The organism is Helicobacter labacensis (assembly GCF_003660285.1).
GTDB lineage: Bacteria > Campylobacterota > Campylobacteria > Campylobacterales > Helicobacteraceae > Helicobacter > Helicobacter labacensis.
Map to the genome: position 1 here is coordinate 1 of NZ_QXQQ01000012.1, position 46,316 is coordinate 46,316.

General features: G+C 47.5%; 51 protein-coding genes, 3 tRNA genes, 1 other RNA gene and 2 pseudogenes. 28 read left to right on the plus strand and 29 right to left on the minus strand.

Translation table 11 applies throughout. The annotated features are described in order from the left end of the window. The 16 genes and pseudogenes from radA to EAO33_RS04885 form a co-directional block, all read left to right on the plus strand. A partial coding sequence (gene radA, locus EAO33_RS04815) for a DNA repair protein RadA (RefSeq protein ID WP_120945506.1) occupies positions 1 to 1,093 on the plus strand: 1,093 nt, incomplete at its 5' end. Between the two features lie 58 nt (positions 1,094 to 1,151). After that, positions 1,152 to 1,889 carry a hydrogenase nickel incorporation protein HypB gene (gene hypB / locus EAO33_RS04820; protein ID WP_120945508.1) on the plus strand — a complete coding sequence of 246 codons (738 nt, stop codon included), beginning with the start codon at positions 1,152 to 1,154 and terminating at the stop codon, positions 1,887 to 1,889. A 9-nt stretch (positions 1,890 to 1,898) separates the two neighbouring features. After that, positions 1,899 to 2,126, plus strand: coding sequence for a HypC/HybG/HupF family hydrogenase formation chaperone (locus EAO33_RS04825; RefSeq protein WP_120945510.1), 228 nt, complete (start codon positions 1,899 to 1,901; stop codon positions 2,124 to 2,126). Beyond that, positions 2,119 to 3,243, plus strand: a complete 1,125-nt coding sequence (gene hypD / locus EAO33_RS04830) for a hydrogenase formation protein HypD (protein ID WP_120945512.1) — start codon at positions 2,119 to 2,121, stop codon at positions 3,241 to 3,243. Before EAO33_RS04825 ends, hypD begins: the two co-directional genes overlap by 8 nt. A gap of 8 nt (positions 3,244 to 3,251) precedes the next feature. Next, positions 3,252 to 3,326, plus strand: a tRNA-Gln gene (locus EAO33_RS04835). A gap of 3 nt (positions 3,327 to 3,329) precedes the next feature. Next, positions 3,330 to 3,406 (plus strand) — tRNA-Met (locus tag EAO33_RS04840). 8 nt (positions 3,407 to 3,414) lie between these two features. Continuing rightward, positions 3,415 to 4,410, plus strand: a complete 996-nt coding sequence (locus EAO33_RS04845; protein ID WP_205589505.1) for an SAM-dependent methyltransferase — start codon at positions 3,415 to 3,417, stop codon at positions 4,408 to 4,410. Positions 4,411 to 4,486: 76 nt separating this feature from the next. Beyond that, positions 4,487 to 5,125: a DUF2470 domain-containing protein gene (locus EAO33_RS04850; protein ID WP_120945514.1), complete on the plus strand. Its 639-nt coding sequence runs from the start codon at positions 4,487 to 4,489 to the stop codon at positions 5,123 to 5,125. An 82-nt stretch (positions 5,126 to 5,207) separates the two neighbouring features. Continuing rightward, positions 5,208 to 6,046, plus strand: a pseudogene (locus tag EAO33_RS04855) (sulfite exporter TauE/SafE family protein). Continuing rightward, positions 6,046 to 6,834 carry a glycosyltransferase family 25 protein gene (locus EAO33_RS04860; RefSeq protein WP_120945516.1) on the plus strand — a complete coding sequence of 263 codons (789 nt, stop codon included), beginning with the start codon at positions 6,046 to 6,048 and terminating at the stop codon, positions 6,832 to 6,834. The pseudogene EAO33_RS04855 and the gene EAO33_RS04860 overlap by 1 nt, the downstream one beginning before the upstream one ends. Then, positions 6,818 to 7,825, plus strand: a complete 1,008-nt coding sequence (locus EAO33_RS04865) for an A/G-specific adenine glycosylase (RefSeq protein WP_205589506.1) — start codon at positions 6,818 to 6,820, stop codon at positions 7,823 to 7,825. The genes EAO33_RS04860 and EAO33_RS04865 overlap by 17 nt, the downstream gene beginning before the upstream one ends. Positions 7,826 to 7,855: 30 nt before the next feature. After that, positions 7,856 to 7,953 (plus strand) — tRNA-Sec (locus EAO33_RS09055). Positions 7,954 to 7,969: 16 nt separating this feature from the next. Continuing rightward, positions 7,970 to 8,809, plus strand: coding sequence for a biotin synthase (locus EAO33_RS04870; RefSeq protein WP_120945518.1), 840 nt, complete (start codon positions 7,970 to 7,972; stop codon positions 8,807 to 8,809). Positions 8,810 to 8,829: 20 nt separating this feature from the next. Continuing rightward, the gene (locus tag EAO33_RS04875) at positions 8,830 to 9,651 is read left to right on the plus strand and encodes a YihY family inner membrane protein (protein ID WP_235853062.1); all 822 of its coding nucleotides are present in this window, start codon (positions 8,830 to 8,832) and stop codon (positions 9,649 to 9,651) included. 38 nt (positions 9,652 to 9,689) lie between these two features. Beyond that, positions 9,690 to 10,790, plus strand: a complete 1,101-nt coding sequence (locus EAO33_RS04880) for a zinc-binding dehydrogenase (RefSeq protein WP_120945520.1) — start codon at positions 9,690 to 9,692, stop codon at positions 10,788 to 10,790. Then, the gene (locus EAO33_RS04885) at positions 10,790 to 11,914 is read left to right on the plus strand and encodes an NAD(P)/FAD-dependent oxidoreductase (RefSeq protein WP_120945596.1); all 1,125 of its coding nucleotides are present in this window, start codon (positions 10,790 to 10,792) and stop codon (positions 11,912 to 11,914) included. Before EAO33_RS04880 ends, EAO33_RS04885 begins: the two co-directional genes overlap by 1 nt. A 41-nt stretch (positions 11,915 to 11,955) precedes the next feature. On the opposite strand, the gene EAO33_RS09060 is transcribed toward EAO33_RS04885, so the two are convergent. From EAO33_RS09060 to ffs, 24 genes and pseudogenes are all read right to left on the minus strand, one after another. Continuing rightward, a complete protein-coding gene (locus EAO33_RS09060; protein WP_162982209.1) occupies positions 11,956 to 12,165 on the minus strand; it encodes a hypothetical protein in 210 nt (69 codons plus the stop codon). Positions 12,166 to 12,246: 81 nt separating this feature from the next. Beyond that, positions 12,247 to 12,978 carry a uracil-DNA glycosylase gene (gene ung / locus EAO33_RS04890; RefSeq protein WP_120945522.1) on the minus strand — a complete coding sequence of 244 codons (732 nt, stop codon included), beginning with the start codon at positions 12,976 to 12,978 and terminating at the stop codon, positions 12,247 to 12,249. Between the two features lie 14 nt (positions 12,979 to 12,992). Next, positions 12,993 to 13,760, minus strand: coding sequence for a 4-hydroxy-tetrahydrodipicolinate reductase (gene dapB, locus EAO33_RS04895; protein WP_120945524.1), 768 nt, complete (start codon positions 13,758 to 13,760; stop codon positions 12,993 to 12,995). After that, positions 13,760 to 14,698, minus strand: a complete 939-nt coding sequence (gene trxB, locus EAO33_RS04900; protein ID WP_120945526.1) for a thioredoxin-disulfide reductase — start codon at positions 14,696 to 14,698, stop codon at positions 13,760 to 13,762. The genes dapB and trxB overlap by 1 nt, the downstream gene beginning before the upstream one ends. Next, positions 14,695 to 15,012: a thioredoxin gene (gene trxA, locus EAO33_RS04905; RefSeq protein ID WP_120945528.1), complete on the minus strand. Its 318-nt coding sequence runs from the start codon at positions 15,010 to 15,012 to the stop codon at positions 14,695 to 14,697. The genes trxB and trxA overlap by 4 nt, the downstream gene beginning before the upstream one ends. Positions 15,013 to 15,072: 60 nt before the next feature. Continuing rightward, positions 15,073 to 15,417 (minus strand): YraN family protein, encoded by a 345-nt coding sequence (locus EAO33_RS04910; RefSeq protein WP_120945530.1) that lies wholly within the window; start codon positions 15,415 to 15,417, stop codon positions 15,073 to 15,075. Continuing rightward, the gene (locus EAO33_RS04915) at positions 15,407 to 16,606 is read right to left on the minus strand and encodes a homoserine dehydrogenase (RefSeq protein ID WP_120945532.1); all 1,200 of its coding nucleotides are present in this window, start codon (positions 16,604 to 16,606) and stop codon (positions 15,407 to 15,409) included. The genes EAO33_RS04910 and EAO33_RS04915 overlap by 11 nt, the downstream gene beginning before the upstream one ends. A 19-nt stretch (positions 16,607 to 16,625) precedes the next feature. Next, on the minus strand, positions 16,626 to 17,120 hold the full coding sequence (locus tag EAO33_RS04920; protein WP_120945534.1) for an FKBP-type peptidyl-prolyl cis-trans isomerase: 495 nt from the start codon (positions 17,118 to 17,120) through the stop codon (positions 16,626 to 16,628). Then, a complete protein-coding gene (locus EAO33_RS04925) occupies positions 17,089 to 18,084 on the minus strand; it encodes a tetratricopeptide repeat protein (protein ID WP_120945536.1) in 996 nt (331 codons plus the stop codon). Before EAO33_RS04925 ends, EAO33_RS04920 begins: the two co-directional genes overlap by 32 nt. Continuing rightward, the gene (locus EAO33_RS04930) at positions 18,084 to 18,635 is read right to left on the minus strand and encodes an OmpA family protein (RefSeq protein ID WP_120945538.1); all 552 of its coding nucleotides are present in this window, start codon (positions 18,633 to 18,635) and stop codon (positions 18,084 to 18,086) included. Before EAO33_RS04930 ends, EAO33_RS04925 begins: the two co-directional genes overlap by 1 nt. Positions 18,636 to 18,694: 59 nt before the next feature. Further along, positions 18,695 to 19,936 (minus strand): Tol-Pal system protein TolB, encoded by a 1,242-nt coding sequence (gene tolB, locus EAO33_RS04935; RefSeq protein ID WP_120945540.1) that lies wholly within the window; start codon positions 19,934 to 19,936, stop codon positions 18,695 to 18,697. After that, on the minus strand, positions 19,936 to 20,595 hold the full coding sequence (locus tag EAO33_RS04940) for a TonB C-terminal domain-containing protein (RefSeq protein WP_120945542.1): 660 nt from the start codon (positions 20,593 to 20,595) through the stop codon (positions 19,936 to 19,938). Before EAO33_RS04940 ends, tolB begins: the two co-directional genes overlap by 1 nt. Continuing rightward, positions 20,595 to 20,996 (minus strand): ExbD/TolR family protein, encoded by a 402-nt coding sequence (locus EAO33_RS04945; protein WP_120945544.1) that lies wholly within the window; start codon positions 20,994 to 20,996, stop codon positions 20,595 to 20,597. The genes EAO33_RS04940 and EAO33_RS04945 overlap by 1 nt, the downstream gene beginning before the upstream one ends. A gap of 2 nt (positions 20,997 to 20,998) precedes the next feature. Next, positions 20,999 to 21,547, minus strand: coding sequence for a MotA/TolQ/ExbB proton channel family protein (locus tag EAO33_RS04950; RefSeq protein ID WP_120945546.1), 549 nt, complete (start codon positions 21,545 to 21,547; stop codon positions 20,999 to 21,001). Between the two features lie 2 nt (positions 21,548 to 21,549). Then, a complete protein-coding gene (atpC, locus tag EAO33_RS04955; RefSeq protein WP_120945548.1) occupies positions 21,550 to 21,912 on the minus strand; it encodes an ATP synthase F1 subunit epsilon in 363 nt (120 codons plus the stop codon). A 9-nt stretch (positions 21,913 to 21,921) separates the two neighbouring features. Then, positions 21,922 to 23,386, minus strand: a pseudogene (gene atpD / locus EAO33_RS04960) (F0F1 ATP synthase subunit beta). A gap of 16 nt (positions 23,387 to 23,402) precedes the next feature. Continuing rightward, positions 23,403 to 24,296 carry an ATP synthase F1 subunit gamma gene (gene atpG / locus EAO33_RS04965; protein WP_120945550.1) on the minus strand — a complete coding sequence of 298 codons (894 nt, stop codon included), beginning with the start codon at positions 24,294 to 24,296 and terminating at the stop codon, positions 23,403 to 23,405. A gap of 1 nt (position 24,297) precedes the next feature. Continuing rightward, positions 24,298 to 25,803, minus strand: coding sequence for a F0F1 ATP synthase subunit alpha (gene atpA, locus EAO33_RS04970; protein ID WP_120945552.1), 1,506 nt, complete (start codon positions 25,801 to 25,803; stop codon positions 24,298 to 24,300). A 15-nt stretch (positions 25,804 to 25,818) separates the two neighbouring features. Next, a complete protein-coding gene (locus tag EAO33_RS04975; RefSeq protein WP_120945554.1) occupies positions 25,819 to 26,337 on the minus strand; it encodes a F0F1 ATP synthase subunit delta in 519 nt (172 codons plus the stop codon). Further along, entirely contained in the window at positions 26,334 to 26,849 is a 516-nt protein-coding gene (locus EAO33_RS04980; protein WP_120945598.1) for a F0F1 ATP synthase subunit B family protein, read from the minus strand. Before EAO33_RS04980 ends, EAO33_RS04975 begins: the two co-directional genes overlap by 4 nt. 11 nt (positions 26,850 to 26,860) lie before the next feature. After that, positions 26,861 to 27,286 (minus strand): F0F1 ATP synthase subunit B family protein, encoded by a 426-nt coding sequence (locus tag EAO33_RS04985; protein ID WP_120945556.1) that lies wholly within the window; start codon positions 27,284 to 27,286, stop codon positions 26,861 to 26,863. Positions 27,287 to 27,333: 47 nt separating this feature from the next. After that, positions 27,334 to 27,960 (minus strand): biotin--[acetyl-CoA-carboxylase] ligase, encoded by a 627-nt coding sequence (locus EAO33_RS04990; RefSeq protein WP_235853063.1) that lies wholly within the window; start codon positions 27,958 to 27,960, stop codon positions 27,334 to 27,336. Beyond that, positions 27,957 to 28,859, minus strand: coding sequence for a methionyl-tRNA formyltransferase (locus tag EAO33_RS04995; RefSeq protein WP_120945560.1), 903 nt, complete (start codon positions 28,857 to 28,859; stop codon positions 27,957 to 27,959). The genes EAO33_RS04990 and EAO33_RS04995 overlap by 4 nt, the downstream gene beginning before the upstream one ends. 23 nt (positions 28,860 to 28,882) lie before the next feature. Next, an RNA gene (ffs, locus tag EAO33_RS09970) (signal recognition particle sRNA small type) lies at positions 28,883 to 28,980 on the minus strand. A gap of 67 nt (positions 28,981 to 29,047) precedes the next feature. Here ffs and EAO33_RS05000 point away from each other — a divergent pair. Genes EAO33_RS05000 through EAO33_RS05010 form a run of 3 tightly spaced genes read left to right on the plus strand, consistent with a single transcriptional unit; the run spans position 29,048 to position 31,608 of the window. Beyond that, positions 29,048 to 30,418: a COG3014 family protein gene (locus tag EAO33_RS05000; RefSeq protein WP_205589508.1), complete on the plus strand. Its 1,371-nt coding sequence runs from the start codon at positions 29,048 to 29,050 to the stop codon at positions 30,416 to 30,418. A gap of 42 nt (positions 30,419 to 30,460) precedes the next feature. Beyond that, a complete protein-coding gene (locus tag EAO33_RS05005) occupies positions 30,461 to 31,387 on the plus strand; it encodes an LPP20 family lipoprotein (RefSeq protein ID WP_120945562.1) in 927 nt (308 codons plus the stop codon). A gap of 23 nt (positions 31,388 to 31,410) precedes the next feature. Next, on the plus strand, positions 31,411 to 31,608 hold the full coding sequence (locus EAO33_RS05010) for a hypothetical protein (protein WP_235853064.1): 198 nt from the start codon (positions 31,411 to 31,413) through the stop codon (positions 31,606 to 31,608). A 97-nt stretch (positions 31,609 to 31,705) separates the two neighbouring features. Here EAO33_RS05010 and EAO33_RS05015 read toward each other — a convergent pair whose 3' ends face one another. The 5 genes from EAO33_RS05015 to EAO33_RS05035 form a co-directional block, all read right to left on the minus strand. After that, the gene (locus tag EAO33_RS05015; protein WP_120945564.1) at positions 31,706 to 33,274 is read right to left on the minus strand and encodes a dipeptide ABC transporter ATP-binding protein; all 1,569 of its coding nucleotides are present in this window, start codon (positions 33,272 to 33,274) and stop codon (positions 31,706 to 31,708) included. Then, complete coding sequence (locus tag EAO33_RS05020; RefSeq protein ID WP_120945566.1) at positions 33,246 to 34,262, minus strand: ABC transporter permease; 1,017 nt, start codon at positions 34,260 to 34,262, stop codon at positions 33,246 to 33,248. Before EAO33_RS05020 ends, EAO33_RS05015 begins: the two co-directional genes overlap by 29 nt. Before the next feature lie 115 nt (positions 34,263 to 34,377). Then, positions 34,378 to 35,064 carry a hypothetical protein gene (locus EAO33_RS05025; protein WP_120945568.1) on the minus strand — a complete coding sequence of 229 codons (687 nt, stop codon included), beginning with the start codon at positions 35,062 to 35,064 and terminating at the stop codon, positions 34,378 to 34,380. After that, positions 35,051 to 35,944 (minus strand): hypothetical protein, encoded by an 894-nt coding sequence (locus EAO33_RS05030; protein WP_120945570.1) that lies wholly within the window; start codon positions 35,942 to 35,944, stop codon positions 35,051 to 35,053. Before EAO33_RS05030 ends, EAO33_RS05025 begins: the two co-directional genes overlap by 14 nt. A 75-nt stretch (positions 35,945 to 36,019) precedes the next feature. Next, a complete protein-coding gene (locus tag EAO33_RS05035; protein WP_120945572.1) occupies positions 36,020 to 37,060 on the minus strand; it encodes a hypothetical protein in 1,041 nt (346 codons plus the stop codon). Positions 37,061 to 37,126: 66 nt separating this feature from the next. Between EAO33_RS05035 and EAO33_RS05040 the strand changes: the two genes are divergently transcribed. The 9 genes from EAO33_RS05040 (at position 37,127) to EAO33_RS09730 (ending at position 46,263) form a co-directional block, all read left to right on the plus strand. Next, positions 37,127 to 37,789, plus strand: coding sequence for a non-canonical purine NTP pyrophosphatase (locus EAO33_RS05040; protein ID WP_120945574.1), 663 nt, complete (start codon positions 37,127 to 37,129; stop codon positions 37,787 to 37,789). Between the two features lie 2 nt (positions 37,790 to 37,791). Continuing rightward, the gene (locus EAO33_RS05045; RefSeq protein ID WP_120945576.1) at positions 37,792 to 37,977 is read left to right on the plus strand and encodes a hypothetical protein; all 186 of its coding nucleotides are present in this window, start codon (positions 37,792 to 37,794) and stop codon (positions 37,975 to 37,977) included. Positions 37,978 to 38,170: 193 nt separating this feature from the next. Beyond that, positions 38,171 to 38,938, plus strand: a complete 768-nt coding sequence (locus EAO33_RS05050) for an efflux RND transporter periplasmic adaptor subunit (RefSeq protein ID WP_120945578.1) — start codon at positions 38,171 to 38,173, stop codon at positions 38,936 to 38,938. Positions 38,939 to 38,948: 10 nt separating this feature from the next. Then, positions 38,949 to 41,639, plus strand: coding sequence for an acetate and sugar kinases/Hsc70/actin family protein (locus EAO33_RS05055; RefSeq protein WP_120945580.1), 2,691 nt, complete (start codon positions 38,949 to 38,951; stop codon positions 41,637 to 41,639). Continuing rightward, positions 41,636 to 44,632, plus strand: coding sequence for an ATP-binding protein (locus EAO33_RS05060; RefSeq protein ID WP_120945582.1), 2,997 nt, complete (start codon positions 41,636 to 41,638; stop codon positions 44,630 to 44,632). Before EAO33_RS05055 ends, EAO33_RS05060 begins: the two co-directional genes overlap by 4 nt. Further along, positions 44,622 to 44,840 (plus strand): hypothetical protein, encoded by a 219-nt coding sequence (locus tag EAO33_RS05065; RefSeq protein ID WP_120945584.1) that lies wholly within the window; start codon positions 44,622 to 44,624, stop codon positions 44,838 to 44,840. Before EAO33_RS05060 ends, EAO33_RS05065 begins: the two co-directional genes overlap by 11 nt. Before the next feature lie 2 nt (positions 44,841 to 44,842). Beyond that, a complete protein-coding gene (locus tag EAO33_RS05070; protein WP_120945586.1) occupies positions 44,843 to 45,550 on the plus strand; it encodes a hypothetical protein in 708 nt (235 codons plus the stop codon). Continuing rightward, a complete protein-coding gene (locus EAO33_RS05075) occupies positions 45,543 to 46,016 on the plus strand; it encodes a hypothetical protein (RefSeq protein ID WP_120945588.1) in 474 nt (157 codons plus the stop codon). Before EAO33_RS05070 ends, EAO33_RS05075 begins: the two co-directional genes overlap by 8 nt. 115 nt (positions 46,017 to 46,131) lie before the next feature. Next, entirely contained in the window at positions 46,132 to 46,263 is a 132-nt protein-coding gene (locus EAO33_RS09730; protein WP_268877465.1) for a hypothetical protein, read from the plus strand. The last annotated feature ends 53 nt before the right edge of the window (positions 46,264 to 46,316 follow it).

The window sequence follows — 46,316 nt, forward strand, 5'->3', positions numbered from 1 at the left end:
GGTTGTGCCCGGGGGGTTGTATTTGGTGGGGGGGAGTCCGGGGGTGGGGAAATCTACCTTGTTGTTAAAAGTGGCCGGAGGATTAGCAGGGCAGGGCAAAAGGGTGCTGTATGTGAGTGGGGAAGAGAGCGCGGGGCAGATTTATTTGCGCGCGGTGCGCTTGGATTGTTTGCGCGAACAATTATTTTTGCTCAATAGCATTGATTTAGAGCAGATTAAAGCCCATTTGGGTGATCAAAGCTATAGTTTGTGCGTCATTGATTCGATCCAAACCCTTTATTCTAACCAGATTGGGGCAGCCCCGGGGTCCATCTCACAGGTGCGCGAAAGCACCTTTGAGCTCATGCGCCTAGCCAAAGCTAGGCAGATCGCCATTTTCATCATCGGGCATATCACTAAAGAGGGTTCTATTGCAGGTCCTAGGGTGCTAGAACACATGGTCGATAGCGTGCTTTACTTTGAGGGCGATCCCAGTAAAGAATTGCGCATTTTGCGTAGTTTTAAAAACCGCTTTGGAGCCACCAGTGAGGTGGGAATCTTCCAGATGCGCCCTGAGGGTTTGATTAGCGCTAAAGAAGCCTCTAAACTCTTTTTCTCCCAACAAGAGAGTTTGGCAGGGAGCGCTCTTAGTGTGGTCTTAGAGGGGTCTAGGGCGTTGATCTTGGAGATTCAAGCCTTAGTGTGTGAAAGCAATTTGCATAATCCCAAACGCCTAGCCACTAGCTTTGATACCAACCGCTTACACATGCTCTTAGCCTTGCTAGAAAAAAAGCTAGAGATCCCTTTAAACCGCTACGATGTCTTCATCAATGTTTCCGGAGGGATTAAAATCAGCGAAACTAGCGCGGATTTAGCTGTGATCGCTAGCATTCTCTCTAGTCTAAGAGAACGCCCCATTAGCAATAAAACCGCCTTCATCGGGGAAGTGAGTTTAACAGGTTGTGTGCAAGAAGTGCCAGACATCAATATGCGTATCAAGGAAATGGAAAATTACGGCTTTTTGAAAGCCATTGTGCCCAAAAAACCCACCTTATCCACCCCCATCATTTGCTACGAAGCCACAGAAGTGTCTAAGATCTTAGAGTGGATGTAGTGCGTGTTAAACCTTTTATGTTAGCATGGTCTTTTAATATGATTTTTAAGGAGAACGCGTGCAAGAAAAAACCTCTACACGGACCCAATCCCTCCAAAATAACCCCAACTTGAGTCAAAAAGATGTGCGGGTGGTGGAAAGGATTTTAAGCAAGAACGATCTAAAAGCCCTAGAAATGAAAAAACGCTACCAAGCCGATGGGCTGTATGTCCTCAATTTCATGAGCTCTCCGGGCAGTGGTAAAACCACACTTTTAGAAAGTTTGGCTGATTTTGAGGATTTTAAATTCTGTGTCATTGAGGGGGATTTGCAGACTAACCGCGATGCGGACAGATTGTTAAAAAAGGGGGTGTCAGCCCAGCAGATCACCACGGGGGAAGCCTGCCACTTGGAGGCAGCTATGATTGAGGGGGCTTATGACATTTTGCAAGAACAAGGCGTGCTTAAAGCCAGCGATTACCTTGTCATTGAAAATGTGGGCAATTTGGTGTGCCCCTCTAGTTATAATTTGGGCGCGGCGATGAATATTGTCATGCTATCCACCCCAGAGGGCGATGATAAAGTGCTCAAATACCCTACTATGTTCTTGTGTGCGGACGCAGTGGTGGTGAGCAAGGCGGATTTAATGGAGGTCTTTAACTTCCGCCTAGCGCAGGTGCAAGAGGACATGGAGAAACTCAAACCCGGCACACCCATTTTCACCCTTAGCAATAAGGACATGGAGAGCTTACGCGCCTTTAAAGATTTCTTAGTGGCAAATAGGGCGTGCAATTACCAATCCGCCCATGTATTTTAAGGGTATCTTTTGTGTCTAGCCATTCCCTCTAAAGTGATCGCCATCAAGGGCAACATGGCATTGCTAGAAACCATGGGCGTGCAAAGAGAGGCGAGCTTGGATTTGATGAACGAAGAGGTGCAGGTGGGGGATTTCGTGCTCTTGCATGTGGGCTTTGTGATGGGCAAAATTGACAAACAAGACGCTTTAGAGTCCCTAAAACTTTACGCCCAGATGATTGAAGGCGTAGATGATTGAAGGCTTTAGACAAAAAGAGGCGATTCTTGGGCTTGCCAAACAAATCAACGCCTTAATCTCTAAACTCCCTACTTCAATTCTCCCTTTGTCCATCATGGAGGTGTGCGGGGGGCACACCCACGCGCTCATGCGCTATGGTCTGCTCCATTTGCTAGATTCGCGCCTGCGTTTTGTGCATGGTCCGGGTTGTCCGGTGTGTGTGATGCCCAAATTGCGCATCGATCACGCGCTAGCTTTGGCGCGCATGCCAGATGCCATCTTGCTTGCTCTAGCAGACATGCTAAGAGTGCCTGGGAGCGATGGGACTTTGCAGGATTTGCGTGCGCAAGGTAGAGCTGTGCGTTTTGTCTACAGCCCCTTGCAAGCCCTTGAGATCGCTAGAGCCAACCCCCATAAACAAGTGATCTACTTTGCCATTGGTTTTGAAACCACCACGCCCATGAGCGCAAGCTTGATCCTACGGGCTAGAGAAGAGAAACTGTCCAATCTCTTTTTACACATCAACCATGTGCTAGTGCCCCCCAGCGTGCGCGCCGTATTGCACGATTCTCATATCCGCGCCCTCATCGCGCCCGCGCATGTGAGTGTGATCACCGGGGCGCGCATTTACCAACCCTTGGTGCAAGAGTTTAAAATCCCTATTGTGGTTGCCGGGTTTGAACCTGCAGATATGTTGGAGGGCATTTGGCGCATACTCCAGCAAGTGCAACGACAAGAAGCGCGCCTAGAAGTCCAATACACGCGCGCAGTGAGTATGCAGGGCAATCTCAAAGCCCAAGCCTTAATTGAAAAAACCATGCAAGTGCGCTCTAGCTTTGAGTGGCGTGGGCTAGGAGAGATCGCCCACTCTGGGCTACAAATACGCCCACAATACCAAGATTTAGACGCAGAAGTGGTCTTTGCTAAACATTTGCCCCAGCATGCCAGCCAAGACGCTAAGGCTTGTTTATGCGGTGAGATTTTAAAAGGGGTAGCCAAACCTTTAGATTGCACGCTTTTTAATACAGTCTGCACACCTACCCGCCCCATAGGCGCGTGCATGGTTAGCTCTGAGGGCGCATGCGCGGCTTATTATCGCTATTTTCTTGACAAGCAATTTAAAATGGAGTATAATTAGCGTTTTGTTGGGGTATCGCCAAGTGGTAAGGCAGCAGGTTTTGGTCCTGCCATTCCGAGGTTCGAATCCTTGTACCCCAGCCACGACGCGGGGTAGAGCAGTCCGGTAGCTCGTTGGGCTCATAACCCAAAGGTCGGTGGTTCAAATCCATCTCCCGCAACCAAGTAACCCATGGAACAATCCTTATCTTTTGAGAATCCAAAACCCTTTAGCGCGTTGATGTCGCATTGGCTCTACGGGCATGGGGGTTATTACACGCGCGCACGCGTGGGAAGAGGGGGGGATTTCTACACAGCCGTGAGCGCGAGCGCGTTCTTTGGGGGAACTTTAGCTTTTTATCTGCTAGATTTGCTAGAAAAGGGGCAACTCACCCTCCCCTTGAGTGTTGTGGAGATCGGCGCGCACGGGGGGCAACTCTTGGGTGATGTGCTCTCTTTTTTGCGCGCCTTATCTAGCGGGGTGTTAGAGCAGGTGCGCTGGATCACTCTAGAGCCTTTAGCGCATTTGCGCGCCTTACAACAAGCCTATTTAGCCCAAAGGGGGATCACGCTCCAATGTATCTCCCGCCCCCTAGAACTCCCTACAGACACAAATTTGTTTGTCTACTGCAATGAGCTATGGGACAGTTTCCCCTGTGAGGTCGTGCAGGGGGGAAAAATGCTTTACATTGCTAGAGATTTTACTCCCCTGTGGCGCGATACCTCTTTGCTAGAAGGTTGTGCACCCCTATGGCAAGAGTATACCAAGGATCTAACCCAAGCCCTAAAGCGCGCGCCTAAATGGATTCTTGTGAGTTTTGACTACGGGCAATATGGCAAACTAGACAGGGTCGATCTGAGGGCTTATTGGCAACATAGAGTCTTGGATTTCACAGACATTTTAGAGCATTTAGCCACGCTTTACCAGCGCACGGACTTGACTTACGATGTGGATTTCAAACACCTAGAATGCTTATTGTCCCAACAAGGGGCGTGTTCTCTTTTTTATGGCACCCAAGCTAAAGCGTTGGTTAACATGGGTTTGCTCCAACTGCTTGAACTCTTTAAAACACACATGCCCTTTAATATTTATCAAAGAGAGGCACTTAAAGCGCGTGCGCTTGTCGATCCTAGTGCCTTTGGAGAGCGTTTTAAAGCGCTTATAGTGGCTAGTTTTGCGCCCGGATAATGCGCTATTGCTTTTCTATGCTATAATATGAGGTGTAACGCCGGTGTTACAAAAATCTTTAACATAAGGATAAGAGGTGGAAACACGAGTCATCTTAGATCACATGAATAAGCACCATGTCAGGGATATGGAAGCTTTGCTGGCAAGGTATGGGCATATTGAAGGGGCGCGCAATGTCTCTTTGAAAAACGCGACTTTAGAGGGCATTGAGATCGCCTATATTTTAGAGGGAATAGAAGAAGTGTTACACATCGCTTTCCCCATTAGTGTAGAGAGCACAGAGGGCATTAGGGGCGCGATCATCGCTCTATGCACCTCTATTAGCCCCAGAGAGAGGGAATACCCACAAGCGCGCGATCGCCGCATTGAAGCGGAGAGTTTTTCTAGGGAGGCTATCCCACAAGCGATGTTCCCTATGGTGGGTGGTTACCCTATGGGGGGCGTGCATCCAAGCATGGTGATGGGCATGTGTATCCCACAAGTGGGTCATGTGTATCCTAACATGGCACAACCCATGTTCATGGGAGGTTGCCCTACAATGGTGTGGGGACAGCCAGGCATGGTGTGCGTGCCACAAGGGTTTATGCCCCCCGTGGTGGGTGTTCCCTCTGTGGACAATTTTGTGCGCGAAAGGCGCGTAGGGCAAGACCTAGAATGCAGGGATATACCCGGTGGTGAATCCCGAGGGCGTGATCGCAGATCAGTGCGCAGATAGCCCGCATTCCCCCCTTTGGGGGGGCTTTATCTCAACTTAACAGAGGGGGTTTCATGTCAGTTTATTGTGTTTGGCGTGTGTGATGCTTGAGAGCGCAGAGATGTTTATCTTAGGCGCGGTGGGTTTTCTCACCGGAGTTACGGCCGGCTTCTTTGGCATTGGAGGGGGTGAGATCGTAGTGCCCGCCGTGATTTTTGCCGGTTTTAGCTACAGCCATGCCGTGGGGATCTCCCTAGCCCAAATGCTATTTTCCTCCCTAGTGGGCTCTATTATCAATTATAAAAAGGGTTTATTGGATTTAAAAGAGGGTGTTTTTGCCGCCCTAGGAGGGCTAATAGGGGCACTTGTGGGGAGTGTTTTACTCAAATTCCTAGACGATCGCATTTTGATGGGGGTATTTGTGTTGGTGGTGTGTTACACCTTTATTAAATACGCCTTTGGGCACAAACACCAAGCCCACAAACACTACCAAAACGCCCACTTTTACATGCACGCCCAAAAACCCCCCCCAATATCCCCTCTGCGCGCTGGCATTTGGATAAAACCCACGCCATTTTGATCTTGGCCGGATTGATCACGGGTATTTTTTCTATTCCGCTTGGCATGGGTGGGGGGATTTTAATGGTGCCCTTTTTGGGCTTTTTTCTCAAATACAGCACCCAAAAGATCGTGCCACTAGGGCTATTCTTTGTGATATTCTCTTCTTTATCCGGGGTGATCGCCTTATACCACTCTGGGGTGCTAGATGACAGGGCTTTGCAAGCGGGTTCTATCACAGGACTAGGCGCGCTCTTGGGGGTGGGTTTGGGGATTAAACTCATCTTGTTGGCTAATGAACGCATCCATAAGACGCTTTTACTTGGCATTTACGCCTTGAGTATTCTAGCCACGCTTTATAAGCTGATCCAATCTCTAATCTAATGCGCATTTTCATCATCCACCTTAGCCAAGCCACCTGCGCCAAGCATGGTTTGCACGAGCGCGACATTAACCCGCTTTTAGACGCGTTACGCACCCAAAAACAGCACAAGATAGAGGTTTTTGAAGCGATTTACGCTAAGAGCAAGGGAGGCTTACATCCCCTAGTGCGCGCCCACGCACAGAGTTATTTTATCAATCCCCATGTAGGGCTTAAGAGGAATTGCCAGACATGGCTAGAGGCGTGTTACTACGCGATCAAATTCAGGGGGAAGATGATGAGCTTGGGGGAGCTTGGTTGTTATGCGAGCCACTACACGCTGTGGCAACACTGCGTGGCTCTGCAAGAGCCTATTTGCGTGCTTGAAGACGACATTATCTTAAAACCCCACTTCTTTGAGGGTTTGGACTATCTGCAAACACATCTGGAGGCTTTAGGTTGGGTGCGCTTGATGCATTTATTTGCTTACCCCAAAACCCCCACAGTGCTCCCTAGAGTGCAAGAAATCCAAGAGAACACATGCGGGAGTGGCGCGCAGGGCTATTGCATCACCCCCCAAGTCGCTTCTACCTTTTTAAAGGTGAGTGAAAATAAATGGGTGATGCCTGTAGATTGGGTAATGGAGAATCCCTATCTGCACGGTATCAAAAATTTTGTGATCGAGCCTTTTATCATCGCTGAAGAACAGCGCTTGAGCGCACAAAGCCATGTGGGTAGAGAGGAACACAAATGCGCGCGTTCTTTAGCATGGCTTAGGGAGTTAAACCGCCTCTATGTCAGATTCCACTAACCACCCCAAGCTCCAAGAGGCTTTATTAAAGTGGTATGCCAAGCATGGGCGCAAGGACATGCCCATCCGCCATTTAAGCGGTCCTAATGCCCCCTATCAAATCTATGTTTCAGAGATCATGTCCCAGCAGACGCAAATTAGCGTGGTGTTAGAGAAATATTTACCCCCCTTTTTGCAGGCTTTCCCCACTTTGAGCGATCTAGCCAGCGCGCCTTTGGATCGCGTGTTACGCCTATGGCAGGGTTTGGGCTATTACACAAGGGCTAGAAATCTCCACAAAAGCGCGCAAATTTGTTGCGATAAATATGGCGCTCAATTACCCCAAGATTACGCCGCCTTGCGCGCCTTGCCCGGGGTGGGGGCTTATAGCGCGCATGCGATTTTGTGTTTTGGGTTTAGATGGGCGGTGGGGGTAGTGGACGCGAATGTGGCTAGGGTGTTGTTGCGCCTATTTGGGATTGCTCCCAAAACGCCCAAATTGAGTTCAATCCTGCAAGAACACGCTAATGCCTTTGTGAATTTAGCCAACCCCTTTGATCACAACCAAGCCTTGATAGACTTGGGCGCGCTTGTTTGCACCAAAACCCCTAAATGCCATCTTTGCCCCTTGAGTGTTGCCTGTCAGGGTAAAAACGCGCCAGAACGCTTTAGTCTTAACAAGAAAACCCCCAACATTCCTTTGACATTGCACTACGGGCTATGCGTGCAAAACACGGGGCTTTACATGTGCTATAGCACCCAAGGGCTCTATGCCTATCTCTACCAATTCCCACTTCTAAACCATCAAGAGTTGGTAACTTTGCCCTTGTTGGGGAGTGTCCAACATAGCTACACCAAATACCGCGTGCAAGCTTTGCTCTACCAAGCCCAGTTACAAGATTTACAACCCGAAGGCTTGGTATTGCTAAATCTCAACGCCTTAGATGCCTACCCTACTAGCGCGCTTGGGGCTAAGTTATGGGCGGTGTGCCAAAGGTATTTGAAAGTTTAAATTTTAAAGAGTTTGCTATACTTTTAAGCGGAGAGCGAGCATGGCTGGTGCGTGCCTTGGGCTTCAAACCCAAAGAGCGTTTAGGTGTCCTAAGCGTTGCAAAGTTCGATTCTTTGGCTCTCTTGCCACTTGTGAAAGGCTAATATGCAAGAGATTTTTCTATGTTCTATTTCTAATGTGAGTAGCGGGGATTGTAGTGAGGATTGCGCTTATTGCACCCAAAGCGCGCACCACCAAGGCCAGATCAAACGCTACAAATACAAGAAGACAGAAACGGTGGTTTTAGAAGCCAAGCATTGGCACTCTTTTGGAGCGTTGGGCTTTTGTTTGGTAACCTCGGGGCGGGGGTTGGATAGCAAGAAATGCGATTATATCGCCACGCTGGCGCGTGCCATCAAGCAAGAGGAGCCCGATTTGCACCTGATTGCATGTTGTGGCAGGGCTGATAAAGAGTCGTTGCGCTTTTTAAAGGACAATGGTATTGACAGCTATAACCACAACTTAGAGAGCGCGCAAAGCTTTTTCCCTAAAATCTGTTCTACCCACCCTTGGCAAGAACGCTTTGAAACTTGTGAACATGTTTTGGAAGTGGGTTTGGGGCTATGCAGTGGGGGAATCTTTGGTTTGGGCGAGAGCTACGCAGAGCGCATTGAGATGTTGCGCGCCCTGCAAAGCTTAACCCCAGCCACTACGCCCATTAACTTCTTCATCCCTAACCCAGCTTTGCCCATACAGCAAGAAATCCTAGACCCTCAAGAAGCCCTAGAATGTTTAGTCCTAGCTAAAGAATTTTTGCCCAAGACGCGTTTGATGATCGCTGGGGGCAGAGAAGTCGTTTTTAAGGATCGCCAAAGGGAGATCTTTGATTGCGGGGTGGATGCGATCGTGCTGGGGGATTATCTCACCACCAAAGGGCACACCCCAGCCAAAGATTTAGACATGCTTAAAAGTTACGGACTAAGCATCGCCACAACCTGCCATTGATGTGGAAGAGGTGGCGCGCTGTGTTGGCGCGCGTGGGGGCGATGGCGTTGGGGGTGTTTTATGCATGTTCGTATTTATTGAGCCCCAAACTCAAGGGGCGTTTAGATGAGATGGCGCAAATTTTCTATTACGCCTCTTCGCTGAGTTTTTATACCATTTTGTCCCTATCGCCCATCTTGCTCTTTATCGCGCTGATCTTTGTCGCCCCCTTTTCTAAGGCTTTTGAGTTTGAAACTTTCTTCTTCCCCAATAGCCCGGATTTTATCCAAGTTACCCAATTTTTTTTAAAATCCTTCGCGCGTAGCGATCGCGCATTGGGTGTGGTAGAGATTAGCTTCATCGCGCTGGCGTTTTTCCTATTCTGCGAAAACTACCGCTACATCGCTTCCCAAATCCTCAACGCTGCCCCTAGAGATTATCTCAACTTCAGGGGAAAAAAATTTTTTGTGTTCTGGGGCTTTGGAACAGGGGTGGTGTTCTTGGTGGTCTTGCCCATTATTATCTTTATCAATGTCAAAATGCGCCTTGTGGTTGAAAACACATGGGTGCTGGCTTTTTTGCGCTGGCTTAGCGCGTATCTCTTTTTTTTGCTCTTATTCCTCCTGCCCACCAATAAAGTATTTAGGCGCAAACGCCATCCCCTGCTTTGGAGTCTCATCACCAGTGTGTGTTGGTCTGTGATGAAATGGGGTTTTGTTTACTATATCCTTTACAACCGCACCTACCACGAACTCTATGGTTCGATCTCCATTTTGTGGTTTTTGATGTCTTATATTTATATATCTTGGCTACTCTTACTCTTCGGGCTTTACGCCTGCGAAGTGTGCGAGCAAGAGAGTTAGGTGCTTTGTTTTGCTAATATTCTAATAAAGGAGTTTTCATGATCAAGGGTTTTGCGATGTTGGGGATTGGCAAGGTGGGCATTATTGAAAAGGAATACCTAGAAGAGGTGGTGCCTGAGCGTAAAAAGCTCGAGTGCGGTCCCTTGGATGCGTTGGTGCGCCCCTTAGCGGTTGCGCCCTGCACTTCTGATCTGCACACCTGTTATGAGGGGGGGATTGGGGAGCGCTCCTGCATGTTTTTAGGGCATGAGGGTGTGGGAGAAGTCCTACAAGTGGGGCATTTAGTCAAGGATTTCAAAGAGGGTGATAAGGTGATTATCCCGGCTATCACGCCTAATTGGAGCTCTTTGGGCGCGCAAAGAGGGTATGCTATGCATGAGAGTGGCGCGCTCACGGGCTGGAAATTTTCCAATTTCAAAGATGGGGTATTTGCCCAACAAGTCCACATCAACGATGCCGATGGGAATTTAGGGCACTTGCCTGAAGGCGTGGATTTGCGCGATGCGGTGATGTTGAGCGATATGATCACCACAGGTTTTCATTGCGCCGAGCAAGCCCAGATTAAACCCGGGGATAGGGTGGGGGTTGTGGGCTTGGGACCTGTGGGTTTAATGGCACTGGCGGGGGCAAATTTGATGGGCGCAAGCGAGATTTACGCCATAGATTGTATCCCCTTCCGCTACGAAGTGGCGCACCAACACTACGGGGCAACCCATTACATAGATTTTAAAAAAGCCCCCCTACAAGAGCAGATTTTAGAGCTCACCAAAGGAGCAGGTGCTGATAAAATACTCATCGCTGGGGGAGGGACAGATATTTTAAGCGATGCGTGCGCTTGTTTGGCTAATGGGGGCGTGGTTTCCAATGTCAATTACTTTGGGAGTGGGGATTATTTGCGCATCGCGCGCTTGGCTTGGAATGTGGGGATGGGGCATAAGACGATCAAGGGTGGGCTCACCCCGGGGGGACGCTACCGCATGGAAAAACTTGCCCGCTTATTGCAAACTAAAAAACTCAATGTCAAGCCCATCATCACCCACCACCTAGAGGGGCAATTTGAAGAGATCGCCCAAGCCCTAGCGTGGATGAAGGACAAACCGGCTAATTTCATCAAACCAGTTGTTACGATCAAGTGGTGATGCGCCTTGTTGTGCTGGGGGCGGGCTATGCGTCTTTAGCCTTTTTGAAGTCTTTGAGCGTAGCGGTGCGCTCTAGTTGCCAAATCACCTTGATTGCAGAATCTCCCCTGCATTACTTTAGTGTGCTCTTGCATGAAGTGGCAGCGGGTGTGCAAGGGAATTACACGCTTGCTTTAAGCCAAATTCTCCCCTCTGAAGTGCGCTTTATTCAAGATCGTGTGTTAGAGATTCAAGAAAAAAGCGTGTTGGGCACACAGGGGAGCTATGCTTATGATTATTTGGTGGTGGGGTTGGGCTTTGCTAGCGAGAGTTTTGGTGTGGCTGGGGTGCAAGAACACGCCCACAGCCTAGTCAATTTTGCTAGCGCGCAAGCCAGCCACCAAGCCTTACTCCAAGCCATCCAAACTTTTAAGCAGGCACGCCCCTTTAGTGTGGTGGTGTGTGGGGGAGGGTTTAGCGGGATTGAACTTGTGGGGGCTCTAAGCGACACCTTAGAACGGCTATGCGCCCCTAAAGCCTATAGCCTCACTTGCATAGAAGCCATGCCCACTATTTTGCCGATGTTTACCCCCCAACTAGCCCAAAAAGGGGTTGATTACCTGCAAAAAAGGGGGGTGCAATTACTCTTGGGGGGTAAAATTTTAGCCTGCCACAGCGATCGCGTGCGCTTAGAACTTGGAGGGGTTGATCAAGAGATTTTAGCGGATTTTCTCTTTTGGACTTGCGGGGTGCGCGGGAATGAGGTCATTGAAAAATCTATATTGTTTAAAAGCGCGCGCGCTAGGGTGGAAGTCAATGCTTTTTTAGAACCCCTAGAGATGCCCGGGCAACAAATCTTTGTCTTGGGAGATTGCGCCGCGCTCAAAGACCCAGAGGGAAAATTCTACCCCCCCAGTGCCCAATTAGCCAGCCAAATGGGGCGTTATTTGGGTCAAGAATTTGACCAGATTAGCGCGCACAAACCCCCTACAAAGCCCTTTGTTTTTGCGCCCAAGGGGATCATCTGTTCTGTGGGCGCGCATTTTGCTATCGGGCATTTGGGGAAATGGCATGTGGCAGGAAAATGGGGGGTGTGGTTGAAAAAATATATTGATTGGAGATGGAAAAGGTATATAATAGCCTAGCGGTAATTAAAAGAGACTAGGCGTTCAATACACCTGTTTACTTAAGTAAACAGAAGACATGCTATATTTCCAGCATGGAAGTCGCAAGGTTTCCAAATACACGAAAGGAGCAAGCTATGAGCAGCAACAGCAATAACAGCAACAGCAGCAGGAACAACAGCAGCAACAGCAATAACAGCAACAGCAGCAACCGCAACAACAACAACAGCAACAACAGCAACAACAGCAACAACCAAGACTAGTTGCTCCAAGCCCCCAGCCGGGGGCTGGCAACTCCGCCTCTCCGCCTCTTTTTTGCTCTCAAAAGCCCCGATTGTATCGTAATTCCGCTTTCATGTCAAGCCCCATTGCATAGAAATCCCTTGCGCTTGCAAAAATGTTTGCGCTTTAACAAAAACCCCACTGCCCAGAAAAAAAGGGGGTTTGTGCTGGGCTAGGGGGCTAGGGTGGGGGGCACATAAGATCAAGTGCTGGGGGTTTTTCACTAGGCATTGGCACTTTTCTTGGGCGAGCTTGCCTAAGAAAATAAAAACTAAGGGGCGTTCTAATTTGGAGAGCTGGGTTAAAATCCCGTTTGTGAAGTGTTCCCAGCCTAGATGTGCGTGTGATTTGGGGCGTTCTTGTTCCACGCTTAAAAGCGCGTTTAGCAACAGCACACCCTGTTTAGCCCAGTCTTCTAAATTGCCATGGGAGGGCTTTGGGATATTTAGACTCTGGTGCAATTCTTGGTAAATATTTTGCAAACTCTTGGGGATGGGTGCGTGGCTGGGGACACTAAAACTCAAACCCATTGCCAAGGGGTAAGTGCGCTGGTGGTGCTTAAAGACACCATGGTAGGGATCTTGACCTAGTAAAATCGTGTGCAATGTTTCTAAAGGGGTAACTTCAAAAGCTTTGAACAAGGCACTAGGCAGGGGAAAAACAAGCTTTTGGCGCGCTTGGGCTTGGATTAGGGCTTGCTTGTAATTCTCATTGAGGGTAGCAAAGGCTTGGCTTTGGGTGAGGGGCTCTAAAAGAGCACTCCAAGAGGTATTAGCCAAACGCGCTAGAGCGTAGAAAAGCAAGACAACCCCCTCGTTTAATGGTAGAGATGTTCTACCCCATAAAAGCCCGGAGGCTGACTAATAAGCCATTTAGCTACCTGCAAAGCTCCCTTAGCAAAGATGTTGCGCTCCGTAACCACATGTTCTAACTCTAAATACTCCCCATCTAAATAAAAGCCCACCACATGCTTACCCACTACATCACCCCCGCGCACACTCGCAAAACCGATTTCTTCTTCTTGGCGCGGGGCATCTCTGTGCGCCATGCAAACCTTTTCAAAATCCCAACCTCTAGCCTGCGCGCACGCCCGCCCCAAATGCAAGGCAGTTCCGCTAGGTGCGTCCTTCTTGTAACGGTGGTGGGTTTCTACAATCTCAATATTGGCGTGTTTTAAGTCTTTGGCGATCATAGAAGTTACCTTAAGGAGCACAGCCATGCCCAAGGACATGTTAGAGGAGTGCAAAATAGGGATCTGCTGGCTTAACGCGCGTAGATCCTCCCACACTTGCGCGCCTAAGCCCGTTGTGCCAGAAACTAGAGGCAGGGGGTGTTTATGCAGGGTGGCTAATAAAGAAGGCAGGGCTTGGGGCAAGGAAAAGTCGATCACCAACGCGCAATGGGCTAAGAACTGTTCTAAATCGTTGGTAACAAAGGTGTTTTCAGGGAGAATTTGGATCAAGGAGGGGCTTAGAGTTTTGCGCACAAAGACGCTAGAAAGACATAGATCGGGGTGTTTTTTCGTCTCTTGCACCAGCAAACGCCCCATGCGCCCACTCGCCCCAAAGATACCGATATTAAGCATTAGGGGTGCGCATCCAAATAGGCGATGGCGGAAAGCGCAGCAGTAGCCCCATCTCCAGCCGCGCAGACCACCTGTTTAGGGGCTTGGGAACGCACATCCCCTGCAGCAAACAGCCCTTTTAAATTGGTTCTCATAGACAAATCCACCATTACAGACCCGTATTCATCACAGGCACAAAGCATGCGCCCATCCTCTTGTTTTAAAATCTCGTTATTGACCTCATAGCCTACAAAAATGAAAATGGCGGGCACTTGGAGCGTTTGTAGCGCGCCACTTTCTGTGTGCTTGATCACAAGCGCGCCCACACCACTAGCATCACCCTGAATCTCCTCCACCAGTGCTGGAGTCAAAAACTCGATCTTGGAGTTTTGTTTGGCATGTTCGATGGTGATGGGCGCAGCCCTAAAATGTGTGCGCCGGTGGATCAAATACACCTTGCTACACATTTTACTCAAGTAAATCGCCTCTTCTAAAGCCGTGTCCCCACCCCCTAAAACAGCCACTTCCTTATTCTTATAAAAAAAGCCATCGCAAGTTGCGCAGGTGCTAACCCCCCTGCCCCAAAATTCTTCCTCGCCCTTGATACCCGCCTTTTTAGGGCGACCCCCCGTGCTCAAGATCACACTCCTTGCCTCTACACTGCGCCCATCTTCTAGCTGGATCGTGTAGAACTTCCCCTGCCAACCCAAACGCACCACAGAAGCCATCTCATGCCTGAGTCCAAAGCGAAAACACTGCTCTTGCCAAGGTTGCATAAAATCCATGCCGCTTAGAATCTCTTTGACTCCCGGGTAATTTTCAATTTCGCTACTTTGGACGATCTGCCCTCCGGGCATGCCTTTTTCAAATAGCACAACCTCTTTTAAACCTCCCCTTGTGGCGTAAAGCCCAGCACTCAAACCGGCCGGTCCGCCTCCAATAATGCCTAGATCAATCATAGTAACTTGTCAATGTGTTCTTTAAGAGATTGCTTGGAAAGCGCTCCGACAGTTTGGTTTTGCACGACTCCATCTTTCATATAAAGCACGGTGGGAATACTTCTAATACCAAATTTGGCGGAGAGCTCTTCTTGTTCGTCCGTATTGACCTTGCACACCTTCGCCCTGCCCTCATATTCGCTAGCCAACTCGTCAATCACAGGGGAGAGCATCTTACAAGGTCCACACCAAGGTGCCCAAAAATCCACCACAACCGCGCCACTACCAGTTACGCTTTCAAAATTCTCACTGGTTAACTCAATGTAATTTGCCACAATCACTCCTCAAATTTTAGTTAGAACGCCCATTTTATAACACTAAAGATAAAGTCCACCTTACTCTAACCACCCAATGTTTTCTAGCCACTCGATCGTATGGTGTTGCAAACTCCCCTTGATCAGTAGCGCGTCAATGCAATAGGGCATGTCATGGGCATGCTTTTGTAAGTAAACTTGGATGGTCTTAGCAAGACGAGCAAGCTTGGCACGCGTGAGGGCGTAAATGGGCGAAGTGTGTTGGCGTTGCTTGACCTCCACAAAATGCAAAACTCCCCCCCGCAAAGCGATGATGTCAATCTCCCCAAAAGGGCAACTAAAATTACGCGCCACGACAACACAGCCACGATCAACTAAGTAAGCACAGGCTAATGCTTCAGCGGCTAAACCTCGATCACGACTCATACACACAAAAAGCACGCACGCGCTGAGAGCATGACTCTAAGCTAGCTAGAGCTGTTTGCAAATGGGAGTCTAGGGTGGGCTGGGTGATACAAATGCTTAGGGATGATTCTACATGGTGGCTGGCTAAAGCGATGCCATGGTCTTGGAGCGCAGATTGCAAATTAGGAAAATCAAAAGCCATGGTGCGCAAGTAATAGGGTTGGGGGATTTGTGTGTGCGCATAGGTGATCAACTCCACAAGGGGGGCGGGCTTGGGGTTTTTAGCCACCCCCATTAAATCGCTCACCACCGCGCTCGCGCTTGCCAACCCCCCTGCTCCCGCCCCATAAAAGAAAGTTTCGCCCACGCAGTCCCCCACCACTTGCACGCCATTCATCACCCCATGCACTTGGGCTAAGAAATGCCCTTGAGGGATGAGAGTGGGGCGCACGCTTAGGGCAAGATGCCTACCTTGGCGTTGCGCGCGGGCTAGAAGTTTGATGGAATAGCCCAAGTGTTTGGCTTGTTGTATGTCCACATTTTCGATGTTCTCAATGCCCTCTAAATAGGCAAGTGTGGGGTGGGTGTGGAAAGCCAAAGTGGCTAAGATCAAGAGTTTGTGCGCGCTGTCTTCTCCATTAATATCCAAACTAGGATCAGCCTCTGCGTAACCCAAAGCTTGGGCTTGTTGCAGGGCTTGTTGGAAGTTTGCGCCCAATTGCATCTGCTCTAAGATAAAATTGCTTGTGCCATTCAAAACACCGCTAAGCTGGCAAATCTGATTAGCCCCAAGCCCATCTTGGAGCGCGCTGATAATGGGGATTCCCCCTCCTACGCTAGCCTCAAAACCCAAGGGCTGTTTAGCCATTTGGCTCAAGCTGTGGTAGTGCTGTGCCAGCATGGCTTTATTGGCTGTAACAAAGGCTTTATTGCGGTTTAGGACCTGTTTGGCGATCCCAAAAGCCTCTTGCACGCCCCCCATTAACTCCACTACAATGTCAATGTCTGGATCGTCTAAAATGTCTTGCACGCGATCGCTAAGGGGGAAATGTAACGCGCGCTTTTTGCTCAGATCGCGCACCACACCCCTGTGTAAGCGCAAGCGCGCCCCACAGCGTTGGGCGATCCAATCTTGGTTGCGCTGTAAAATCTCCACTACCCCCATCCCCACGCAACCAAGACCGATGATACCAATGTTTAAAGTGCGCATACAGCTCTAGAAACTTGAGCTAGTGTCTACAACCACATCCCCCCCCACAACACGACTTGCTCCCCCCTTGCGCGCGCGCCACCTCCTGCTCTGAAGCCTCTTTTAAATCCAAGAGTTTGATGTGGAAAGTGAGGGTTTTGCCCGCTAAAGGGTGGTTGTAGTCCAACATCACCATCTGTTCGCTAAAGTCCTTCACACTTACCTGCACACTTTGTTGATCCTCACCTTGTCCAAATAAGGTCATGCCTCTTTTGAGTTCGATTCCCTCAAATTGATCTCTGGGCACTTCTTGCAAATAATCCGTGCGATAAAGCCCATAAGCTTCTTGAGGGGGGATGTCCACGACTAGCTTTTCTCCAATATTAACCCCCTGAAGAGCTTTTTCCACGCCCACAATCACCTGCCCTGCGCCTAGCACAAACTCTAAGGGCTTTTTGCTCGCGTCAATGACTTCTTGGGTTTGAGGGTCGATCACTTGGTATTCAATGGTGGCTACTTGTGCTTTTGTTGGCATTGTTGGTGTCCTTTGTATGAGATTTTGTGTCTTTTGCTAGGGCGTTTAACGCTCTTTTGCCTTGATCGCTCTCAGGGTAGAGATGAGAGAGGGAACGCAAGAACTTGACATGGTTGTTTTGATCGCCCAAGAATTTGAACGCCCATGCCGTGTGCCACAATAAAACGGGCATGTAGTCGGCTCTATCCTTGAGGAGCGCGCTTTTCTTGTAGAAAGCGATCGCGTCTTTGTAGTGCTTTTGCATGTAGGCTGATTCGCCGGCCATGTAGTTGTGGTAGGCAGGTTTGTAATTGATCTCAGCTAGCCATGCAAAGCGTGGTTGCGCTTGGTTAAAGCGCTGTTGGTGGTAGAGTTCTAGGGCTTCTTTGGCGATGGTTTGGCGTTTGGCTGGGTTTTTCTCAAAGGCGCTCTCTGGTGAGGGTGTTGTGGCTTTGGAGGTAGCGCTTGCCAAACGCGCAATCTCTTTGAGTTTCTTGGCATTGAGGCGCGCTTGATCTTCAAGGGAAGTTTGCAAAGACTGCAATTTGGTAGCAAAATCGCTATTCATTTGGGTCAAGAGCATATTCATGCCATTGAGTTTTTCATCTAGCTGGTTGAGGGCGTTCTTATTAGCCTCCACCTGAGATTTGAGTGAGTCTATCAAGCTGGCTTGCTCTTTGAGCAAATTCCCCTGCATCTCTTGGGTGCTTTTCAGGGTTTTAAGGGCTTGATCATGCGTGTTTAGCGCATCGCTGACTTCTTTGAGTTTTACCCCCTGCCCCTCAAAGACGCTCTTGAGTCCCTCTTGGCTTTGCAATAGGGCATCAGTTTGCCCCTTGAGGGTGGTGATGATGCCCTGTAAACTCTTATTGCTGGATTTGAGCGCGCCTAGCTCTTGCTTGGTCGCTCCGCTTTGCAAGTCAAAGGCAGAGGGTTCAGCACTTAAAGCCCCTCCCACAAAGCACAAGAGATAAAATAGGCGCATTACTCAACGACTTTAACATCTACCCTTCTGTTTTTTTGATAACACTCTTTGGTTTTCTCTTGGCAGATGGGCTTGGTTTCCCCAAAACTTACGACTTGGATTTCAGACTCATCAATACCCTTGAGCACCAACGCCTGTTTCACGCTCAAAGCCCGTTTATTGCCCAGCGCAAAATTGTATTCTCCCGTGCCAAATTCATCGGTATTGCCCTCTAAGCGCACTTTCATTTTATACTCTTGCACTTTTTGTGCCCCCTCATCGATGGCATCTTGCATGTCTGGGCGGATATCGTATTTGTCAAAGTCAAAATAGACCTGGCTGACGATTGTACCACTTTCTATATGGGGTTTGGGGGGTTCTGGTTCGACTTTGGGGGCTTCTTGGTGTGCCTCTTCAGGTTGCACGGTCTGGTTTTGCACAGGTTGTTCCTGTGTCTGGGGTTGTTGCGCGCTTTGGGTCTGCGGAGGTTGAGGGGCTTGCGCTTCTTGGTGCGCACAGCCCGTAATCACCAGAAACACCGCTAAAGTCCCTGCCACTGCCCATTTATTCATGATGCTCCTTTGTGCTTTTTTGCAAAAAATCCTTTCATTGTAGCCTTTTTTCTCTTAAACTACCAATCAAAGGACTGGATTTGGGTGTTCTCTAGGGGAAAGAGGTAACTTTGGTTGTAATCTAGCAACAACACCCCTAAAGCGTTTTGCTGGGCGGCTTTTTTTAAGAACATGATCGCCCCCCCATCCCTAGAGAAACGGGGCATTTGATTCACCCCGCTGGCTGTCAAGCGGCGCACATAATCGCTTTTGAGGGTGATAAGATGCAGGTTAAAACTACTCTGCCCATTGGCATCGCGCTCTGAGCGATTCACATAGACAATATTATCCCCAGAAGTGGCGACCGAATCGTTGTTCTTAGAGTAGAAAACCACTTGCTCGACTGGCGCGTCCGGCTTGAGCTTTTTAAGATAAATATTAGGATAACCCATGCGATCGGAAACAAAGACCATAGCTTTTTCGTGATCGACAAAATTCCCCAGCACATCAATGCCCGGGTAGGAAGTCAAGCGGGTTTGGGTTTTTTTGGTGGTGTCATAGAGAAAAATATCACTCTGACCTTCTGGAGCTAGCGTGAGGAGTAATTTCTCCCCATCTTGGCTCACACTGGACACAGCAGCCATGCCATCGCTTTGGGTGATGACTTCACTAGAACCATTGCGCAAGTTGTATTTGATGATAGTGGGTTTGCGTAGGTATTGGGTGTAATAGATCGCGCTCTGTGCGCCATCAGCCCATTTGGGAAAGACATTGAGCATGCCATTGTTGATGATGTCTTGCTGGTAAGTCAAGCTGTAATCGGCTACAACGATATTAGTTACCCCGGGTCTTATGTATTTGGCAAAGACCACAAAGCGCGCCATCCAAGCAATGGAGGGGGCTTTGAGCGCGTCATTGACATCAATGGCAACTTTGTGCGCGATAAAAGGGAAGAGTTCTTTTTTGGTGAAGACATAGTCTTTGATTCCCAAAATATTTTGGTGGGCGACATCGTAAAGACGCACATTGATTTGTCCAAGTTGATCCACACGCAAGCTGACTAATAGTTCAACCCCCTGTCCTGCTAGCGCGCTGTAGTCTATGTTTTCGCTTTGTGCGCCCGCCCCGATCGCCTCTGCATGGTTGCTGATCTTAAGATCAGAGAGTAGCATGTTATAAATTTTAGAAAGATAGGGTTCTTGGGCGTTATTGAGGTAGCGCACTTCTACTTTGGGTAATTTTTGGATGTTCTTCACAATATCCAAAGTCGCATCCACCCCAAAGAGATAAGTTTGGAGTAGCACGATCCATAAAAACCGCATCATTGATCCTTTGTCTTAAAATTAACTTTGAGGGTGATCGCCCCCTTGGGGTAGGGGGGAAATTTTTGGTTTTGCAAGGAGTCTAAGAGGTGTTCGATCTCTTGGTTGTAGTCTGAAAAGGGCGAATATTCCACAATAGCGTAACTAAACTGCCCTGTGGCTGATATGCTAATGAGAGCCCCCACAGAAGCGACTTGTTTGAAGTTGAGTTTCCAGCGTCCATAGAGAATCTTATACAATTCTTGAAACCACTCTTGGTATTCTTGCTTGGATATTTGTTCTTGTTTGGGCACTTGAAAATCAATGCTCTTGTGTTGCAGGGTGTTTAGCTGTGTTTTAATTGTATTTAGACTGCTTTGCAAATCTTCAAAAGCTTGTTGGTGCTGGTTGAATTGCATGCTATCTAATAAGGCGCGTTGCAATTGGCGTTGCTTGGTTTGGCTGGGAGGTGAGGGCTGTTTGTCAGGAATAGCAGCAAACATACCACTCACCCCCAAATCCTCAAAGGGGTTGGGCGCGCTATCTAGCATCAAGGATACATCAAAACTCTCTGGAATAACAACCCTTTTTGGGGGAGTGTGCCAGAGTAATAAGATAAGCAAGATCGCATAACACGCGCAAGCTAAGATTCCAGATCCAATAGCTAGCTTTTTATCCATCACGCGCTAGTGATCAAAGACACCTTAGAAAACCCCGCCTCTCTAATGCTTTTTAGCAAGTAGATGATCTTCTCATAGCTCAAGCGTTTGTCAGCGCGTACATAGATCGCGGTGTTTTTGTCGTAACTACCTGCCAGCGCGCGGAAAGCGTCTGGAAAAGTGGCGTAGCTATAGGTCTTATCGTGGATGTAAATCTTGCCTTGTAAATCCATGCGGATTTCTAAAACATGGTTGCGGTTGGCTTGTTTATTCTTCGCGCCTTTGGGCAAAGAAATCTGTTCATGGTAAGTGATGGTGGGGGTAGCGACCATTAGGATTGCAAGCAAGACTAGCATAATATCCACTAAAGGGGTGATATTGAGATCGGGTTTGTCTAAATCCCAGTGTTCCGCCTCAAACACCGCTAACCCTCTCTAGCGATCAACATATCTATTTGCATTTGCACACAGACAGAGAGATCGTAAACCTTGCGCTTTAGGATCAAGAAGAACGAATAGGCTGGAATTGCGGTTAGAATCCCTGCAGCAGTGGCGACTAGGGCTTTAGAGATCACAGGGGCGATCACATCAAAGGAAACCTGAGTCCCCAAACGCCCAAAGGCGTTGAGAATCTCTACCACAGTGCCAAAGAGCCCAATAAAAGGGGCGGTGGAGGCGATGATACTCAACACCACCAAGCCCGTGGTGTTTTGTTGCAGAACTTGATTTTTCCAAACTAGCAAGAGCTCCTTAGAAAAGCGCCCTGCGCTTTCAAAGAGCTTGAAACTCAACATGCTGGCATTACCCGCCATCAGAGCTTCTAGGGCTTGGCGTTCTTTGAGGATATTGGTGCGGATAGCGACATACTTGTAAAAAAATACCCACAGGGTCAAAATAAAATAGAGAGATAGACAAGCCAACACCACAATGGTAACAAACCCACTCTCATAAAGGAAATTTTGTAAAGAAGCCACGCCTACCTCAAACCTCGCGTTTCAATGCGCGCGATCACGCTAGAGATGGCTAATCTATCGGCTGTCGCGTCTTCTAAGAGTTTTTTAGCCTTGTAAACTTCATCATCGCCCTTGATAAACACCGCCCCATCGGCTAAAATATCCACACTGCTATGCTTGACCTCCACATACCCCCAGCTAATAGCGATGAGACTACTTTCTTGGTTGCGCTCGATCTCAATCACCCCACTTTTGAGCAAGGACACCATGTTGCTATGCCCCTGTAAGACTCCAAACTCCCCCTCTGCCCCGGGCAAGGTGATGCGATCCACCTCCCCTGAAAAAATCAACCCCTGAGGCACGACAATACTCACGGCTAATCCCATATCTATCCTTTATGACGCGCTCTTTTGATCCTTGCCCTCTGCCTTCATTTTCTCGTATTTCTCCACCACTTCTTGGATATTGCCCACCATGTAAAAGGCGTTTTCGGGCACATTGTCGTATTTGCCCTCCAAAATTCCCCCAAAGCCCTCTAAAGTTTCTTTCAAGGTTACATATTTGCCCGGACTGCCCGTAAAGACTTCGGCGACAAAGAAGGGTTGGGATAAAAATTTCTCAATTTTACGCGCCCGCCCGACAATTTTTTTTATCCTCCTCAGAGAGTTCGTCCATCCCTAAAATGGCGATAATGTCTTGCAAGTCCTTATACTTTTGCAGGATCTGCTGAATCCCTGTAGCCACCCTATAATGTTCCTCGCCAATCACTTGGGGGTCTAAAATCCTAGAAGTGGAGTCTAGAGGGTCAACGGCTGGATAAATCCCCTTTTCAGCAATCTTGCGATTCAACACCGTGGTGGCATCTAAGTGCGCAAATACAGAAGCGGGCGCAGGGTCTGTTAAGTCGTCCGCAGGCACATACACCGCCTGCACAGAAGTGATCGAGCCATTCTTGGTCGAGGTGATGCGCTCTTGGAGTTTGCCCATTTCACTAGCCAGAGTGGGCTGATAACCCACCGCTGAGGGGATACGCCCTAGTAGCGCAGACATCTCAGCCCCGGATTGGGCGTATCTAAAGATGTTGTCAATGAACATCAAAATATCAAGCCCCTTTTCATCTCTAAAGTATTCTGCCATGGTCAAGCCGGTGAAGGCGATACGATTTCTAGCCCCGGGAGGCTCATTCATCTGCCCATAGCACAACGCCACCTTGTCTAGCACCCCCCCCTCTTTCATTTCAAAATACAAATCATTGCCCTCTCTAGTGCGCTCCCCCACCCCCGCAAAGACAGAATAACCGCTGTGTTTGTAAGCCACATTGTGGATGAGCTCCATAATAATGACAGTCTTGCCCACCCCCGCCCCTCCAAAAAGCCCCACCTTCCCGCCTTTAGAATAGGGGGCGAGCAAATCCACGACTTTAATGCCCGTTTCAAACATTTCGGTTTTGGTGCTCTGTTGTTCAAAAGAAGGGGCGCTTCTGTGGATAGGCCAAGTCAAAGGTTCTTTTAAACGCTCACCCCCATCGATCACCTCCCCTACCACATTGAAAATGCGTCCCAAGACTTCTTCGCCCACAGGCACTTCAATCATCTTGCCACGCGCTAGCACCTTTTGCCCTCTTGTGAGTCCCTCTGTCATGTCCATCGCGATGGTGCGCACGCGTTTATCCCCCAAGTGGGCGGCCACTTCTAACACCAAATGTTTAGCCTCCCCATCAAAATCATAAAGAACATCCAGTGCTTCGTAAATAGCGGGCAGGTAGTCTTCAAATTCCACATCTACCACAGGTCCCATGACCTGAATAATTTTGCCCTCACTCCCCTTATCTTGATTATTTGCTGTGTGTGCTGTATCCATCTGCTCTCCTCAAAAACTACTTAATGGCTTCTACGCCCGCGTTGATCTCCACAAGCTCGGTGGTGATCGCCTCTTGTCTAGCCTTGTTATAGGAAATGGTCAAGCTCTTCACTAAATCCCCGGCATTGTTGGTCGCCGTGTCCATCGCCTGCATGCGCGCGCTATGCTCTGCTGCTAAAGAATCTAGCAAGGCGTAATACATGTTAAAGTCGATGAATTTCTTAGCTAGCGCGTCTAAAATGATCCCCTCCTCATCATCTGGTTCAACCACAATCCCCTCTTGGGAACTTGGGTTAAGCTCTACAAAGTCCAAGGGCAAAATCTGTTGCACGCGCAACTCTTGGGAGATCATATTTTTAAAACCATTGTGCACGATCAACACGCTGTCGGTCAAACCATTCAAATAGTCCTGCACTGCCCCATCAATAAAAGCGCTCGCGCGCTCGTAATCCGGCGCACTACTTAGATCGATCGCCTTATCTAATAAGTCAATTCCATTGTAGCTAAAGTAAGCCACGCCTTTTTTACCAATCCCCCTTAGGCGCACCTTCACTCCCTTAGTCTTGTAAAGATTGATGTAGCGCAACACTTCTTTAATGGTTGCCATGTTGAATCCCCCACATAGTCCCTTGTCTGCGGTAACAAAGATGATGTCTAGCTTTTGGATAGCCGGATGTTCGAGTTGGGCGAAATACTTGCTCTCAATCCCCTTGATATTGCGCGCCTTGATCTTGGCACAAATATCCCCCACTACCTCATTGAGCTTTTCGGCAAACACCCTCGATTTTTTGGCGACCTCTTCGGTCTTTTTGAGTTTGGAAGTGGAAACCAACTTCATCGCACGGGTGGTTTTCTGGGTGTTCTTGACGCTGGCGATCTTTTTTCTAATATCTTTGAGACTCCCACCCATGTTAAAAGCCTAATTTAAATTCTTCGATGGCCGCCTTTAGCGCGGCTTCTAAATCTTTGTCTAGAACCTTTTTGGTGCGGATGTCTTCTAGGACATTGGGGTATTTGGATTCCAAAAAGGGATAGAGTCTCTCTTCAAAAGAAACCACCTTATTGGCCGGCACATCGTCCAAAAAGCCCTTCACCCCGGCATAGATCATCACAATTTGTTTTTCAATGGGCAAAGGCGAATAGGGGGGTTGTTTGAGCACTTCTACCATGCGTTGCCCGCGCTCTAGCTGTTTGCGGCTGGCTTCATCTAAATCCGAGGCAAACTGGGAAAAGGCTTGCAACTCCCGATACTGGGCTAAATCCAAGCGCAAGGTCCCAGCCACCTGCTTAGTGCCTTTAATTTGTGCTGCCCCACCCACCCTAGAGACAGATAGCCCCACATTGATGGCGGGGCGGATTCCTGAGTAAAACAGATCGGTTTCTAAGAAGATTTGCCCGTCCGTGATAGAGATCACATTGGTGGGGATGTAAGCGGACACATCGCCTGCTTGGGTTTCAATGATGGGCAGGGCAGTTAGAGAACCCGCGCCCTTATCATCGCTCATCTTAGCAGCGCGCTCTAGCAGTCTAGAGTGGATGTAAAACACATCTCCGGGGAAAGCCTCGCGCCCGGGAGGACGGCGCAAGATCAAAGAAATCTCCCGGTAAGCTACGGCGTGCTTACTCAAATCGTCATAAATAATCAGCGCATGTCTACCGTGATCTCTAAAATACTCTCCAATGGTTACACCCGCATAGGGGGCAAGGTATTGCATGGCTGGGGAAGCGGAGGCAGAGGCGTTCACCACCACGCTGTATTCCATCGCGCCGTATTCCTCTAGTTTACGCACCACCTGCGCTACGGTGGATTCTTTTTGCCCAATCGCAACATAGATGCAGATCACATTTTGATCTTTTTGGTTGATGATGGTATCCACCGCCACCGTGGTTTTACCGGTTTGTTTGTCCCCGATGATGAGTTCTCTTTGCCCCCGCCCAATGGGCACTAAGGCATCGATGGCTTTGATCCCGGTTTGCAAGGGCTCATGCACGGATTTGCGATCCATAATCCCCGGGGCCTTTTGTTCCACAAATCTAAATTCTTCAGCACCTATGGGACCCTTACCATCAATGGGATCGCCCAAAGTATTGATCACCCTTCCTACAACAGCGTCCCCCACAGGCACTTTCATAAGTTGCTTGGTGCGCTTGACGCTAGTGCCCTCCTTGATATGCTTGCCCCCTCCTAGCACAATCACCCCAATGCTCCCCTCTTCAAGATTGGAAGCTAGCCCGCGATCCCCCGTGTCAAACTCCACCACTTCATAGGACATCACATCTTTAAGCCCATAGACTTTCGCCACCCCATCGGCATAGGCAATCACACGCCCCACTTGGGTGATATTGATCTCTGGGGCAAAATTTTCAATCCTCTCCTTAATGATTGCGCTAATCTCTTCTGCTTTTAGCTTTAACACTCTCTCTCCTTGTCTTTAAATCGCTTCCATAATGAAATGCTTGAGTTGGTGCAAGAAGTGATCTTTATAGAAAGCCACCTCTATGCCTAGATCGGGGATTTGTAAACAAATACCCTCTTGTTCTACCAACACGCTCTGTAAACTTAGAGTGATGTTCAAAAGCGCACAAACGCGCGTCTCTAACGCGCTTAAATCTGGCACTTCCTGATTGCAATACAAATAACCTTGGTAGGCGTTTTGCTGGCGTTGCACCCACGCGCACAATTCTTTGTACACTTGGGGCAAAATACCAAAGCGCTTATGCTCGCCCACTACCTCTAAAAAGCGTTGGAAACGCGCATCACTATCCTGGGCAACATCGGCTAAGATCGCCTGCTTGGCGGTGTTGGGGTAGTAGGGGGATTGTAAAACCTCTATAAACTCTTCTATTTCATAGAGCGCGCACACGCGTTCCAAGGCTTGGAGCGCGCTCTGCAAGTCATCGCTAAAACTCTCTCTAAAGGCGCGCGCGTATCGTTTGGCTACAAGATTCATAAGAGTGCCTTATGTTGGAGTAAGCGCATGTAAGCTGAAGAATCAAAGCGCGTTTTTTGGGATTGGAACAACGCATCCAAGAGTTCACCCACCACCTCCTGCTGGACGCGTAGCTCCTCTTTATGTTTTAAGTCTTGGTTGTCTTTGATGAGTTTCTCTATGGCACTCTTGGCTTGTTGTTCGTATTTCTGGGTGAGTAAAAAAGCCTCTTGTTTGGCATTGGAGATAATTTGCCCAGCCTCTTGTTTAGCCTGTTCTAAGGCTTTAAGGGCGTTTTCCTTTTCCTCTTTGATGGCTTGGCGTTGCTCTTGCAAGCTATTGAGTCGGCTTGCGATCTTAGCGCGTCTTTGCTCCAACATGCGCTTTAAAGGACCACTGATGCAATACCACACCAAAGCGGCAAACAAAATAAAGTTGACAATTCTTAGCACGATGTCCGTTTGGGAGATGTCATGACCTGCCCCCCATAAAAACACCCCACTGCCTAAGATTCCAAATAATACATGGCGCACCAAAGCACCCCCTACATTTGAGATATTTTCTGTTGTAAAGACAACTCTAGGGCAGGCAAATCTTGGGATAATTGTAGTTTCAACGCGCTTTTACTTTCCTTTAACCCTTGCATAAACACCTCTAAGTCCTTTTGTAAATCGCTTTCCTTTTGGGCTAACACATGCTCATAATCCTGTCTAGCCTTTTGCAAACTCTCTTGCAAAATCTTGTTAGCCTGGATATGGGCTTCTTTGCGCTGGTGATCGGCTTCTTGTTTCAAACGCGCGATCTCTTGGCTGGTTTTCTCGATGAACTCCCCATCCTGACCGATCGCCCCCTGACGCGCGTCCATGTTGGCTAGCATGGGCTTGTAAATCCACGCATTAGACAGCCACACCAGCACCAAGAAAGTCAAAAATACCACCAACATCAAATACACATTGATCGAAATATCCACGCTTGATCCTTGCTTAAAAGCTCGATTCTAACAAAGCTTAGCTTAAATCACCTAGCCCCATAATAGACTTTTTCTCCAATTTGCAACCCCCCATCCTCCAACACCAGCGCATCACTTAAGGGGATTTTTGCCCCAGCGTGGTGGAAAAATACAGAGCGGTGGTGTTGGCTAAACTCTAGGCGGTAGGCTTGCAACACCTTTGCCCATGCAATGCCCTCTTGCACGCGCGCTAAAAAGCGCTCTAATAACGCGTCTTTATCCACCCCCTCTAGCGCGCTATAGCGGCGCGCCTTGAGATTAAGCCCAATCCCACACACTATACTAGCGCGCACGATCTGACTCATCACGCCCCCGATCTTAGCCTCTCCTTTATAGAGATCATTGGGCCACTTCAACCACACCTGCGCGTTTTGTAAGCTCTCTTTAAAGAGATAGCCAAAATACACACTCCAACTCTGTTTAGGCACATCGCTAGGTAGCTTTTCTAAGGGCAGGGCAAATGAAAAACTCAGGGCTTCTTCTACTTGTTCCCACCTACAGCCCCGACTCCCTACGCCAGCGCTTTGGGTCTTTGCTACCACGCACACGGGCGATTTGAGTGCACCGGTTTTAAGTTGCGCCACCAAATAGAGCTGGGTAGAGGGAAGACTCTCAAAGGTGATGATCTCCATCATGTTAGCACACTCCCTACACCCAAGCGTCTCCCAAGCAAATAAGTTTTTGCTCCCATTTTTTGTTTACTGGGGGCTTGTAAATGGGCGATTTTAAGCACACCATGCGCGCAACCCACTATAACGCTCTCATCTTCTAGGGCTAAGATACTCCCGGGTGCGTGCGCGCCTTGTTCTTGTACTAATTCTACCCCAAAGAGTTTTAATCCACTGCTTAAAAACACGCCCGGCCATGTATAATAGGCTAGAGATGTTAAAAACACCTTCTTAGCGTCTAAAAAATCTACTAGCCCATCCTGTTTGGTGATTTTAGCGCAGTAACTCGCTTGGCTGTGATCTTGAGGAATGGGTTTAAAGGGCTTGGATAAAACCTCTATTAAGGCTTGTGCGCCCAGCGGGGCTAGCAAGTGGGCTAACTCTTCTATATTCATGTAACGCTCTTTTTTAACACGGGCTATCCCCAAAATGTCGCCCGCGTCCATTTGGGCGTTCATGGCGATCACACTCACCCCAAATTCTGGCGTGTCTTTTAAAATCATCTCCTGCATGGGCGATGCGCCCCTAAATTGGGGTAAGATAGAAGCGTGCAAATTCACACAAGGGGCGATGTCCAAAAGGGCTTGGGGTAAAATTTTGCCATAGGCCACCACCACAATCACATCGGGCTTAAGGGCGCACATTTGTTCTAACACCAACGCGTCTAATTTAGCCGGTTCAAAAATAGGAATCTTTGGATAGGCATGTTGCAAAAATAATCTAGTCGCCGAAGGCTTTAGCGTTTTAGCGCGCCCAAAGGGCTTACTAGGTTGGGTAAAAAGCGCGACGATGTCAAAGTGGCGTTCTAAAAGAGTGGCTAAGACAATTTGGGCGAAAGGAGGCGTTCCCATGAAAACTAGACGCATGCGTATTCTCACAAAGAGATAGCCTTTTCCCAGATGGCTAAGGCACACAGAACACCAAGATGCTCTGCTGTGTTTCCACCCTGAAGCGCTGTCTTTGTATCCCATTGCATAGGTCTGAAAAAAGGCGGATTTCACCTTAACATAATATTGCTTATGCTTTGTTAAAATAAAGGACCTAAGGAGAGAGAGTGAAGACGCATTATTATACTTACCTAGTTTTTTTGTTATTGTTTTTTGTGGGTTGCACCGGACATCGTTCGGAATTCGCGCATTTTGATCAAGCCTACTACTCTCCGCTTGGTTTGCAAAATGCCTATAGCTTTTCTAGCAAAATGAGTCTCAAGGATCATAAAGACGGATCTTTATGGGAATTGCAAAGAGGCATGAGCGCGTTGATGTTAGGGCGTTACCAAGATTCCATTGTGGCGCTTGATGCGGCCGAAGCCCAATTTAACCACCATATCAATCTTTTCAATAAATCCTTGAGCAATGTGGGCGCGGTTTTAGTCAATGACAATGTCAAAACCTATGTGGGAAGCATTTATGAGAGCGTGTTGATGAATTACTACAAGGCGATGGACTACTTGATCATAGGCGATCCCAATGACGCGCGCGTGGAGTTTAACCGCGCCAATGACAGGCAAAGGCGCGCTAAGGAGTTTTACTACAAGCAAATTCAAAAAGCTATTGACAAAATGCACGAAAAGAGCTCCTCTAGATTGAGCGCGCAGGATTCGGATTCTAAGGTGCAGGAGGTGTTGCAGGAGGATTATTCCAATTTGGATCGTTTCAGTGCTTATAGCGACTTGATTAACCCGGCTGTGTCCTACCTTTCTGGGTTATTTTTCGCCTTGGATAATGAACGCGCTAAGGGCATTGATTATCTCAAAGAAGCCTATGGGATTAGCCATGTCATCACCATTGGTGAAGATCTGCTCTTTTTCCAGCACCCCTCTTTGCAAAAATTCACATGGGTGTTTATTGAAGATGGCAAACAAGCCACTAAACAAGAATTTAAAATCACCCTCCCCCTCCCTCTAGCCCAAGGGATGTATACCGCAAGCCTAGCCCTGCCACAATTAGTAGATGGGGTAGATTTCCACACCAGTTTTAGCTTGAACACCACCCACCAGCAAAACAAGTTTGAAGAATTGGTTTTATTAGACGATCTCATCGCCAATGAGTTTAAAAAACAACTCCCTTACATCATCACGCGCGCCATCACCTCAACGATCTTGAAAGTGGGTTTAGAAGCCATTTCTAACCAATACTTAGGGGTGCTAGGAGGACTGTTTTCTTCGCTCTATGCAGCTGTGAGCACTTCGGCAGACATCCGCTCCCCTAGCGTTTTTCCGCGTAGGATTTACACAGCGCGCGTGAGTAACACCCCTAACGAGCGCGTGCGCGTGTTAGCCGATGGGCAAGATATTTACAATTTCACGCTACTAACCTGCCAAGCGTCTGTGCCCTTGTCTCCCGACACTTTTTGTGCCAACAAGCACAATATTATCTACATTAGGAGTTTTGGTTACTCCAGTGTGGTGAAAGTTTTATGGTAGTTGGAATTTTATGTTAGAATAGCACTTTTTGAAGGAGAAGTCATGTTTGCTAGATGTCTGTTGTCTTTGGGCATTATCCCTTTATTCTTGCAAGCCCATGGCGCGCCACATTGGTACCAGAATTTCAAGGGCGATTCAGCGTATTTCTATGGCAATGGAATGGGGGACACCAAAGAGATCGCCAAGCAAAAAGCCCTGAACGATTTAGCAAGCGGAATCGTGGTGAGCGTGTCTTCTACCACCACCAGCCAAACCACACGGGATAACAACACCTTAAACAAGCATTCTAGCCAGAATATCCGCCTAGTGGTGGATTCGATCAAGTTTGTCAATGTCAAGACAGACAAACAAGAATGCGCCCACCACACCTGTTATACCCGTCTCAAACTCAACAAGAACATGTTCTTAAACACCTTAGCCAAGCGTTACCGCAATCTCTACAACACTCTGAGCACTCTGCACCCCCAAGAGGGTTGCAAGGGCATTTTCTTAAAAGAGATGCATAAGTTGCAAAGCACCCTCTCCCAAGCCATGCCTTTGCAAGAAATTCTAAACGCTTATGGGCGAGGTGTGGCTTCTCTAGCCCCCTATCAAGAGCTCATCAAGGAGAATAGCCCGCGTCCTAAGGCAAATCTTATCTACGCGCCCGGCTCGGATGCAGAGATTTCTGACGCGCTCACGGGACAATACGCGCGCTTTATCCAGCAATCTAGCGATCCGGGCTTGTATAGCATTGAAAATAAGATCTATGAGAGCACGGCAAATGGCTTGTTCCATATCGGGCTCAACCTCAATATCAAGGATTGTCAAGGTAATATCGTCTATTCCAAAATCCTAAACGCCGACCAGCCCGATCGCAGCGCAGCTATTGAACGCATCAAAGCCCAGGCGTTCAAGCAATTGCGCAATTACCAACAAGGTGTGGGCGCGGGCACGGCCGATGTGGATAGTAATAAGATCGACTTCTAACTCTAACCCCTTTTTGGGCGGGTTTGCCTAGAAACACAGAGCCTTTCATCTCCTCAGGCGGGCTAGACGCTCTGCCTCACAATGGGGCAGTGCTGACCTTGCTTGTCATCACGGGGATGACCCACAAACAAAGTTATAAAGACATCGCGATTGTGGCGGTGATCATCCCCATTTTTGCCCTAGTGGTGGGGATGTTCCTAGCTAGCTTTGGGATTTATTAGGCTTATGCATCACCTGCCCTAAAAATTACATCGGTGGGGCATTCCTCCATAAGGAGGACACAATCGCTCGATCTTTGTTTTCTAGGCAAGAGTAAAGTCAAAGTCTAGTTTCTAGCAACCTCTTAGTATAGGGGCTTTTGGGCGCGCTAAAGACGCTCTCTACACTCCCGCTCTCCACCACTTGCCCCCTCTCTACCACCAGCACAAAATCACAAATACTCTCAATCACATCTAAATCATGGCTAATAAAAAGATAACTCAGATTGAGCTTTTCTTGCAATTCTAGCAATAGCCCTAACACCACCTTTTGCATGCTCTTATCCAGCGCAGAGGTGGGTTCATCCATCACCACCACCTGCGGGTGCACAATGATCGCGCGCGCGATGGCTACCCTTTGGCGTTGCCCCCCACTGAGCTCAAAGGGGTAGTAAGTGAGATATTTTGCCTCTAGCCCCACAGCCTCTAAGCTGGCTTGTGCCACCCCTACATCCCCCCTGCCTCCCACTCCGTAAAAAGCCTCTAGCAAAATCTCTTGCACACTCCAACGCGGGTTTAAGGACGCATAGGGGTTTTGAAACACCATTTGTAAGGACTTGCGGTAGGGCTTAAAACTCTTGCGATTGAGCTGACTGACATTTTGCCCTAGCACAAATTGCTCCCCTACTGAGTTGATGAGTTTTAAAATCCCCAAAGCTAGCGAGCTCTTGCCACTGCCAGACTCCCCGATAATGCCCAAAGTTTGGCGCGCGTGTAGGCATAAATTCACCCCCTGAATGGCGATGCGCACCCTATTAGCTCCCAAAAAGCGTTTTTGCACATACTGCACCCCAAAATCTTGTAATTTCAGGGTTTCTTGCCCCTGTTGCAGGGGTTTTTTACGGGGCAGGTGGCGCGCCTCTAAGAGTAATTTAGTTGTAGGGTGGGTGGGGTTAGCAAAGAGAGTTTTAATCTCATTGTGCTCGCATAATTGCCCACTCTGCAAGACATAGACATATTCAGCCAGCCACTGCACCGCGCCTAAATCATGGCTGATGAGCAAAATCGCCATGTTATTTTGCGCGCTTAAGCTTTTGAGCAATTCTAAGATTTGCATTTGCACCTGCGCGTCTAGGGCAGTGGTGGGCTCATCGCAAATTAAAAGCTTGGGGCGGTTGATAATGCTCATAGCGATCGCCACGCGCTGGTTTTGTCCCCCGCTGAGTTGGTAGGGGTAACGCTCCAGCAAATCCATCCCCAAGCCCACTTGAGTCATTGCCTCTTCAAGGCGTGCGTTAAACTCTTGCTTGGGGCAGGTTTTATGCAGGCGCAAACTCTCAATAATTTGGGTTTTGATCTTGTGTAAGGGATTGAGCGCGCTTAGGGGTTCTTGGGCGATATAGGCGATGTCCTTACCTCTAATAGCGTGCAATTGCGCGGGTTTTAAGCGCAAAAGGTCTTGATCCTCAAACAAGATTTTACCCTTTAGGGGGCGCACAAGGGGGGTGAGTTGTAAAATCAAGCGGGCTAACGAGCTTTTTCCACTCCCACTCTCCCCCACCAAAACCACCCTTTGGGCGGGTTTGATCTCCAAAGTGATCTCTTGCAATAAAAAATCCTGCCCTACGCGCGCGCTCACGCAATCTAAGCGCAAAAGGGGTTTATTTGAAGTTGGTGGCATCAAAGGCATCTCTTACTCCTTCTCCAATGAAAACCAAAATAGAGAGCAATAGCGCGATAGCAAAAAAGCCCGCTAGGGCTAAATGCGGGGCGTAGAGATTGTTCTTGCCCTGTTCTAACAGCTCCCCTAAGGACGCGCTCCCAATAGGCATCCCAAAGCCCAAGAAGTCCAAACTTGCCAACGCCCCTATACTGCCAGCCATGATAAAGGGGATATAAGTCGTGGTCGCCACCATCGCATTAGGCAGAATGTGATAAAAGATCACGCGCGCATCGTTCACCCCTAAGGCATAAGAGGCGCGCACATAGTCCATATTACGCCCCCTGAAAAACTCTGTGCGCACCACTTGGGCTAAACCCATCCAAGAAAATGCCAACACCAAAGCCAAAAGCCACCAAAAGCTAGGAGTAAACATACTAGAGAGAATGATGAGTAAAAATAACATAGGTATCCCGCTCCAAATCTCAATGAAGCGTTGCCCCAAGAGATCTAAGAGTCCGCCATAATACCCTTGCAGTGCCCCCACTCCCACCCCCACCACCACGCTAAAGCCACTTAACAAAAGCGCAAAAAGAATAGAAACCCGATACCCATAGACCAAGCGCGCCAACACATCGCGGGCTTGATCGTCCGTGCCTAGCCAATGTTGCCAACTCGGAGGCGTGGGCGCGCTTTGCTTTAAATCCATCACGATGGTGTCGTAAGAATAGGGGATAAGAGGGCGGATCACAAAAGCGTCTTTGAGCAGATGATTTTTGACATAGGGGTCGTTATAATCCGCACTGGTGTAAAAATCCCCCCCGAAAGTGGTTTCTGGGTAGTCTTTAAAGATAGGAAAATACGCCTTGTGATCTTTGTAAATAAAAAGGGGTTTGTCATTTACCCACAGCTCCGCACCCAAGCAGAGCACAAAGAGGGCAACAAACACCACCAACGCCCACAACGCCCGCCTATTGTCCTTAAACGCCCGCCAACGCCTTGCATGCACACTCACCATATTTAACCCCTTATGACAACTTTTAAGTATTTTACAGCAAAAAGATACCAAAGAGGCTTAGTAGCACAGCATTGGGGCTTATCGTCTACGCCCACACGCCAAAGCGCGTCCCACCTCACTCAATCCCATTTTTCTCCTCCCATGTTTGGCAGTAATGTTTTTTGTAACAATGATCCTCTAGTGTGTCTAGCACATCATTATTAATTGCGTCCATATAAATTTTCTTGCCATCGCGTTTTTGGCGGTAAAAGGGATCGGGATCGCCATCAAAAGCACCGGTGTAGCTGTGCAAGACATAGCGATCGCCCTCTTGCTTGAAGAGCAGAGTCTGTGTTCTGAAGGTGGTGCTATCGCATTCTATAAAAGACTCCTCAATCTTTAACACAAACGCATCTTTTTTAAACTCCATGCTAATTTGTGAGCTCTTAGATGCGGAGTATAAAGACAAACAAAAACCCTCAAATGTTTGGGATCTCTGCGGGGTGTTCTTGCTGATATTAAAGCACATCAAGCGATGATCAATAATATGTTTATAGTCCGTGTATGTGTATGGAGAAGCATTTGCGATGAATAAACGCATCACCACACCACAATACAAAGTCTTCCCTACATGGGCTTGACTCACCTCTGTAGTATGGGCGTTGGCAACAGCAGAGGGGACAAAATTAGAATCAAGTTTTTCAGCAAAATGATCTATTTTGTTAGCCAAATAAGAAGAATCATAATCACACTCCACCCCCCACGCCACATTAGCTAGAAAGCACAAAAGCCCCAATAGCGCGCTTAATCTAGTCAATCCCATTTTTATCCGACCATGTTTGGCAATAACCTTTCTCATAGCAACGATCCTCCAAATCATCCAATACATTGTTATTAATTTTATCCATAAAAATGCGCTTGCCATCTCTTTTTTGCTCATAAAAAGGATCGAGCCCAACATCATCGTCCCAACGGCTGTATGTTTGCAACACATAGCGCTTATGCCCCTTAAGTGGCTTAAAGATTAAAGTTTTATTCTCAATATGCTCATTAGCGCATTCAACATAACGATCATCAAAGCGTAAAATAATGGCATCCTTTTTAAACTCCACATGGACTTGTAATTGAGCGGATCTAGGAAATAGATATAAACAAAAACCCTTAAACACAAAAGAGCCCTTTTTGGAAGTCTTAGTCAGCTTAAAGCACATGGCACGCATCAGGGCGTATTTGTAATATCGCGACCCTTCATCGCCCTTTAAGTCCTCCAAGCTATCCGCACCAAAAAGGCGCGCCACAAAGCCACAATACAGCGCACCCTTTACATAAGCCTTATGCACATCTAAGACATAAGCGGCTTGCTTTGGTTGGTTGGGATCGATGAGATAGTTTTGATCTAGACGGATTTTTGGGTTGATAGGCATTTTTATAAATGCCTGCGCCTGCGCTCTTAGGGCAGTGGCTTGATCAAAGTTGCACCCCAAGCCCCACGCCCCACTAATCAAGAAACACAAAAGCCCTAAAGTGCGCATTTTAAATTCCATGTTGATTTCAAATAAGGGGGACTGAGGATTTAACAAGCAAGCTAAATCCCCAAAGGAGCATACACTCCATACAACGCCACTAACACCCATCTTGATTTTTACAGTTTTTGTGCAACAATCTGTCCAACGCGCTTTGGCATGGGGTGTTTTAGCGCGCATGGGCTCTTTTGCATTTCATAATAGTGGGCTGTGCAGGACCCAAGGCTTATAGCCAAGACACATGACAACCAATATTTATTTTTCATCGTGATGCCTTATTGTGGTGGGGTTGATGTGGGGCTTTTGATCAAAGAGGGTTTGGATACGCAAGGACACCTCTGGGGTTTTTGTGGGCGTGTCTGTGTTAGTGGACTGGTTAGAGGTGTGGGTGTGCTTGAGGGTTGTGCTATAGAGTGCGCCCACACTTTGCACCACACTGGTTTTACTCACACTGGCTAATTGCACGATGTCTTGCACCCCCCCTTGTATGTGGCACAGAGATTGGATAAAATGCGCCACGCGTTGGGCTAAAAAGACTTCTAATAGAGCGCTGATAACCACCAACAAATGGGTTTCATAAGCTTGAGGGGTGCTAAGAGCAGGGATGAGGGTCTGCAACACACGGGCGTTATAAAAGGCAAGCAACACCACGAGGGGTTTATAAAAACTCAAGGCTACACATTTTCTAAGATACAGCCAGAGTATGGCTCTAGTGCTAGCAAAAAAGCCCAAAGGCAACACCAACACCCCCAAGGCTAACCACAGATAAATCTCTATAGCCACCATCAAGGCTAAACCCAGCAGTAAAGTCAATAAAGCCCCTTGAGAGAGCAACACCCCCACACCCAATAAACTAGAGGTGTTGAAACTAGAGGTGTCCATGGTCTGCAAGAGTAAACCTAGAGTGTGGAAAGTCTGATCAACTAGAAAAGCAAAATCTAGAGGCGTGTTTTGTGTGCTACGCTCTGCTGTGTGTAAAACAGAGCGCACAAGCTCCATGAGTGTGTCTGCACCATAAAAGATCAGAGTTTTCAGAGTGTTGTAAAACTCTTGGGGGTGTTTATGGGCGTAGTTGAAGAGGGTAAAAAACAACACAAATCCTAGCAAGGAAAAGAGTGTGCTCAGATGGAAAAAATCCCCCAAGCGCACCCGTTGGTATGCCCACACCATCAACACTAAGCTCAAAAGGGCATTGAGAGGGAGTTGCAAGCCCTCTAAGATGTGATCCCCCATAGAGGCTAAGAGCATTTGTGTGGGGTCCATAAAAAAGTGCAAGAGAGTTTGGTAAAACTCCACTACCACCCCTAAAGCATTGGTTTTAGATGTTTAGTGTGGGGGTATTTTAACAGATGGAGGATTTTAATGCAAGCCATTTTCTCTAGCAATAGCGCACACAAACTCAAAGAGGTGGAATTGATCCTAAACAATTTTGAGGTGCAAAGTTACCGCATGTTTTTAGGGGAGATGGAAATCTTAGAGAGTGGTGCGAGTTTTGAAGAAAACGCGTGCTTAAAAGCGCGTGTGGTTTACGATCTCTTGCAAGAGAGTCATAGGGATTTGTGTGTGTTGGCAGATGATAGTGGGCTGTGTGTGGAAGCTTTGGGAGGGATGCCCGGTATTTATAGCGCGAGATTTGCTGCCATTAAAGAGGGGGTGCATGCGATTATACAACGACGCTTTATTCTCCCCAAAGAGGACTTAGGCGACACATGCAATAATCTCAAACTCTTAGCCTGTTTGCAAGAACTAGGGCTTAGGGAGTCTAGGGCATCTTTTGTGTGTGTGGTGGGGGTGTGCGCTAGGATAGGGGGGCAATACTACCAAAAGAGTTTTAAGGGGGAGTGCAAGGGCAAGGTGATTCAAGCCCCGCTCAATCCCCAAGCCTTTGGTTATGATCCCCTATTCATCCCAGAGGGGTATAATTTGAGCTTGGATCGTCTAGAGAAAAACGCCATCTCGCACCGCTTTTTAGCGTTGCGACAATGCAGGGAGTTTTTGCAGACTCTATCTCAAAATAAGGAGTGATCATGCCTCTTGCCCCTAAACCCATTAAGTTTGTGTGTTCCTGTGGATACTCTAAGGTTATATCCTTTAAAAGCGATTGTTTGAGCGGGGCGGATTTAGCTAAACTTGGCGACACCTGCCCTAAATGCGGGAAAACAATGCAAAAAAGCGCGTTAAATTTGTTTGATTGGCTCTTTAGGGGGCGATGACGCATAGCATCCTACAACCCTCACCAAACAAGCGCGCTTAAGCTACTAGCAAAACACTGGTTTTGATCGTGTTTTATGCGTGGACGCTAACTTACAGCCGAGCTTACTATCCCACAAGACAACTAGGTTTGCCTTGACAGGGGGGGGGGGGGGGGTGATATAATGGGGATAAAACAAGCACAAAAGGGCTAGTATGCACTCACAAACTCCACCAAACCCCCTAAAAACCCAGTTTTTAGACTTACTCCAAGATCAAGAGGTGCAAGAAGCAATGTTTGCGTGGTTAAAAAAGATGTTTGCAAGCTCTAATGACGCAGTTTTAGAGCAAATAGAAGCAGTGGAACAAAGAGCGCGCCAAGAGATACAAAAGGTGCAAGAGGAATTACAAGGCTATAAAACTCAGCTAGCCACTTTAAAGCAAGACTTGAATAGCCTGCAAGAGGCAGACAAACAAAAACAAGCAGAGCTAGAACGCACGCAAGGGGCATTAGATCAAGCCCAAGCGCAATTAGAGCGCACTAAGGAGGCGTTAGATCAAGCCCACGCAGAGTTAGAAAAACACAAGATCAAGGCTTACGAACTCTTTTTGACCTTGCCCGCTCCGCTCAAACAAGGACTTAGCAATCTCTTCAATGAGGGCGATCCGCTTGCTTTTCTAGTCATTGGCACGCAGGGCAAAAATATTGAAATGCTTTGGGATTACACCAACAACGCGCTTAAAAGTGATACAGAGGGCGCACACACCCTAGTAGAAATCTTTTATGCCCTCTTTGCCTACTACGCACAAGCCACCCCCTACCAGCTAGACCCCCTAGAAGTGGGAGAGCCTTACGACCCCACCAAACACCAACGCCACCACTCTAGCACCAATGCGAGCGGACAAATTGCTAGTGTGTTGTTGCGGGGCTTTAGGCACACTAAAACCGGCGAAGTCAAAAGACAATCTGTAGTGAAAATTTAAAGGAGAATACATGGAACACACAAAAACGATTAATGGGATTCATATCCCCAAAGAACAATTAGAGGCACGAATGAATGCAAGCTGGGAGGAATTTAGCAATAATGAAAACCTTTCAAGTCCTGAGCATTCTTTTACTAAACACATTATCGCTTGCTGTGTGCTTTTTAAACAGAGTGCTGAAAAAGAGGATTTAATCCCTCTCAATGATAGAATTTTTTATTTGCCCAAAGAGAAGTTTTTTGCATTTGTGTATCAACAAAAACACGATGATAAGAACTTCAAACCAAACCCCACCCATGCGTTGGCGATTGAGCATGCAGGCAAGGCTTACCATGAGCTTAAATTGACCAAAGAACAGATCCATAATGTCCTAAACATGGTTTTTGACAAACTTCCTTTAAAACAAGCAGGGGATAACACGATAGGAAACAATATAACTTGTAAACAGCCTTATTTAAATGAAAAAGATGGACAGAGTTATCTTGCAGGATTGGGTCATCGAGGTGTGGCAACTCTAGTCGATTGGACTTTAGACCTTGTGCCCACCCCGCAGTCCTTTAAAGAGGTTTTTACTTTCCTATACCCTTGTCTAACACTATTGCAAATGGGTATCCAGCTTCCATGCCTACGCGACAGCACCGATCATGCTATCTTGCGTAATTTTGAATACGATCTTTACAGGAAAAAATGGATACTTAGAGCCTTTAACATCCCGCCAGTTGCTGAAAGCTTTTCTGGGGATTTTATCTTAGCCGATCGCACCCGTGCAGGTATCCAAGAATACGACTCTAAAATGCTCACCGATCCTAACCGCGGATTATGGGAGCTTTGGGGAGAACAGGGAGGCGTATTCGTGTTGTTTAAAACCCCCGCAGTGGCTAGAAACCCCAAAGCAGATATTAAAAACGGGCTAGTAGGGATTGACTTTGGCACGGCTAGTACGGCGGTAGTCTATCAAGAGGAGAGCGCGTCAATTCATCTCATGCGCATTGCTCCAAGCAATGTTAGTGAAGGTCATTATGAAAACCCAACCAGTATTTGTTTTGAAGATTTGACCCGCTTTTTACAAAGCTACCGCGCACAAAAAGGTCGCCCCAAGACTAGGTGGGATGATGTGAATACTGCCCATGTTGCCCAAAGCTCTAAAGGGAATCCTACGGGCTATTTAAATGGACTCAAACAATGGGCAGGCAATAAGCACCAAAAATTCCAAATTACAGACAAGCAAAAAACACACTTTGAAGTGAAGGGTGCTTTGGATTTAAGAGGCGATGATCTCAACCCCATTGAGATTTACGCCTACTATCTAGGGCTTTACATCAACAACCAGTATCACGGGATTTACTTAAATTATCTGCTCTCTTTCCCGGTAACCTATGAACAAGAAGTGCGTCAAATGATCTTAGAGAGTTTTAAAAGGGGCTTGGCTAAATCGCTACCCAATAGCCTACATGCACAGGGCGTGGCAGATCGACTTAAAGTTGAGGAGGGGGCGAGCGAGCCAGCAGCCTATGCGATCATGGCTTTAGAAGGTTATGGCTTTGAGCCTAGCGCAGAGGAGCGGGTTTATTATGGAGTCTTTGACTTTGGAGGCGGAACGACAGATTTTGACTTTGGACTTTTTAAAGAAGCCCCACAGGCTAGCCGTTATGATTATATCTTAGAACACTTTGGCGCAGGGGGCGATCGCTACTTGGGCGGAGAACACTTGCTGGAGTTAGCTAGCCTTGAGGTTATTAAATATAATAAGGATAAGCTACTCCAACAACACATTCCCTTTAAAAAACCCGCAGAGGGCAAGCCTTTCTCAGGAAGTGAGATTTTGCTTAGTGAATCCCAAGAGGCACGCGCTAACACCCAAAAGCTAGTAGAATTACTTAGACCCCTTTGGGAGGGCAGAGAATTTGAAGGCAAGGAGGAGAGCACATTTTCTTTTAGTGGATACAATCGTGATGGAGGACCAGCGGTTGCATCCCTAGATTTTGATTCTAAGAAAATCTTAGCCCTTTTTAAAGAGCGCATTAAAAGAGGGGTAGAAAATTTCTTTGGGGAATTTGTGCATGCCACTAACGCTTACTTTAACTCTAGGGGCGATAGTGCTAGGGATATTGACTCGTTTCACATTTTCTCAGCGGGTAATGCGAGCAAATCCGCCTTTGTTACAGAACTCTTTAAAGAGAAGATTACCCAGATCAAAGCAGAGATGGAACAAGAGGGACTTCAAGAGATCGAGTTTATCGTGCATCAGCCACTAGGTGGGGAGGATTTAGAAAAACCCAATGGCAAAACGGGGGTGGCTTTTGGGCTCATAAAAGCGCGCAGGGGTGGGTCGATCCAAGTGATCGATTACAATGTAGAGGAGAACATCAAGTTCAAATACTTCTTGGGGCGTTCTAAAAAGCGCAAGTTTTATACTTTAGTGGCACGCAACCAGCCCTATAACCAGTGGGTGCAATTCTTAGATGCCTCCGAGAGCCATTTTGAAGTCTATTATACCTCCCATGCCAGTGCTAGCACCAATACACTTAGTCTTGAAGATAGTGCGATTAAGAAAAAAGCCTTAGAAACGGGCATGGTAAGCGATCGCGCCTTTATCTTTGTGCGCTTGGTAAGTCCTAGTGAATTTGAATTTGTCGTAGCGACGCAAGAAGGACTAGAGAGTGGGGAGTATCTCACAGAAATCAATAAGGTAAAACTATGAATAACATCAACACCACAGATTACCAAACTCTCATTAGGGGCTATCGCGATCAGGGCAGAGTGCTAGCCCTAGCAACTAATGCACACTTAGAGGCGCGCGACATCCATTTTTACCATATCCAAGAGCTCACCTTTGAGAAGGACAGCCCCCGTAGAGAAGCCTTTGAAAATGTGATCAGCATGGCGCGTATGGAGGGGGCATTGCTGGTGTATTTGATTCTAGGTGATACTCACGGAGTGTCTTTTTTTGTAGGTATGGCTAAGGATAAAACTTATCAAGGCAATTTAGAGTTAGATATTGATGACTTATCCACAAGGGTGCTCAAACCTAGCATTGAGGGCAATTTTAGAGGCTCTAAGGTGGAAAAGATAGAGAGGGAGCACAAAGACGCGCTATTGGATCAAGTCCGCAAGATGAAGAGATTTGCACGCATGGACGGCGTGCCTAGCCTCTACAAAGACAAGGAAAATTTTCAAGGGATCGATCGGCTTGTGGATATTATGAGTGGGGACACCTTCGCCCTATTGATTTTAGCCAAGCCCTTTAGCAAGACTTACACCAACCAGCTAGAAACCGAGCTGTTTAAATTTTACAACGATCTAGCTCCTATGGCTAAACAATCCATCCAGAAGAACGAGGGGAGTAGCACTAGTGAGAATTATTCTAAGAATGAGGGGAGTTCTAGGGCGGAGGGGACTAATGCCTCATGGGCAGAAGCGGAGGCTAAAAACGAGGGTTGGAGCAAATCCAAGGGGGAAAGCACCAACAATTCACAAGGCAATAGCAATTACAGCACTAATGATACTGCCAATGAGGGCACTTCTCACACCAAGACAAAAACACAGGGCACTTCTACCACCAACACCACTAATAAAGGCGAAACTAAGGGCAGTAGCACCACTACCAACACTAGCGAAACCTTAAGCGTTGATCGCACCAATAAGACAGCCAGCGAGTGGATGAAATACCTTGATGAAGTGCTTTTAAAGCGGCTCAACTTTGGGCGTAGCAAGGGTTTATTTCACACCTGTATTTATCTAGCCGCCCAGCAAAATGGGCATTTGAGCAAGCTAGGCGGGGCGATTAGGGCAATCTTTTCAGGCGATGAGAATAACCAAGCCCCCTTGCAGATGCAATTTTTAGAGGAAAATAACGATGCCTACGAGATTGAAGTTTTAAAAAACTTCCAAATCTCTCAAATTTCTCTCCCCCAGCAGGGCAAACACGCGCAGGCTTTGCGGCTTTTATTTTCAAGGGATTTAACCACCCAATCTAGCTGGCTCTCCACCAGTGAGCTAGGCGTGATCGCTACCCTGCCTAAAAAGGAAGTGGTGGGCTTGCCCTTGCGTGAGGAGGTAGAATTTGGTTTGAATGTCAAAAGGGGGACTACTAGCGGGGCGCATTTAAACTTAGGAAAAATGGTGCAAAGTGGGAGAGTCTTAGAACAATGCGTGCATTTGCAAAAATCTTGGCTGGATAAGCATATTTTTGTGGCTGGAGTTACAGGCTCGGGCAAAACCACCACTTGTCAAAGTTTGCTTAAGAGTGCGGGTATGCCCTTTTTGGTGATCGAGCCGGCTAAAACGGAGTATCGTGCCTTGCTAGAGGATAGCCAGTTTCAAGAGAATTTGTTAGTCTTCACTTTGGGCAACCCCAAACTCGCCCCCTTTAAACTCAACCCCTTTGAGTTCTTCCCCCATGAGAACATCACCTCTAGGGTGGGGATGATTAAAGCCAATATTGAAGCCGCCTTTGACATGGAGGCAGCTATCCCCCAAATCATAGAAGCCGCGCTTTATGAGTGTTATAAAGACTATGGCTGGGACATCAACACCTCCACCAATACGCGCTTTACAAACCCCTTTGATCCGGGGGTCTTTGCCTTCCCCACTCTAAGCGATCTCTACCACAAAACCACCAAGATCGTAGAACAACAAGGCTTTGATCAACGCCTCAAAGACGATTATATCGGCTCGATCAACGCCAGATTACAAGGGCTTTTAGTGGGGTCTAAAGCCCTCTTACTCAACAACGATCGCGGGCTTAACTTTGTGGATTTGCTCGAAAAAAATGTGATCCTAGAGTTGGAGGAGATCAAAAACGGGGGTGAAAAGTCGCTGATTATGGGTTTTATTTTGATCCAAATCAACGAGGCATTAAAAATCAAACACCAAGCCTACAAAGACAGGGGGGAGGATTTTAAACACATCACCCTCATAGAGGAGGCACACCGCTTGCTAAGCAAGGTAGATTATGGGGATAGCCCCAATAAAAAACTAGGAGTGGAGAGTTTTAGCGATATGCTTGCTGAAGTGCGCAAATACGGGGAGAGTTTGATCATTGTGGATCAAATCCCCAACAAACTCACCTCAGAGGTGCTTAAAAACACCAACACGAAGATCGTGCACCGCCTCTTTGCTAAGGACGATAAAGAAGCCATTGGCAATACAATGGCACTAGAGGACGAACAAAAGAACTTTTTATCGCATTTAGAAACCGGACGCGCCATCATCTCTAACCCCGACTTTTTAAAGCCCATTCAAGTGCAAATCACCCCCCAAACCAACACCAGCGCAAGGGGCATTGATGCCGCCTTGATCGCCCAAAAGGCACGCGCATTTTATCAACGCGAGTATAAAAGCGGAGTGCTCTTGTCTTTAGAACACCAAGAACCCAGCTTAGAGGAGGTGGAGCAAGCCTTGAGCTATGATTTTTATAGTTTTAGCTTAGCGTGGAGAAAGATTTTCCTAGACCACTCTATCACACTAGAACCTTTGCGCGCTCTCAAGGCTAAAGTGCCCCACAATTTGGAGTATTTGGCTGATTATTTGATGCGTAAATTTTACGCTAATAGCGGTCTGCCCGAACAGACTAAAAAAGCTTTACTCTTTGTGCTCAATAAAGCATTGAATACGCAGGAGAAAGAGATTGAGTATGCCAATCATATCAATTTAAACTTGAAAGATTTGAAAAGGCCTGAGTATGGGATATGAGAGCATAATCGTAAATGCAATATGGCACGCAGCACATGAGGTTGGAAGAAAAGTGGGCATGCATCCTACCTCATATCAACATAAACAGGAACAAGAAAACAAACCGCACAAATTTGAGCAATACAAAGCCGAGATTGAGGCAGTGAAAAAGAGGGTTAAAGAAAAACAAGTGGCATTTAATGCCTTGCAAAAACCACAGAAAGGATAGATATGGGATTGTTTAGTGCAATAGGGAGTTTTGTTAGCGGAGTGTGTAGTGCTATTGGAAGTTTAGCTAGCAGTATAGGCGCGGGGTTAGCCAGTTTGGGGGCGACTTTGGCAAGTTTAGGGTCGAGCTTGTTGCCCATTGTGGGGGTGATTTTTGCAGTGGCACAGGTGTTAGGCATTTTTGGGAAAGAGGACAAGGTAGATGACCTTCCAGACTTGGGCTATCAAATGGCAAATTGTGATAAAAAGCCTGAGGATTTTGAGAGCACTCAGGCATATATTGCACATGTGAGAGCCAATGTAGAAAAGCCCTCTTTAGAAGCAAAAGAAAAATGGAGCGATGCAGAAAAACTCAAATACACCGCACTAGGCGCGGCTGGATCGCTTAAAGCCATTGAGGAGATCAAGGGGGTTAGTCTTAGCCCTGAAAACTGGGTAACCTTGAGCACGCATGTGCAAGAGGCAGGAGGCACAGACACGCACAAAGCTAAAGTCTTAGAGGGAGTGTTAGACAATTTTAAGGGCGCGCAGATGGACAAACTCACCCAGCACTTAGAGGGCAAGTTAGAGAGCGCGCAAGATCGTATTCTAGTCTCTGATAAACTCAATGACATGTATCAAGCCTTGAACCCGGATATGAGTGCTAAAGAGGTGTATCAAGAGGTAGAAAAATTTGAAAAACCCGTTAGGATAGGAAAGGTCGATGGCTAATTTTTTAATCGTGCATGTGAATGGTCAAATCGGGGTAGGGGAGTTTAAGCCTAGCGGTTTTGAGGTGCTTAGATTTGATGGGGAGTTATGGCAGGAGTTTGACTCTGAGAGCTTTTGGGAATGGTTTATGGACAAGGCGGAGCCAGATTTGAGCGCAGAGCATGGCTTTGTGATTGTTAGCGATCAAGAGAATTTTACAATCGCCACAGAGATACGCATTGCAACTAGCCTTGATCTTAGCCAAGAAGCTGTGCAACAAGCTTTAGGATATTTTGTTAGAAGTGCAGAAAATCTTAACCTAATGACTTACCCCGAGGGCTTGCAAATTGCAGAAGGGACACAAATCTCACAGAACCAACAAACTCCCCAAACCAGCGTGCCACAAAATAATCTATCTGATTCTGAACAATGTGGTCCTATTTTGCGCCTTTGCGAGCGTGAGATGGAGAAATACCGGAAAAAGTGAGGTTTTTTCTAGGTTGGTGTTTCAAGTTATTTTTTGCTGGGATATTTTAATGACACCCTCACCCTAAATTTTGTTTTCCATGCTATCATACCCTCAATTCACATAAGGAGCTTGCATGCAACACATTTCCAACCAACTCTCCCAACACCTCAAAGCCACCAAGCGCACACACCGCTTGTTTTTATCCCTAGCCCAAGATATGGGGGGGGGGGGGGTGATGCCCTCCAAGAGGAGGTTAGCGATTTAAGCACTAAGTTTAGCCAACTCTTAGACACCCTCAACACCTTTAACAAAGCCCTA

What these genes read in the sequence shown, in the direction of transcription:
- EAO33_RS05065 (WP_120945584.1), top strand. Translation starts at nt 44,622, where the DNA reads ATGGGATATGAGAGCATAATCGTAAATGCAATATGGCACGCAGCACAT.
- EAO33_RS04925 (WP_120945536.1), bottom strand. Translation starts at nt 18,084, where the DNA reads ATGCGCCTATTTTATCTCTTGTGCTTTGTGGGAGGGGCTTTAAGTGCT.
- EAO33_RS04860 (WP_120945516.1), top strand. Translation starts at nt 6,046, where the DNA reads ATGCGCATTTTCATCATCCACCTTAGCCAAGCCACCTGCGCCAAGCAT.
- EAO33_RS05030 (WP_120945570.1), bottom strand. Translation starts at nt 35,944, where the DNA reads ATGCGCGCTAAAACACCCCATGCCAAAGCGCGTTGGACAGATTGTTGC.
- EAO33_RS04885 (WP_120945596.1), top strand. Translation starts at nt 10,790, where the DNA reads ATGCGCCTTGTTGTGCTGGGGGCGGGCTATGCGTCTTTAGCCTTTTTG.
- EAO33_RS04940 (WP_120945542.1), bottom strand. Translation starts at nt 20,595, where the DNA reads ATGGATAAAAAGCTAGCTATTGGATCTGGAATCTTAGCTTGCGCGTGT.
- EAO33_RS05050 (WP_120945578.1), top strand. Translation starts at nt 38,171, where the DNA reads ATGCACTCACAAACTCCACCAAACCCCCTAAAAACCCAGTTTTTAGAC.
- hypD (WP_120945512.1), top strand. Translation starts at nt 2,119, where the DNA reads ATGATTGAAGGCTTTAGACAAAAAGAGGCGATTCTTGGGCTTGCCAAA.
- atpC (WP_120945548.1), bottom strand. Translation starts at nt 21,912, where the DNA reads ATGGGATTAGCCGTGAGTATTGTCGTGCCTCAGGGGTTGATTTTTTCA.
- EAO33_RS05040 (WP_120945574.1), top strand. Translation starts at nt 37,127, where the DNA reads ATGCAAGCCATTTTCTCTAGCAATAGCGCACACAAACTCAAAGAGGTG.
- EAO33_RS04880 (WP_120945520.1), top strand. Translation starts at nt 9,690, where the DNA reads ATGATCAAGGGTTTTGCGATGTTGGGGATTGGCAAGGTGGGCATTATT.
- EAO33_RS04975 (WP_120945554.1), bottom strand. Translation starts at nt 26,337, where the DNA reads ATGAATCTTGTAGCCAAACGATACGCGCGCGCCTTTAGAGAGAGTTTT.
- EAO33_RS04990 (WP_235853063.1), bottom strand. Translation starts at nt 27,960, where the DNA reads ATGATGGAGATCATCACCTTTGAGAGTCTTCCCTCTACCCAGCTCTAT.
- EAO33_RS04930 (WP_120945538.1), bottom strand. Translation starts at nt 18,635, where the DNA reads ATGAATAAATGGGCAGTGGCAGGGACTTTAGCGGTGTTTCTGGTGATT.
- EAO33_RS04910 (WP_120945530.1), bottom strand. Translation starts at nt 15,417, where the DNA reads ATGAGTCGTGATCGAGGTTTAGCCGCTGAAGCATTAGCCTGTGCTTAC.
- atpG (WP_120945550.1), bottom strand. Translation starts at nt 24,296, where the DNA reads ATGGGTGGGAGTCTCAAAGATATTAGAAAAAAGATCGCCAGCGTCAAG.
- EAO33_RS05075 (WP_120945588.1), top strand. Translation starts at nt 45,543, where the DNA reads ATGGCTAATTTTTTAATCGTGCATGTGAATGGTCAAATCGGGGTAGGG.
- trxB (WP_120945526.1), bottom strand. Translation starts at nt 14,698, where the DNA reads ATGATTGATCTAGGCATTATTGGAGGCGGACCGGCCGGTTTGAGTGCT.
- EAO33_RS04915 (WP_120945532.1), bottom strand. Translation starts at nt 16,606, where the DNA reads ATGCGCACTTTAAACATTGGTATCATCGGTCTTGGTTGCGTGGGGATG.
- EAO33_RS05020 (WP_120945566.1), bottom strand. Translation starts at nt 34,262, where the DNA reads ATGGTGAGTGTGCATGCAAGGCGTTGGCGGGCGTTTAAGGACAATAGG.
- EAO33_RS05070 (WP_120945586.1), top strand. Translation starts at nt 44,843, where the DNA reads ATGGGATTGTTTAGTGCAATAGGGAGTTTTGTTAGCGGAGTGTGTAGT.
- EAO33_RS04865 (WP_205589506.1), top strand. Translation starts at nt 6,818, where the DNA reads ATGTCAGATTCCACTAACCACCCCAAGCTCCAAGAGGCTTTATTAAAG.
- EAO33_RS04870 (WP_120945518.1), top strand. Translation starts at nt 7,970, where the DNA reads ATGCAAGAGATTTTTCTATGTTCTATTTCTAATGTGAGTAGCGGGGAT.
- EAO33_RS05055 (WP_120945580.1), top strand. Translation starts at nt 38,949, where the DNA reads ATGGAACACACAAAAACGATTAATGGGATTCATATCCCCAAAGAACAA.
- EAO33_RS04845 (WP_205589505.1), top strand. Translation starts at nt 3,415, where the DNA reads ATGGAACAATCCTTATCTTTTGAGAATCCAAAACCCTTTAGCGCGTTG.
- EAO33_RS04995 (WP_120945560.1), bottom strand. Translation starts at nt 28,859, where the DNA reads ATGCGTCTAGTTTTCATGGGAACGCCTCCTTTCGCCCAAATTGTCTTA.
- EAO33_RS05015 (WP_120945564.1), bottom strand. Translation starts at nt 33,274, where the DNA reads ATGCCTTTGATGCCACCAACTTCAAATAAACCCCTTTTGCGCTTAGAT.
- EAO33_RS05060 (WP_120945582.1), top strand. Translation starts at nt 41,636, where the DNA reads ATGAATAACATCAACACCACAGATTACCAAACTCTCATTAGGGGCTAT.
- EAO33_RS05045 (WP_120945576.1), top strand. Translation starts at nt 37,792, where the DNA reads ATGCCTCTTGCCCCTAAACCCATTAAGTTTGTGTGTTCCTGTGGATAC.
- EAO33_RS09730 (WP_268877465.1), top strand. Translation starts at nt 46,132, where the DNA reads ATGCAACACATTTCCAACCAACTCTCCCAACACCTCAAAGCCACCAAG.
- EAO33_RS04920 (WP_120945534.1), bottom strand. Translation starts at nt 17,120, where the DNA reads ATGCCAACAAAAGCACAAGTAGCCACCATTGAATACCAAGTGATCGAC.
- tolB (WP_120945540.1), bottom strand. Translation starts at nt 19,936, where the DNA reads ATGCGGTTTTTATGGATCGTGCTACTCCAAACTTATCTCTTTGGGGTG.
- EAO33_RS05005 (WP_120945562.1), top strand. Translation starts at nt 30,461, where the DNA reads ATGTTTGCTAGATGTCTGTTGTCTTTGGGCATTATCCCTTTATTCTTG.
- dapB (WP_120945524.1), bottom strand. Translation starts at nt 13,760, where the DNA reads ATGCTTAATATCGGTATCTTTGGGGCGAGTGGGCGCATGGGGCGTTTG.
- EAO33_RS05025 (WP_120945568.1), bottom strand. Translation starts at nt 35,064, where the DNA reads ATGGGATTGACTAGATTAAGCGCGCTATTGGGGCTTTTGTGCTTTCTA.